Origin of the sequence: Diplocloster modestus (assembly GCF_019042245.1) — a bacterium.
GTDB lineage: Bacteria > Bacillota > Clostridia > Lachnospirales > Lachnospiraceae > Diplocloster > Diplocloster modestus.
In genome coordinates this window covers 115,344-173,014 of sequence record NZ_JAHQCX010000006.1, presented here as the reverse complement: position 1 = coordinate 173,014, position 57,671 = coordinate 115,344, and the positions used below count along the sequence as shown (strand labels likewise).

Annotated in this window: 53 protein-coding genes (2 of these 53 cut by a window edge); 36 read left to right on the top strand and 17 right to left on the bottom strand. The window is 49.2% G+C overall.

From position 1 onward, the window contains the following. The 4 genes from KTH90_RS11115 to KTH90_RS11100 all read left to right on the top strand — a co-directional run. A protein-coding gene (locus tag KTH90_RS11115) for a nucleoside hydrolase (RefSeq protein WP_158352546.1) crosses the window boundary here: on the top strand, positions 1–215 show its 3' end. It extends 745 nt beyond the left edge of the window; 215 of the gene's 960 nt are visible here — the last part of the coding sequence; the start codon falls outside the window, past its left edge; the stop codon is at positions 213–215. 96 nt (positions 216–311) lie between these two features. Then, positions 312–1,376 carry an L-ascorbate 6-phosphate lactonase gene (gene ulaG, locus KTH90_RS11110; RefSeq protein WP_158346993.1) on the top strand — a complete coding sequence of 355 codons (1,065 nt, stop codon included), beginning with the start codon at positions 312–314 and terminating at the stop codon, positions 1,374–1,376. 23 nt (positions 1,377–1,399) lie between these two features. Continuing rightward, positions 1,400–2,434 (top strand): hypothetical protein, encoded by a 1,035-nt coding sequence (locus KTH90_RS11105; protein ID WP_238726799.1) that lies wholly within the window; start codon positions 1,400–1,402, stop codon positions 2,432–2,434. Positions 2,435–2,585: 151 nt separating this feature from the next. Further along, positions 2,586–5,747 carry a glycosyl hydrolase gene (locus tag KTH90_RS11100; protein ID WP_238726798.1) on the top strand — a complete coding sequence of 1,054 codons (3,162 nt, stop codon included), beginning with the start codon at positions 2,586–2,588 and terminating at the stop codon, positions 5,745–5,747. A gap of 417 nt (positions 5,748–6,164) precedes the next feature. On the opposite strand, the gene KTH90_RS11095 is transcribed toward KTH90_RS11100, so the two are convergent. Then, positions 6,165–8,678 carry a beta-mannosidase gene (locus KTH90_RS11095; RefSeq protein ID WP_158352477.1) on the bottom strand — a complete coding sequence of 838 codons (2,514 nt, stop codon included), beginning with the start codon at positions 8,676–8,678 and terminating at the stop codon, positions 6,165–6,167. Positions 8,679–8,693: 15 nt separating this feature from the next. Then, entirely contained in the window at positions 8,694–10,061 is a 1,368-nt protein-coding gene (locus KTH90_RS11090; protein WP_238726797.1) for an MFS transporter, read from the bottom strand. A gap of 153 nt (positions 10,062–10,214) precedes the next feature. On the opposite strand from KTH90_RS11090, the gene KTH90_RS11085 reads away from it, so the two are divergent. Continuing rightward, positions 10,215–10,922 carry a helix-turn-helix domain-containing protein gene (locus KTH90_RS11085; protein ID WP_158352475.1) on the top strand — a complete coding sequence of 236 codons (708 nt, stop codon included), beginning with the start codon at positions 10,215–10,217 and terminating at the stop codon, positions 10,920–10,922. Between the two features lie 35 nt (positions 10,923–10,957). On the opposite strand, the gene KTH90_RS11080 is transcribed toward KTH90_RS11085, so the two are convergent. Both KTH90_RS11080 and KTH90_RS11075 read right to left on the bottom strand, forming a co-directional pair. Further along, complete coding sequence (locus KTH90_RS11080; RefSeq protein ID WP_238726796.1) at positions 10,958–12,499, bottom strand: response regulator; 1,542 nt, start codon at positions 12,497–12,499, stop codon at positions 10,958–10,960. A gap of 27 nt (positions 12,500–12,526) precedes the next feature. Further along, a complete protein-coding gene (locus KTH90_RS11075) occupies positions 12,527–14,320 on the bottom strand; it encodes a sensor histidine kinase (protein WP_158352473.1) in 1,794 nt (597 codons plus the stop codon). A gap of 297 nt (positions 14,321–14,617) precedes the next feature. Here KTH90_RS11075 and KTH90_RS11070 point away from each other — a divergent pair, with 297 nt between their 5' ends. The 8 genes from KTH90_RS11070 to KTH90_RS11035 all read left to right on the top strand — a co-directional run bounded on the left by KTH90_RS11070 (position 14,618) and on the right by KTH90_RS11035 (position 23,057). After that, a complete protein-coding gene (locus tag KTH90_RS11070; RefSeq protein ID WP_158352472.1) occupies positions 14,618–15,766 on the top strand; it encodes an ABC transporter substrate-binding protein in 1,149 nt (382 codons plus the stop codon). Positions 15,767–15,937: 171 nt separating this feature from the next. Then, positions 15,938–16,714 (top strand): ABC transporter permease, encoded by a 777-nt coding sequence (locus tag KTH90_RS11065; protein WP_158352471.1) that lies wholly within the window; start codon positions 15,938–15,940, stop codon positions 16,712–16,714. Then, a complete protein-coding gene (locus tag KTH90_RS11060; protein ID WP_158352470.1) occupies positions 16,711–17,499 on the top strand; it encodes an ABC transporter permease in 789 nt (262 codons plus the stop codon). Before KTH90_RS11065 ends, KTH90_RS11060 begins: the two co-directional genes overlap by 4 nt. Continuing rightward, a complete protein-coding gene (locus KTH90_RS11055; RefSeq protein WP_238726795.1) occupies positions 17,478–18,257 on the top strand; it encodes an ABC transporter ATP-binding protein in 780 nt (259 codons plus the stop codon). The genes KTH90_RS11060 and KTH90_RS11055 overlap by 22 nt, the downstream gene beginning before the upstream one ends. A 99-nt stretch (positions 18,258–18,356) precedes the next feature. Next, positions 18,357–19,151, top strand: coding sequence for an ABC transporter ATP-binding protein (locus tag KTH90_RS11050; protein ID WP_158352468.1), 795 nt, complete (start codon positions 18,357–18,359; stop codon positions 19,149–19,151). Positions 19,152–19,164: 13 nt separating this feature from the next. After that, entirely contained in the window at positions 19,165–20,736 is a 1,572-nt protein-coding gene (locus KTH90_RS11045; protein ID WP_158352467.1) for a sulfatase family protein, read from the top strand. Positions 20,737–20,835: 99 nt separating this feature from the next. Beyond that, positions 20,836–22,281 carry a sulfatase family protein gene (locus KTH90_RS11040; protein WP_158352466.1) on the top strand — a complete coding sequence of 482 codons (1,446 nt, stop codon included), beginning with the start codon at positions 20,836–20,838 and terminating at the stop codon, positions 22,279–22,281. Continuing rightward, on the top strand, positions 22,278–23,057 hold the full coding sequence (locus tag KTH90_RS11035; protein WP_158352465.1) for a sulfite exporter TauE/SafE family protein: 780 nt from the start codon (positions 22,278–22,280) through the stop codon (positions 23,055–23,057). The genes KTH90_RS11040 and KTH90_RS11035 overlap by 4 nt, the downstream gene beginning before the upstream one ends. A 210-nt stretch (positions 23,058–23,267) precedes the next feature. On the opposite strand, the gene KTH90_RS11030 is transcribed toward KTH90_RS11035, so the two are convergent. Together KTH90_RS11030 and KTH90_RS11025 are read right to left on the bottom strand one after the other, a co-directional pair. Continuing rightward, a complete protein-coding gene (locus tag KTH90_RS11030; protein WP_238726794.1) occupies positions 23,268–25,532 on the bottom strand; it encodes a hypothetical protein in 2,265 nt (754 codons plus the stop codon). A 1-nt stretch (position 25,533) separates the two neighbouring features. Next, positions 25,534–27,624 (bottom strand): efflux RND transporter permease subunit, encoded by a 2,091-nt coding sequence (locus KTH90_RS11025; RefSeq protein WP_158352463.1) that lies wholly within the window; start codon positions 27,622–27,624, stop codon positions 25,534–25,536. Between the two features lie 268 nt (positions 27,625–27,892). On the opposite strand from KTH90_RS11025, the gene KTH90_RS11020 reads away from it, so the two are divergent. The 18 genes from KTH90_RS11020 to KTH90_RS10935 all read left to right on the top strand — a co-directional run bounded on the left by KTH90_RS11020 (position 27,893) and on the right by KTH90_RS10935 (position 45,038). Then, on the top strand, positions 27,893–28,495 hold the full coding sequence (locus tag KTH90_RS11020; RefSeq protein ID WP_158352462.1) for a TetR/AcrR family transcriptional regulator: 603 nt from the start codon (positions 27,893–27,895) through the stop codon (positions 28,493–28,495). 464 nt (positions 28,496–28,959) lie between these two features. Further along, positions 28,960–29,355, top strand: a complete 396-nt coding sequence (locus tag KTH90_RS11015) for a zinc ribbon domain-containing protein (protein WP_158352461.1) — start codon at positions 28,960–28,962, stop codon at positions 29,353–29,355. Positions 29,356–29,357: 2 nt separating this feature from the next. Continuing rightward, on the top strand, positions 29,358–30,197 hold the full coding sequence (locus tag KTH90_RS11010; protein WP_158352460.1) for a DUF5685 family protein: 840 nt from the start codon (positions 29,358–29,360) through the stop codon (positions 30,195–30,197). Then, positions 30,194–30,838: a J domain-containing protein gene (locus KTH90_RS11005; RefSeq protein ID WP_158352459.1), complete on the top strand. Its 645-nt coding sequence runs from the start codon at positions 30,194–30,196 to the stop codon at positions 30,836–30,838. Before KTH90_RS11010 ends, KTH90_RS11005 begins: the two co-directional genes overlap by 4 nt. A 309-nt stretch (positions 30,839–31,147) precedes the next feature. Continuing rightward, entirely contained in the window at positions 31,148–32,293 is a 1,146-nt protein-coding gene (locus tag KTH90_RS11000; protein ID WP_238726793.1) for an AfsR/SARP family transcriptional regulator, read from the top strand. Between the two features lie 469 nt (positions 32,294–32,762). After that, on the top strand, positions 32,763–33,212 hold the full coding sequence (locus tag KTH90_RS10995; RefSeq protein WP_238726792.1) for a hypothetical protein: 450 nt from the start codon (positions 32,763–32,765) through the stop codon (positions 33,210–33,212). 15 nt (positions 33,213–33,227) lie between these two features. Continuing rightward, complete coding sequence (locus tag KTH90_RS10990) at positions 33,228–36,425, top strand: vWA domain-containing protein (protein WP_158352457.1); 3,198 nt, start codon at positions 33,228–33,230, stop codon at positions 36,423–36,425. 26 nt (positions 36,426–36,451) lie between these two features. After that, positions 36,452–37,129 (top strand): BsaA family SipW-dependent biofilm matrix protein, encoded by a 678-nt coding sequence (locus KTH90_RS10985; protein ID WP_158352456.1) that lies wholly within the window; start codon positions 36,452–36,454, stop codon positions 37,127–37,129. A 12-nt stretch (positions 37,130–37,141) separates the two neighbouring features. Next, the gene (locus KTH90_RS10980; RefSeq protein ID WP_158352455.1) at positions 37,142–37,768 is read left to right on the top strand and encodes a BsaA family SipW-dependent biofilm matrix protein; all 627 of its coding nucleotides are present in this window, start codon (positions 37,142–37,144) and stop codon (positions 37,766–37,768) included. Positions 37,769–37,905: 137 nt separating this feature from the next. Then, positions 37,906–38,745 carry a BsaA family SipW-dependent biofilm matrix protein gene (locus KTH90_RS10975; RefSeq protein WP_158352454.1) on the top strand — a complete coding sequence of 280 codons (840 nt, stop codon included), beginning with the start codon at positions 37,906–37,908 and terminating at the stop codon, positions 38,743–38,745. An 81-nt stretch (positions 38,746–38,826) separates the two neighbouring features. Beyond that, complete coding sequence (locus KTH90_RS10970; protein WP_158352453.1) at positions 38,827–39,714, top strand: BsaA family SipW-dependent biofilm matrix protein; 888 nt, start codon at positions 38,827–38,829, stop codon at positions 39,712–39,714. Between the two features lie 30 nt (positions 39,715–39,744). Beyond that, complete coding sequence (locus KTH90_RS10965) at positions 39,745–40,266, top strand: signal peptidase I (protein ID WP_158352452.1); 522 nt, start codon at positions 39,745–39,747, stop codon at positions 40,264–40,266. Continuing rightward, the gene (locus tag KTH90_RS10960) at positions 40,250–41,095 is read left to right on the top strand and encodes a BsaA family SipW-dependent biofilm matrix protein (RefSeq protein ID WP_158352451.1); all 846 of its coding nucleotides are present in this window, start codon (positions 40,250–40,252) and stop codon (positions 41,093–41,095) included. The genes KTH90_RS10965 and KTH90_RS10960 overlap by 17 nt, the downstream gene beginning before the upstream one ends. Positions 41,096–41,138: 43 nt before the next feature. After that, the gene (locus tag KTH90_RS10955; protein WP_158352450.1) at positions 41,139–41,810 is read left to right on the top strand and encodes a SipW-dependent-type signal peptide-containing protein; all 672 of its coding nucleotides are present in this window, start codon (positions 41,139–41,141) and stop codon (positions 41,808–41,810) included. After that, positions 41,791–42,324 (top strand): signal peptidase I, encoded by a 534-nt coding sequence (locus KTH90_RS10950; protein WP_238726791.1) that lies wholly within the window; start codon positions 41,791–41,793, stop codon positions 42,322–42,324. Before KTH90_RS10955 ends, KTH90_RS10950 begins: the two co-directional genes overlap by 20 nt. Next, positions 42,321–43,013 (top strand): TasA family protein, encoded by a 693-nt coding sequence (locus KTH90_RS10945; RefSeq protein WP_158352448.1) that lies wholly within the window; start codon positions 42,321–42,323, stop codon positions 43,011–43,013. Before KTH90_RS10950 ends, KTH90_RS10945 begins: the two co-directional genes overlap by 4 nt. 29 nt (positions 43,014–43,042) lie before the next feature. Then, entirely contained in the window at positions 43,043–43,846 is an 804-nt protein-coding gene (locus KTH90_RS10940; protein ID WP_158352447.1) for a hypothetical protein, read from the top strand. A 142-nt stretch (positions 43,847–43,988) separates the two neighbouring features. After that, on the top strand, positions 43,989–45,038 hold the full coding sequence (locus tag KTH90_RS10935) for a hypothetical protein (protein WP_158352446.1): 1,050 nt from the start codon (positions 43,989–43,991) through the stop codon (positions 45,036–45,038). A 72-nt stretch (positions 45,039–45,110) separates the two neighbouring features. Here KTH90_RS10935 and aroE read toward each other — a convergent pair whose 3' ends face one another. After that, a complete protein-coding gene (gene aroE / locus KTH90_RS10930; RefSeq protein ID WP_158352445.1) occupies positions 45,111–45,971 on the bottom strand; it encodes a shikimate dehydrogenase in 861 nt (286 codons plus the stop codon). A gap of 30 nt (positions 45,972–46,001) precedes the next feature. Further along, positions 46,002–46,370, bottom strand: coding sequence for a VOC family protein (locus KTH90_RS10925; protein WP_158352444.1), 369 nt, complete (start codon positions 46,368–46,370; stop codon positions 46,002–46,004). Between the two features lie 195 nt (positions 46,371–46,565). Here KTH90_RS10925 and KTH90_RS10920 point away from each other — a divergent pair, with 195 nt between their 5' ends. Together KTH90_RS10920 and KTH90_RS10915 are read left to right on the top strand one after the other, a co-directional pair. Next, positions 46,566–47,063, top strand: coding sequence for an SAM-dependent methyltransferase (locus KTH90_RS10920; RefSeq protein ID WP_158352443.1), 498 nt, complete (start codon positions 46,566–46,568; stop codon positions 47,061–47,063). A 55-nt stretch (positions 47,064–47,118) separates the two neighbouring features. Continuing rightward, positions 47,119–47,334 (top strand): hypothetical protein, encoded by a 216-nt coding sequence (locus tag KTH90_RS10915; RefSeq protein ID WP_158352442.1) that lies wholly within the window; start codon positions 47,119–47,121, stop codon positions 47,332–47,334. Between the two features lie 67 nt (positions 47,335–47,401). On the opposite strand, the gene KTH90_RS10910 is transcribed toward KTH90_RS10915, so the two are convergent. The 6 genes from KTH90_RS10910 to KTH90_RS10885 all read right to left on the bottom strand — a co-directional run bounded on the left by KTH90_RS10910 (position 47,402) and on the right by KTH90_RS10885 (position 52,718). Then, complete coding sequence (locus KTH90_RS10910) at positions 47,402–48,226, bottom strand: MerR family transcriptional regulator (protein ID WP_158352441.1); 825 nt, start codon at positions 48,224–48,226, stop codon at positions 47,402–47,404. A gap of 65 nt (positions 48,227–48,291) precedes the next feature. Further along, positions 48,292–49,470, bottom strand: a complete 1,179-nt coding sequence (locus KTH90_RS10905; RefSeq protein ID WP_158352440.1) for an ROK family protein — start codon at positions 49,468–49,470, stop codon at positions 48,292–48,294. A gap of 10 nt (positions 49,471–49,480) precedes the next feature. Next, entirely contained in the window at positions 49,481–50,611 is a 1,131-nt protein-coding gene (locus KTH90_RS10900) for a carbohydrate kinase family protein (RefSeq protein ID WP_158352439.1), read from the bottom strand. A gap of 13 nt (positions 50,612–50,624) precedes the next feature. Continuing rightward, complete coding sequence (locus KTH90_RS10895) at positions 50,625–51,554, bottom strand: class II fructose-bisphosphate aldolase (RefSeq protein WP_158352438.1); 930 nt, start codon at positions 51,552–51,554, stop codon at positions 50,625–50,627. 27 nt (positions 51,555–51,581) lie between these two features. After that, positions 51,582–52,124 (bottom strand): D-lyxose/D-mannose family sugar isomerase, encoded by a 543-nt coding sequence (locus KTH90_RS10890; protein WP_158352437.1) that lies wholly within the window; start codon positions 52,122–52,124, stop codon positions 51,582–51,584. Between the two features lie 246 nt (positions 52,125–52,370). Continuing rightward, positions 52,371–52,718, bottom strand: a complete 348-nt coding sequence (locus tag KTH90_RS10885; protein ID WP_158352436.1) for a transporter — start codon at positions 52,716–52,718, stop codon at positions 52,371–52,373. A 701-nt stretch (positions 52,719–53,419) separates the two neighbouring features. Here KTH90_RS10885 and KTH90_RS10880 point away from each other — a divergent pair. Then, positions 53,420–54,313: a cation diffusion facilitator family transporter gene (locus tag KTH90_RS10880; protein ID WP_408626288.1), complete on the top strand. Its 894-nt coding sequence runs from the start codon at positions 53,420–53,422 to the stop codon at positions 54,311–54,313. A gap of 8 nt (positions 54,314–54,321) precedes the next feature. On the opposite strand, the gene KTH90_RS10875 is transcribed toward KTH90_RS10880, so the two are convergent. After that, on the bottom strand, positions 54,322–55,260 hold the full coding sequence (locus KTH90_RS10875; protein WP_238726790.1) for a hypothetical protein: 939 nt from the start codon (positions 55,258–55,260) through the stop codon (positions 54,322–54,324). Between the two features lie 109 nt (positions 55,261–55,369). On the opposite strand from KTH90_RS10875, the gene KTH90_RS10870 reads away from it, so the two are divergent. After that, positions 55,370–56,086 carry an AzlC family ABC transporter permease gene (locus KTH90_RS10870; protein ID WP_158352428.1) on the top strand — a complete coding sequence of 239 codons (717 nt, stop codon included), beginning with the start codon at positions 55,370–55,372 and terminating at the stop codon, positions 56,084–56,086. After that, a complete protein-coding gene (locus KTH90_RS10865) occupies positions 56,083–56,409 on the top strand; it encodes a branched-chain amino acid transporter permease (protein ID WP_158352427.1) in 327 nt (108 codons plus the stop codon). Before KTH90_RS10870 ends, KTH90_RS10865 begins: the two co-directional genes overlap by 4 nt. Positions 56,410–56,574: 165 nt before the next feature. Here KTH90_RS10865 and KTH90_RS10860 read toward each other — a convergent pair whose 3' ends face one another. Further along, complete coding sequence (locus tag KTH90_RS10860) at positions 56,575–56,739, bottom strand: hypothetical protein (RefSeq protein WP_238721966.1); 165 nt, start codon at positions 56,737–56,739, stop codon at positions 56,575–56,577. Between the two features lie 106 nt (positions 56,740–56,845). Further along, positions 56,846–57,671: the 3' portion of a 2-hydroxyacid dehydrogenase gene (locus KTH90_RS10855; protein WP_238726789.1), read on the bottom strand. 116 nt of this gene lie beyond the right edge of the window; only the last 826 of its 942 coding nucleotides appear in the window; its start codon lies beyond the right edge, outside the window — the gene reads right to left on this strand; its stop codon occupies positions 56,846–56,848.

Here is a 57,671-nt window from a genome sequence, read left to right as displayed (position 1 = left end):
GCCTGGGTGACTCGCCGGGGATCGGGGTGCTGCTGGCCGACCAGTTGTTTGGATATGAATGGAGAAAAGCGCCTGGTATCCGGCCTGATATGACCTACACAGAGGAGCCGGACAACCGTGAGATCAAAGTATACCACCGCGTGAACAGCCGCTACATACTGGAGGATTTCTTTGCTAAATTAGCTCTGTATGCACAGCGGCAGGGCACAAAGTGATGTAAGACGGTGTAATCGGACATATCGGACATAGAAATATTTGTATTTACATAATGGAAGAGCGCATAAAGAATGAAAGAAATGAGGAGGCAGACTATGGCAAAAATAGACGAAATCACCAGGGAAAGCTGGATTATGAGCAGCTGCCCGGAATGGGGAACCTGGTTAAATGAAGAAATTGAGGAAGAGGAAGTTCAGCCCGGAAACGTGGCGATGTGGTGGCTTGGCTGCACCGGACTGTGGGTAAAAACCCCGGGCGGCTGCAACATCAGCATCGACCTGTGGTGCGGCAACGGCAAGAGGTCCAAGCAGAATAAATATATGGCCAAGGGACACCAGATGGCAAACATGTGCGGCGGAAGGCTGTTGCAGCCGAATCTGCGGGCCACGCCCTTTGTGATCGATCCCTTTGCGGTAAAGCATGTGGATGCGGTGCTGGCGACTCATTATCATCAGGACCATATGGATCCCAACTACGCGGCTGCGGTGCTGCGCAATGTGGAGGAGAAAGTCCCCTTCATCGGGCCGAAGAAATCCATCGAGCTGTGGCGTTCCTGGGGAGTTCCGGAGGACCGCTTCATCGAAGTGAAACCCGGAGACAGCGTTAAGATCAAAGATATTGAAATCTTGGCTCTGGAATCCTTTGACAGAACCTGTCTGGTTACCACCAACGGGGAAGAGGACATTCGGCATACCTGCCCCGATGACATGGACGAAAAAGCGGTGAATTACCTGATCAAAACCCCGGGCGGCAACATTTACCACAGCGGCGACAGCCACTATTCCATCTATTTCGCAAAACACGGCAAGGACCACAAGATCGATGTGGCTTTTGGCTCCTACGGTGAGAATCCTGTGGGGATCGCGGACAAGATGACTTCCTGCGATATCCTGCGGATGGGCGAAGCCCTGAACTGCCAGGTGGTGATTCCGATCCATTATGACGTATGGACGAATTTCATGGCAGACACCCGGGAGATCGAAGTGCTCTACGAGATGAAAAAATACCGTCTGAACTATCAGTTCCATCCGTTTATCTGGGAGGTAGGGGGAAAATATGTATACCCCGCCGACAAGGAAAAACGCCAGTATCATCATGACAGAGGTTTTTCCGACTGCTTTATCGAAGAACCCAACACGCCGTTCCGGTCGATTCTGTAATCCGGCGGAAGAGGGAGGTAAAGATGAAATTTCAGAAAAAAGTCCTGACAGATATGGAACGGTGTTACAGCGTCACCGTAATGCCGGAGGATAAAATAGATTATGCCTTTTTTGCCACTGAGGGCAAAGCCGGCGGCTGTGTGGCCTTCGACTGCGGCACTTTTGAACAAAAGAAGACCGTGTGGGAGGAACCGGGCGGAACCATGAGCATGGTGCCGTTAGGGGAAGAAAAAGGCTTCCTGGCGGTACAGAAGTTCTACCGCCTGTACGACTGGGAGGAAGCAGAGCTGGTCTGGTGCCGGAAGGAAGCGGACGGATACCGGGTACAGGAATTATTTACCCTTCCCTATCTTCACCGGTTTGATGTGCTCACCGGCGCGGACGGTAACTATCTGATCTGTGCGACACTGGCGGATCACAAAGCCACGCGGGAGGACTGGTCGCTGCCCGGCCATCTCTATGTGGCCAAGCTGCCGGAAGATCTGAACGACGGGATTACACTCACCCCCCTTCCGGTGGAGATCCACCAGAACCACGGTTTTTGCAAAAAAACAGCGGACGGCAAGGATACCGCATACATCGCCGGACGGGAAGGCGTATTCCGCGTGACGCCCCCTAAGAGCGCCGTTTCCGACTGGACCATTGAGAAGATCTTAGACCGTGCCGCCAGCGATATCGACCTGATCGACATTGACGGGGACGGTGTGGAAGAACTGGCGGTGATCGAGGAATTCCACGGCTGCTATTATCGGATCTACAAAGAGGAAAACGGCAGTTACCGGCAGGTGTTCGAGCACCCGGAAGTCACGGAATTCTACCATGTAGTGAAAAGCGGCAGCCTGAATGGCCGGCCGGTATTCATCGGCGGCTGCAGGAGGGGAAAGCAACAGCTCTTCCTGATCTCCTGGGATGCGGATGCGCAGGAATTCCGGATTCACACGGTGGATGAGAACGCGGGCCCCAGCAACGCCATGATCTATAACGGCGCGGATGCGGATTATATCCTGTCCGCCAACCGGGAAGCCGCCCAGGCAGTTATCTATAAAGTTATACCATAAGATCGATTTGGGACATGTCCATTTCGGTTTGGGACATGTCCGTTTCGATCTGGACATGTCCCAGATCAGTTTGGGACATGTCCATTTCAGTCTGGACATGTCCCAAATTAATTTGGACATGTCCCCAATTGCACCTAAAGGAGACAAACATATGTTGTATAAGCAGTCTTATAACACCCCATTTTCACAGGAGCTGTTCCAAAATCCCACCAGCGAATACCGGGCCGCTCCTTTCTGGTCCTGGAACTGTAAACTGGATACCGAGGAACTGCGCAGGCAGATAAGGGATCTCCAGGAGATGAAATTCGGCGGCTTTTTCATGCACGTGAGAACCGGAATGGATACCCCGTATCTGAGTGAGGAATATATGCAGATCGTGCAGGAATGTGTGGAGGAAGCCAAAAAGAGGCGGATGCTGGCCTGGCTCTATGATGAGGACCGCTGGTCTTCCGGCGCGGCCGGAGGAATCGTGACGCAGGATGAGCAGTACCGGCAGAAATATCTGCTGTTTACGCCCTGGTCCTATGAAGAGCTGGGAGGTATGGAAACACCGGGCGGATTCCTGTCGCAGCCCCTTAGAAATGGCAAGGGGACCCTTCTGGCCCGATATGAGATTGAATTGGACCGGCAGGGATGCCTGGCCGGATACCGGCTGCTGCAGGACGGCGAACAACAAAGGGGAGATATATGGTATGCCTATCTGGAAACCGCCCAGCCCAATCCCTGGTACAACAACCAGACCTACAGCAATACCCTGGACAAGCGGGCTGTGGAGCGGTTCCTGGAAGTGACCCATGAGCGCTATAAAAGCAGAATCGGGGAGGACTTCGGGGAATCTGTACCCGCAGTTTTTACCGATGAACCCCAATTCTCCAGAAAGCATACGCTGAACTTCGCCGGAAGTAAAATGGATGTGACGCTGCCCTGGACCGACGATCTGGAAGATACGTATCGCGAAGCCTATGGCGGCAGCCTGATCGAAAAGCTGCCGGAACTGATCTGGGAACTGCCGGATCAGGGGGTGTCTGTAACCAGATACCGTTATCACGATCATGTGGCGGAGCGCTTTACCTCGGCCTTTGCCGATACTTACGGGGAATGGTGCCGCAGCAATCATCTGCTGTTAACGGGACATCTGATGGAGGAACCGACTCTTGAATCCCAGTGCGCGGCTCTTGGGGAAGCGATGCGTTCCTACCGTGGCATCGACATCCCGGGCGTGGATATGCTTCGTTGGGATCTGGAATATGCCACCGTGAAACAGGCCCAGTCCATGGCGCATCAGTGCGGCCGGGAAGGCGTTATGAGCGAGTTATATGGGGTGACCGGCTGGACTGCGGATTTCCGGGATTATAAGCTGCATGGAGATTGGCAGGCGGCCCTGGGGGTTACCCTGCGGGTACCGCATCTTTCCTGGGTTTCTATGGAAGGCGAGGCCAAGAGGGATTTCCCGGCCACCTTCGGATATCAGTCTCCCTGGCACCGGGAGTTTGGATATGTGGAAGATCATTTCGCGCGGGTGAACACGGCGTTGACCAGGGGAAAAGCAGTCGTGCGGGTCGGCGTGATACATCCGATTGAGAGCTACTGGCTGCACTGGGGGCCTTCCGATCAGACGGCGGATATCCGGCAGCAGATGGATGAAAACTTCGAAAATGTGACGGAATGGCTGCTGTTCGGCGGAATTGATTTTGATTATATCTGCGAGTCCCAGCTGCCGTTCCAGTGTCCGGAGGGCAAAGCGCCGCTGCAGGTAGGAGAAATGAGCTACGATGCCGTCGTGGTTCCCGAGTGCGAGACTCTGCGCGCGAGCACATTGGAAAGATTGGAAAAATTCCGGGATCAGGGCGGCCGTCTGATATTCATGGGAAAATGCCCCCGCTATATGGACGCGGTAGTCTCAGACCGGCCTGCAGCCCTCTATGATCAGGCTGATAAGGCGGGACAGGTGATTATGTTCGAACGGCAGGACCTTCTGGCTGCCTTAGATGACTTCCGGGAAGTGGAGTTAAGAGAAGCGGACGGAACCCGGACTACGAATCTTTTGTATCAGCTTCGGATGGACGGACAGGAAAAATGGCTGTTTATTGCCCGGGGAACCGAGCCTTATAACAAAGATATCCCCCGAAAGAGGGAAATCAGGCTGCGGATCAAAGGGCTCTATGCACCGGTTCTATTCAATACCCAGAATGGACAAGAAGAATCCATTGCCTTCCGCCACGTAAATAATTGCACGGTCATTACCTATTATTTTTATGATTACGACAGCTTGCTGCTGAGGCTTCTTCCGGTAGAGTCCTCAGACAATAGTGCGGCAGAAAATCCTGTAGATGGCAATCGGGCTGTTGGGATGAAAGCGGATGAATACGACGGCAGCGGAAGAGAAGAGCGGCGGCTGCCGGTAGAAGCCCTGACCTCTTTTACCTTGTCGGAGCCAAATGTGCTGGTTCTTGATAAAGCCTGGTTCCATTTGGACGAGGAAGATTTTAGCGGGGAAACCGAGCTTTTCCGGGCAGATAATCTTTGCAGAAAAAAATTAGGCTGGCCCAGGAGAGGGGCGGCGCTGGCGCAGCCATGGACCATAGAAAAAGAGGTGATATCCCATAAACTCCATCTGCGCTTCCAGGTGGAAAGCGAGATCGCATATGAGAGTCCCTATCTGGCCATCGAGCATCCGGAACAGGCGCAGATCGTCTGGAACGGGGAGGAAGTGGGGGCCTGCGACGCGGGCTGGTATGTGGATCGGGCCATACGCAGGATTCCTCTTCCCAGGCTGAGGGAAGGTGCTAATATACTGGAGCTTACGATCCCGTTCGGCAAGCGTACCAACACGGAATGGTGCTACCTTTTGGGTGACTTCGGTGTACAGGTATGCGGAAGCAGGAAACGGATCACGGCTTTTCCGCAGCAGATAGGATTTGACGATATTACGAGACAGGGACTTGCTTTCTATGGAGGGGCGGTCACTTACCGGATAAGACTATGCAGCGGGGGCGGGGACTTGCGGGTGCGGATTCTGCATTACCGGGCCAATGTGCTGCACGTGCGAATGGATGGGCAGGATTTTGGAGCGCTGGCCTATCCGCCTTATGAGGCGGAACTGGGCAGACCGGCAGCCGGGGAACATATGCTTGAGATAACCGCGTATATCTCCAGACAGAATGCGTTCGGCGCCTTACACCAGGCGGACAGCGAGGATAAATGGTGCGGCCCGGACGCCTGGCGGACGGCTGGGGACGCCTGGACGGACAGCTACCGCCTGGCAGCGGCCGGACTTTTGTCGGAGCCTGTAGTTATTGAGAGCTTGGTATGAGCCTCTGACAGTATGTGCGTAAAAGTCGGGCAGGTAATTGAAACAGGAGTAAAAGTTACGAAGGCTTGAGCTGTATCCGGGAGACTAGTAGTCCGTTCTTCAAGTCCTTGTGCATATAGCATCCGCTATTCACGCCAGGTGCACGATTGCGAAGCTAGCCGTAGGACCCGCTACGCCGTCGCTTCGCAATCGCACACCTGACGCGAAGATCAGGTACTCTATGCACAAGGACTTGAAGAACAGACTACTAGTATGAATGATTCACAGAAGAGGGGAGCTATAAGGGCAGCCTGTAATTTACTATTTTTTCCGCTGCGCAAACAACCATGGAAATAAATCCTTCTCTCTGTATGCCAACTACTCTTAATACACGTTCTACGGGCGGATTTGCAGCGAATGCTTGTCCGCCATTCTATCTTACTTTCCGGCCATAGCCGCCCTCAGCATAACATCATTGAGCGTGCGGACCATAAGCTGCCTTCTCAGATCCTCCGAATCCGAAATGCCTTCGCATTCAACTTTTTTCACCTCTATAGTTCGGCTTTCTCCCGCCGGCAAGTCAAAATAATTATCGGAAAAAATACAGTCGCCTTCTGACGTATCAAATCCGACCGCCTTTGCAAAATGTTTGGCGGTCACTTCAATGACATAACTGCTCCCCGTTTCTTTAACCTCCCAGGAAAGCTCCGGCTCCGAGAAGTAAAATTCCCTTGGAAGTACAAACAAAACCGTGCCCCTTTCTACATTTCCGTTATGTTTCCACTCGAAAAACAGATAAGCAGATTTTTTTTCTATCCTGTTTAACATCCTGGAATAGTCAAGATATACCAACGAAGCACTTTCACCCGCTGACAGATGGGCCGATTTCTCGCCCTGGTCCAGTATCTTTCCATCTTTTCCATATAATTTCCATCGGAGTTGACCGTTACATTCCATCGCAGTTTCATTGGAAACCCACAGCGAGACATTGGTATCCTCTTCCCTGGCGCTTACCAGCACAGGCGCATAGAACCGCCGTATAAAATATTGAAGCGCCTTCCATCTGCCGTAATAATCAATTCCCGACCAGCTCACGACCGGCCAGCAGTCATTGAGCTGCCACAGCATGATCCCTCTGCAATATTCGTTATCACGCCTGAAATGTTCCACGGAATACCGCATAATCTCTCCGGCCTGAAGCTGTGACAAAAAGACATAATCTTCAAAGTCCTTTGGAATCAAATAGTCGCGCTCCATATACAGTTCGATTGTTTCGTTTCCGCCGGCGCATTTCTGATGGGCATACATCACCGGGGTATAAGGCAGCCTGTCCTGTGGCTCTGTGAAAGAAGCGATGGTCTTCATGGAAGGATAGCTTTGGAACCCCATTTCTGTTACAAAACGACTGCGCATGGTCCGTATTTTCTGATAGGGGGCATTTCCGTTATATTGCAGATAATAATGCAGATCCCCATCCTTTGCATAGTCGAAAAAGGCAGTGACTTCTCCCGGTGCCTTGGCGGACGGAGAGGAATGGACATAGTCCGTATCCGGTGCATAACGACTGCACAGCTCTGGAATCATCTCTAAAAATAATGGTTCATAATTGGCCCAAAGAGCCTTCCTGACTGCTTCCGGTAATGGGTCCTTACCGGAACCGAACAGTTTGCGAAGCGCCGTGGTCTCGGGATCTGTTGCGCCTGTCACTGTGTAGATACAGTCGATTTCATTATTTCCGCAGTATAGCCCGATGCAGGCATGATGGGCTATCCGCGCCAGATTGTCCTTCAGCTCTTGCTTCACATTTTCCATATATTCAGGGGATATCTGATAAAAGGAACAGGCGAACATGAAATCCTGATAGATCAGTATCCCATTTTCGTCACATAAATCATAAAATTCCTCCGGCGGGTAATAAGCCCCTCCCCACACGCGGATGCTGTTCACATTGGAACGCAGGCAGTTCTCTATCAGCTTCTTATAGCGGCTGCCGTCTGTCCTTTGTATGACCGAGTTCTCGATGATCATATTTTCACCCCTGCAGAACACAGGTAAATGATTGATTACAAAGGAGTATTTCGCGCCGTCACCATCTTCCGAACGATTCAGCTCTATCGTCCGCAGTCCGATCCGCTGCTCCCTGCTATCTAAAACCATGCCCTGCATCATTAGTTCGGTGCACAGCCTGTACAGCGGCTGCCCGCCATGACCTGAGGGCCACCAGAGCCTGGGATGTTCCACTTCAAAGTATACCGTGCCTCCGGCAGCGCATTCCCGGGTTTCCAGCTTTGCACCATCCGGTTCGGTCAGAGTGAGCCGGAAAAGAAGGTCCTGCGCTCCCCGGCAGACGGGCTGTGCTTTTACAATAACTTTTCCATTCATATGTTCCTGATGTATAATTACGGTCTCTATGGTTCCTTTTTCATATCCTTCGATCATAATATCACGCCAGATGCCCGAATCCGGCAGCGACAGCCCCCAATCCCAGCCGAACATACATGCAGCCTTCCGAAGCGCTGTATAGGGCTTCCCAATCCCGGACGGATGTTCTTTCAAATAAGGTGCCGGCGCGCGAAAATAAATCGAGATCTCGTTCTCTCCCTGTCTCAAAAACGGCTTCACATCAAAGAGCCATGTGCGATGCATATTATCGGCATTACCAACAACTGCTCCATTCAGACGAATTTCCGCCAACGTATCCAAACCATTGCAATGAAGTACAATCTGTTCCTGCTTTAACAAATCTTCTTCTGCCGTGAAACTTCTTTCAAAAATGTAATCCCGATCCAGTATCTCCTGTATCTTTTTCTCATTATCCCGCCAAAAAGGATCAGGCATCGCTCCATGCTCCAGCAGTGTGGCTGCCACGGTTCCCGGAACAACCGCATCCCAGATGTTTTCGCACCCTGCAGCACGCATTTTCCATTTACCGTTTAAATACAATGTCATCATGTCTATACACTCCTATTAAAATTTGTGCCGGAACGAAGCTTTTGCCTCCTCTTTGGACATTTCACCGTTGTTGCAGCGGATCATCAGTGCCACATCCGGGTCTCTCAGCTTATAACAAAACAACATGATAAAGATAGAAATAATCCCTCCGATCAATGGAGCAAGGCCAAACAGTGCCCAAAGGCCGTTAATGGTTCCGGTACCCTGGACCACGCCTTCTCCTGCCACAAATCCGACAGCCGCCACACCAAACATACCCAGGGCTCCCGTCAGCGCCACGACGATTTTATTGGTAAACGCTTTCGTTGCAAAAGCGATGCCTTGATTTCTCTCCCCGTTGCGGAACTGGCCATATTCTACACAATCGGCAACGAACATGATCGCCGTAACCGCACTGATTCCAGAAAAAAGGCTTTTCCCCATATAAAGAATGATCACGAACACTGTATTTTCATACCCCACAAAATACATTACTGTCGTAAACACCAGAGCAATGATACGGGCCGTGATATTCAGCTTGAATTTCTCCATCTTGCTGATCATTTTAGGAATCAGCAGAGCTATCATCAGGATGGGAAGTGCGGAGGACAAGGTAAGGAGTGTGATATAAGATTCGCTGCCCAGACAGTGAATCGCCACATATGCCAGCAAGGTATTGCCAAAATCCGTCAGGGCGCTGACAATGGAGGCCAGCGTAAAAATCAACAGATATTTATTATGAACCAGACTCATAAAAATTTCCTTAATGGAGACTTCCTTTTCTGCTTTCCCGCCATACCTTTCTTTTGCCTTGCCGGGCAATGGCATCATTGTGACCAGGCAAAGTACGCCCAAAATTAAAATGGTCAAAGGCCACCCTATAGCTGGATAGAGCAGCGGAACCAAAATGGCCACCAGAATCCCGCCCAAATATACGCAAAATGAGTTCAGGGAATACAATTTATTCCTTTCTTCCTGATTTTCCGTCATGGCAGTAACGATTGCATTCATCGGCACATCATACATGGTATATGCCGTGTCCCACAAAATATAAGCCGCCGCGGACCAGATGATCTTTACCTGAATGGATGCGCCTGATGGTATGATAAACAGCAAAACCGTTGTTATGGGAATGGTAAGACCGGCGATACGCAGCCACGGTCTGTATCTTCCTTTTTTTAAATTGACCTTGTCCACAATGACACCAAAAACCGGATCGTTAATGGCGTCCCAGACCTTTGCAAACACAAAGATCAGGCCAACCATGGCCGCCGGAATCCCCAAATCCGTCATAAATAATTGCAGAAAACTCATAATCACATAATAGGACAAAATAGCGCCAAAGGCATACAATCCATAACTGCCCCTCTCACCTTTCGATGTCGTAAATTGTTTTTTACCCATACGTTCCTCTCCTTTACCTCAAAAATATTCTCCCGCCTGACAGGCATATTTGGATAATGTGTACATGATTACCTTTTGTAATTGAATTTTATCATCGGTTTTGTTACTATTATTGTATAAATCTCATTAAAATAGTATAAAGGTAATATAATTATGTCGCAAAAAAAAGAAATGAATCAATTTATCCGGGAATCTATCCTCAGCGGTTACCGCCACCATTCTTTTTCCATAGAACGCGAGTTGTCGGATTTTTATCTGAAGGGACGTGGAGACAGTTCTCTCGAGGACATCCTGCGTATAGACACCTATGCGGATGTTCTTGCCCCCGGCCGGATACGGGCGGTGAAAAACACACTCATCTGTCTGATTACGGTGATCAGCCGTTCATCCATACGAAATGGGGCTGACTCTGAAATCAGTTTTTCCATGAGTGATTTTTTTATCAATGAGGTAGAAAAGCAAAAGACAGAAGCGGAATTGCAGGTGCTTCTGAAAGAAATTCTGAGCCGCTTCCGGGAATTGGTAGATGAAGCGCAGCAGCAAAAATATCCCTATCCGGTGGCGAAAGCGATACGCTATATCAATGCTAATCTCTATGGCAGCTGTACAGTGGAAGGGGCGGCAAAGTTTACCGGCTGCAACCCCAAATATCTCGCGGCCCTTTTCCAACAGGAACTGGGAATGAGTCCTAAGGAGTATGTGCGGCGTGAGAAAATGAGAGAAGCCCTGACACTCCTCACTCATGACCGCCTGTCCGTAAATGAAACCGCTGATATTCTCGGGTATTGCAATGCCTCCCACTTTATCAGGGAGTTTAAACGGTTTTACGGGAAAACACCCAGACAATATGTAATGTGGTAAAAAAGAGTACTATCCTTACTGGGCCGGTGCGTCCCTTATTCCTTATCCCAGGCCCGATATTTATATGGGTTCGTATCATACTTCTCTTTAAAAATCTTGGAAAAATAGCTCAGATTCTGGTACCCGACCTGACGGGCGATATCCGAGACCTTCCGGTCGGTATTCTTCAGAAGCTCCTCCGCGATTTTCAGTCTGTAGTTAGTCAGATATTTATTAAAAGAAATCCCCACTTCATTTTTAAACAATCGGCAAAAATATTCCTGGTTAATGTTCAAAACGTCTGTGATATCAGAAATCTTCTCAATTACCGCATAATCTTTCCGAACCCGGATAATAGCGGTTTTCACATAGTCAGAATATCCGGAATACGTATTCAGAAAACTGATGGTGCTGCCTGACAGGAACGAGTAAATATGTTCTTTAAATTCCCGGAAGTTATCGGCGTTTTTTAATTTGGAGATAGCGGCATGGCATAGCTTTTCCGTATTGGCAAAGCCCTGTCCCAGCGCGATCAGCTTATAATTATTAATGATTTCCCGAAATATTTTCCGGATCTGGTAGATCTGCGGCGGATGTTCGGTTTCCAGGTAGGAAAGGAGCAGTTTGATCTTACTCTGCGCTTCGTGAAAGCGCTGGGAAGATATCTCATAGATAATCTCCTGGAAACTTTTCTGCAGCGTATCCTGCCAGATGTGGTAGGCTTTCGCATTGGCCTGATAAACCGGAGGGACAGGCGGATCTGGGACAAGTGGATTCTTTTTTGTGTCATCCTCCATATAGAAGCGCATATTGTGCAGGAGCAGGCTGACAGACAACTCCTCGGCGAATTCCAGGTCTCCGGTTACCGGACCAGAAGTACCAATGGGACGCTGAAGCAGGTTCGACATCTGGCCGGTGACCTTTTCAAACACATCGTACAGATACAGGCGGCTGGAGGAAGCGGGCAGATAGAAGACAGCTGCATGGTAGCCCTGTTTCCATTCGTGCTCCCGGATAACCAGGGAGAAAGATTCAAAGCACCGTTCCCCCAGCTTCACGGACAGGGGACCAAGCTCCGGGGCAGCCTCATAGGTCAGGATAAAATAAGGGCCCGAAGGGACCGCCAGACCTTCCTGGGCGATCCATTGATTTAATTCACCGGGGGTGAAGCGGATAAAATCCCCGGAAGCCGCTTTGGGGACGGGAACCGCAACTGGCTGTTCGCCGGCTTTTTTCATACACCCGGAGATGATTTCCCGGAGGCTTTCTTTGGTGATCTCCGTCTTCAGGATAAACTGGTCCGCATTATAGTTCAGAGAATCCCTGGCATATTCAAAATCATTGTGGCTGGTCAGCATGACAACCATTGTTCGCGGCACCACTAGCTTGATCTGCCGCAGTAGTTCGATCCCGTCCATCATGGGCATCTTGATATCCGTGAACACCAGCTGCGGTCCGTGCTGCCGGAAACATTCCAGGGCATCCCGGCCGTTCGCCGCGATTCCGACGATTTCCACCGGAAGTCCGGTCTCCCGGATTACATATTCGATCCACTCCCGGATCGGCAGTTCATCATCTACAATCATAACCTTTAACATAGGAATTCCCCCCTGTTGCATTAAGAGTCAGGTAGCTTCGTTCTCAATCCTGGGATGCAGGATCCTTATCCGGGTGCCGCAGCCCTCTTGGCTGTCGATGGTAATCCCGTAAGAAGGACCGAAGTGAAGCAGCAGCCGGTCTGATATATTTCGGATCCCGATCAGGTTCGAATGCTGATTACTGGGTACCAGATCCCCGTCCCACAGCCTGTTTAACTGCTCTGCATTCATTCCGATTCCGTTATCGATAAGCGTAATCTGAAGGTCGTCCCCCTGCGGGCAGATGCTGAGTGTAATCTGTCCCCGGTATCCGATATCAGAGAAGCCGTGGAAGATGGAATTCTCGATCAGAGGCTGCAGCATCATCCGCAGGATCCGCAGGGAACAGAATTGTTCCGGCACATCTGTGATAAAATCAAATATATCCCCATACCGGTATTTCTGAAGCGTGATATAATTTTCCAGAAAATTCAGCTCGTCCGACAAAAGCATAAATTTGTTGGTATAGGACATGGTATTTTTTAATATCACCGTAAATGCGTCAATGACGCCCAGCGCCCGGTCCTTTTGTCCCATATCCACCATGCATTTGACCGAAAAAAGTGTATTATAGATAAAATGCGGATTCATCTGGGCCAGCATGGCCTGCAATTCCACCTGGCGTTTGGACTCCTCTTTCAGCTTGATGTCCTCCACCAGCATGTTAATCCGGCCCAGCATATAATTACACTCATCAGAGATCGTGTTAATTTCAGCCCAGCCCCGGACATTAAAATTCTCCGGCGCCTCATCGCTTCCCACCTTTTCCAGCTGCTGGCACAGGTTGGACAGCGGTTTTACGATTTTACTGGACAGATAGTAAGAGAGCGTAATAATTACCATAAATACCACAAACCCGAAGATAATTACGATATACTGAATGGATGCCAGCGGTCTTAGGACCACTTCCAGCGGGATTTCCTCGATCATTACCCAGCCAAGCGTGGAGTTCTCGCATTTTGAAAACAGGAACTTTTCCTTATTCTTATCTATGATCTGGAAGCTGGTGTCTCCGAAAATTTTACCAAAGCGGTCCATATTATAAAAATTGATGGACAGCATGTCCTTGTTGTTGTGCGAGATGATGGTTCCCTTCTGATCTATGATATAGATGGAATTGTTGTTATTGATCAGGCTCTCGTAGGTAGCCGACAGATTTGACTCTTTGACATTTAACAGGAAGATGCCCAGCTGTTCGCCGGTATCCTGATTCAGAATCGAATATGCCATGGAAAATACATACTGCGGCTTCTCTGAGAAATTCCGATGCGTGGAGATCAGAACCGGCTGCCCTTTGGCAGCGATAATATCCGCGTACCACAGTTTCTTCTGATACATATCAATCGTGCGCCCGGACGGATATCCATCAGTGGAATAGGTGAAACCGTTATTCAGCGCTATTGTATAATAAAAGTCAATGTTGGTGGCGTCGATGGTCTTCTGCAGAATGCCGTCCAGGGTATCCATGGAATGGATAATATTGAGCTGTTCCTCTGCGGACAGTTCTCGGGTATAATCAAGATCAGACCGGTTAAATGGCAGATTATAATAATAGAAGTTACTGACTACATTCACCGTCTGAAGGATGGAGCTGGTCCGTTCCGAGATCTGTTCCAGCACATCCACCCTGGAGGAGGCCAGCTGTTTGGTTATATTTTTGGAATAGATACTATAGGAAAAAACTACCATTAAAAAGGTAGAGAGAAAAACTAAAAACAAGAAACTAAATAATAAAACCTGCTTTAACTGAAAATTTTTCTTTAATATTTTAAATATTTTCATACATCACCTGTCAGAAGCCTGCGTTTGAGTAGTTGTGAAAATTACTGTTAAAAATTATAACATTGACGGAAAAGAGAGTCAAATTTGTAGAAAAATGTCAGAATAGTGTTAATTAATTTGTACAAATAGTAATATATTAGAAAATGCCAATCAGAATTAATGGTAATCGGGAGAAAAGTGGTCAGCCAGGTTTCATTACACAGGAGGCTGCAGAAGCTATAATGAATTTACAACGTACGCAGAAGACGTACAGGAAAAGAAAACATTTAAATTACAAGGTACGAGGAGGAAAGTTTCATGAGAAAGAGGAAATTATTAGCTCTAACCCTGGCAGTCGCGATGTCAGCTGCCGTATTTACCGGATGCAGCCTGAAGCCATCATCAGACTCCGGACAGACCACACCGGCCGCCGCATCGGAAGGTGCCAAAGAGACCGCAGACGCATCCGGCAGCCAGGACGCTGAGGACGCTTCCGCGGATCAGGCTTCCGGTGATCTGAAACCTTTGCGGGTAGCAGTCCAGCCTTACTATAACGGTATGCAGATGGCCTACATCCTGGATCAGAAGTTAGATGAACAAAATGGAATCAAGATCGAGCCGATCCTGTTCTCCAACGGAGCTACCCAGAACGAAGCCCTTTCCGCAGACCTGTGGGATGTATCCATGACTGGCGGCGCGTTCGTATTCGGTGTAGCCAACTATGACGCGAAAGTTGTGGGCAGCCATATCGACGGAACCGGCGGAAATGAACTCTATGTCAGACCGGACAGCCCCATCGCCCAAGTAAAAGGTTACAACCCCACATACCCGGATGTTCTGGGAAGCCCTGAGACCGTAAAGGGAGCCAAGATCATCATGGCCACCGGAACCACCTCCCAGCTGTGCGCGGTAAAATGGCTGGAAGCCGTAGGAGTGCAGGAAGAAGACGTGGAGCTTGTAAACATGGAATACGCAGCCGGCTATCAGGCATTCTTAGCGGGCCAGGCCGATGCGGTCGTGCTGGTATCACCCTATTGCTACGACGCTCCGGAACAGGGCTGGGTGAAAGCAGCGGACCTGATTAATCTGGATACCCCCAACTACGAAGAGATCGTCGCTTCCAAGTCCGCGTACGAGAGCAAAAAGGAGGAAATCCAGACCTTCCTGAAACTGGTCTATATGGCGAATGACGCACTGGAAGCTGATCCCGACAAAAAAGTGGAATATACAATGAAATGGTATGCCGACAATGCCAACGAAGTAACCGAAGAAAGCGCCAAGGCAGAATGCGACTTAAAGCCCCTGATCACCTCCGAGAAAGCCAGAGAGATCGAGATGGGAGTCTACGAGAAAAACTATGCGGAATTCATGGTCATGATCGATAAGCTGGATTCCTCCCAGGTACAGACGGTGGTTGACAACGTAAAACCCGAGTTGATGAAAGCGGCCCTGGAATCCATGAAATAACTGTCAAAAGGGGGACATGTCCAAACCGGTTTGGGACATGTCCCGACTGAAATGGACATGTCCCAAACTGAAATGGACATGTCCCCGACTGGAATGGACATGTCCCAAATCGATTTGGACATGTCCCCATCCGGTATTTTTTTTCGCAAAGTTTAGCTGAGGAGTGAAGGTATGAGAACAAAAACCAAGTATAAATTAATCTCGCTTGCTTCTGTTTTTGTATTCCTGGCGTTCTGGGAGATCATCACGGACGTGCTGCAGCTGCTGCCAGCCTATGTTCTTCCCAGTCCGGTCAAGGTACTGAACTGTTTTATCACGAAGCTTACGGCCTCGAGCCCCGACGGTTCCACACTGCCGGTACACGTTCTGTCCAGCTTAAAGGTGTCCATGGCTTCCTTTTTGACTGCGGCGGTGGTCGGTATACCTCTGGGTATCGCCATGGCCTGGTATAGCTCGGTGGACAAGCTGGTGAAACCGATCTTCGATTTGCTGCGTCCGATCCCGCCCATCGGCTGGATTCCGATCATGATTTTGGTCTTGGGTATCGGCTTCTGGGCCAAAGTCGCCGTTATCTTTGTAGGCGCCCTGATCCCCTGCGTGATCAACTCCTACACGGGAATCAAACAGGTGAATCCGGTGCACATGTGGGTCGGCCAGACCTTTGGAGGCACCAGGACCCAAATGCTGTTCATGGTAGCGATTCCCACGGCGCTTCCGGTTATCTTCACCGGACTTAAGACAGCCCTTGGAATCTCCTGGATGACCCTGGTGGCAGCGGAACTGCTGGCCTCCAACAACGGGCTGGGCTATATGATCCAGGTGGCCCGTACCATCGGAAGAGCGGATATCATCGTCATGGGAATGCTGGTGATCGGCGTGGTGGGACTGATCCTCTCCACGATCCTGGACTTCCTGGAAAACAGATATGTAAAGGGGAGGCGGCCATGAGTAAACAACAAGTGAGAGATAAAGTATCTACGATTCTGTTCGCCATGCTGTCCGTATGTCTGCTTCTGCTGGTCTGGCAGCTGGCTGTATCCGGGACCACCTTAGGGAAAATGTTCCCCAAGCCCATCCCTGTATTTCAAAAATTTGTGGAGTCCTTAACCGTACCCATCGGCCAGTATACACTGGTGCAGCACGCGGTATTCAGCCTTTACCGGGTATTCGTAGGTTTTGTATCCGGCGCCGTCGTAGGCGTGGTCCTGGGAATCGCCATGGGACGTATCCCGGTTATCGACGCCATTGTAAAACCGATCTTCAACCTGATCCGTCCCATCCCTGGTGTAGCCTGGATCCCTATGGCGATCCTCTGGTTTGGAATCGGTGAGACCACGAAATACTTCATAATATTCATGGGAGGCTTTGCCAATGTATTATTAAATACCTATGCAGGCGCCCGGGATGTGGACAAACAGCTGATCGGCGCTGCACAGATGCTGGGCGCGAACCGCAGACAGATCTTTGTACATATCGTGTTACCGGCCTCCGTGCCCTATATCTTCGCCGGCCTCCAGGTATCCTTATCGACCAGCTGGATGGCGGTGCTGGCTGCGGAAATGGTCTGTGCACAGGAAGGGGTCGGTTATCTGATCACCGGAGGCATGAACTCCGGCAATACGACCCAGATCCTGGTGGGAATGCTGGCAATCGGCCTGATCGGCCTGATCCTGGCAACGCTGATGAGATATGCGGAAAAGAGGTTATGCTCATGGAAAATACGAGGAAATTAGAAAATGACTGTGTGGTCCGCTGTGACCACATCGGAAAAATATTTGGGGAGTTTGAGACCTCCCACGAAGTGGTAAAAGATATCAATCTGAATATCAAAGAAAATGAATTTGTCGTCATCTTCGGCCCGGGACAGTGCGGTAAAACAACCCTGTTAAACCTGATGGCGGGCCTGGAACAGACCACAAACGGAAAAGTAAACGTAAACGGTAAACAGGTTACCGCGCCGGGACCGGAGCGGGGCATGGTCTATCAGACCACGGCGCTGTTCCCCTGGCTGACCGTTATGGGAAATGTAGAATTCGGCCTGAAGATGGCCGGCGTGAAGAAATCCAAACGCCGGGAACGGGCGCAGTATTATATCGATCTGGTGGGATTAAAAGGCTTTGAAAAAAGCTACCCGGTCAAGCTCTCCGGCGGTATGTGCCAGCGTGTCGGCATCGCCAGAGCCTACTGCAACGATCCTTCCGTGATCCTGATGGATGAACCCTTCGGGCATCTGGATGCCCAGACCCGGTATCTGATGGAGGAAGAGATCGAACGCATCTGCTCCACAGAAAAACGGACGGTGGTGTTCGTGACCAACAACATAGAGGAAGCCATCTATCTGGCAGACCGGATCATTCTGCTGACGAACTGCCCGGCCACTGTGAAAAAAGAATATATCGTGGATCTGCCCAGGCCCAGAAGCTATGTATCTCCCGAGTTCCTTAAGCTGCGGGAGCTGATCACTTCAGAAATGGATGAAATGGACCTGTAAAGGAAACGGCGCAGTAAAGCGCTACTGGAGAAAAGGCTGGACAAAATGTCCATCCATACCTGAATGAAAGACGCAGTTCATGCGTCACTGGAGGAAAATATGGGACAAGCACAAGCAATTGCACAAACGGGAATCACACAACCGAAAAGTATACAGTCGGAAGCCATACTAAATGTGGACCACCTGACCAAAAAATTCGGAGACCTTCTGGTTTTAAATGATATCTCATTTGATGTAAAAAAAGGTGAATTCCTCTGCATCGTCGGCCCCACCGGCTGCGGCAAGACGACCTTCCTGAACAGCCTGACCAGGCTGTACAAAGCCGACGAAGGGAAGATCCTGTTCGAGGGCGAGGAGATCGACCCTCAAAAACACGACCTGGCATATATTTTCCAGGAATACTCCACGATGGAATGGCTGAACGTAGAGGAAAATATCCGGTTTGGCCTGAAAGTGAAAGGCTACCCCAAAGAGCTGCAGAACGAACGGGTGGAAAAAGTAATAAAAATGGTAGGGCTGGACGCGTACCGTAAATTCTATCCCCGCCAGCTCTCCGCCAGTATGCTGCAGCGTGTAGTCATCGCCCGCGGCTTCGCGGTGGAGCCCAAGCTGCTGCTGATGGACGAGCCATACGGACAGCTGGATCTGCAGCTGAAATACAAGCTGGAAGACGAGCTGCTGAATCTGTGGCAGGAGACCGGAACCACGGTCATCTTCATCACACATAATATCGAGGAAGCCGTTTACTTAAGTGATCGGATTCTGGTATTGACCAACAAGCCCACCAAAGTAAAAAAAGAGATAATAAATAACCTGCCCAGACCCAGAAAGATATCTTCAGAGGATTTTATCAATCTGAGAAATGAAGTGACCGAGCTGATTAAGTGGTGGTAAAAGAGGTGTAAATTTGGATAAGTATACTTTACAAAATTCCTTAACACATGCCCCGGGGACGGGGGCGCAGCATTGCTGCTCCAAAAGGTATAATATTTTGTATCTGATGTGCGACCAGTTCCGCTACGACTGCATACACGCGCTGGGAAATGATACGATACAGACGCCCAACCTGGACCGTCTGGCGGCCAGGGGAGTGGCTTATACACAAGCCTACTCCACCTGTCCGGTCTGCGTGGCAGCGCGCTATACAGTGATGACCGGCTGTGAACCGGAGAAAACCGGCTGTTATTCCAATGAAAATCCGGTTCCCATGGATGGCCAGCCGGAAGCGATCGAGGAGCGGTGCGGCTCCTATCTGGCGCGCGCCCTGTCTGAACAGGGATACCGTACCTTCGGTATCGGCAAGTTTCATACCAAACCGGATTGCTATGAGGATCTGGGCTTTGAAGTACACAAACATACGGAAGAATTATGGGAGACCCCTGAAATTAAGGAAAAGGATGCCTATGCGGGATTCATGCTGCGGGAGCATCCGGAATACGCGCATATTGACCAGCTCCACGGAGAGCGCACGAATATGTACTACGTCCCCCAGATGAGTCCGTTCCCGCAGGAATTAACCGTAGAAGGATTTACCGCGGACCTGGCGGTTCAGGAGATAGAGAAAGAGGATGAGCGGCCGTATTTTGGTTTCGTATCCTTTGTAGGCCCCCATCCGCCCTGTGCCCCGCCGGCTCCCTATCATCTGATGTATAACCCGGACCGGATGCCAAATCCCATACGTGGAGATAAAAATATCGATCTGATGGACGAGCAGATTACGTTCATGAACTATGCGATCTGGGCAGATGAAATAGGCGATGCCTGGGCCAGGAATCTGCGCTCCCGCTACTACGGGGAGATCAGCTACATAGACGCCTGCATCGGCAGAATTTTGGACGCGGTCGAGCGCAGGCCGGATGCGGACCGGACGCTGATCTGTTTCTTCTCGGATCACGGGGATCAGATGGGAGACCACCGGGCCTGGCAGAAGGAGACGTTTTTTGAGGCATCCACGAAGGTCCCGTTTCTGCTGAGCATGCCGGGTGTTCTGCCGCAGGACACTGTGGATGACAGTCTGATTAATCTGGCAGACCTTTATCCGATCGCTCTTAGGGCGGCCGGTTTGACAGTACATGTGAAAGGGAAAGACGGTGTGGACATCCTGGGCGGTGAGAAAAGAAAAGCTGTCGTCGGTGTCTACGGCCGGCCTGGAACAGAACGCTTCAAAGTCATGATCCGGGAAGGACGATATAAATATATATTCCTATCTAACGGGGGTCTGGAACAGCTCTTCGATCTCCAGGAAGACCCGGAAGAATATGAGAATCTGATTTCTATCCGGACCCGGGATGCAGATGAGTTCCGGACAAAATTAAAAGAGATCTGCAGCCGTCCGGGTCTTAAGCAGTCCATGATAAACGGGGAAATGAAAACCTTTCCTTTGACATATCGCCCCCTGATGCGGATTCATCAGTTTGAATTCTCCAAAAATATCAAAGATTTCCAGGTATCAAAAGACAACTACTTTTGTTCCATGTAAGGGAAACCATATTCAAGAACGACTGAGAATGTTCCATGCGGGAGATATAAGCAAATAACAAAGAAAACATTTATTAGAGAACAAAGGGAGGGAATTCACTTGTATAATCTGGTGATCATAACACCCGACCAGATGCGCCGGGATTATCTGAGCTGCTATGGCCACGAAAGCATCCAAACCAAACACATCGATGCGCTTTCCGAACAGGGAGTGACCCTGGATAACTGCTACTGTGCCGCTCCGCTGTGTGCGCCCAGCCGGATCAGCTTCGCCACCAGCACTTATTTTTCTGAACACAATCACCGGAACTACTGGTCCTCCATCAGTTCCGAAGTGCCGAACCTGGTGAGTGAGCTCAAAGACCAGGGCTATCGGACCGGTATGTACGGAAAGAACCATCTGTTTCTCTATTCCGAACTGGAAAAACTCTGGGATGGGCTGGATGAGATCTGCCTGGGAAACTACGACGGGCATGAAAAGTATGAGCACTCCTTTTCTTCGTTTACATTAGATGAGGACCATCCCTATAATATCACGGGCCGGCTGACCGATGAGGCCATCGGTTTTATGCGGGAAAATAAGGACCAGCCGTTTTTTACCTGGATTAATTACCAGGACCCGCATCCGGCGTTCACCTGTCCCCCGCCATACGACACCATGTTTGACCCCGACCAGGTGGAAGTGGGAAAGGAATACCAGGATTACGATAAGGACGCAGAGCCGGTGCGCAATGAAGTCTGGCGGAAACATTCGGAGATGGATCTGTGCTCGGAGAAAGAAATGCGGCAGGCCATCGCCCATTATATGGGGCAGGTCCGCTATGTGGATGACAGCGTGGGCCGGGTGATGGATTATCTGAAAGAGAGCGGTCTGCTTAAGAATACGGTGGTGCTGTTCTTCTCCGACCATGGAGAATTGCTGGGGAACCGTGGTATGACCCATAAGATACCGGTATTCTATGACTGCCTTACCAGAATTCCGGTGATCCTGTACCACCCGGACAGATACCACGGTATCCGGTTTGGCGGGCTGGTGGAGGAAGTAGACCTTACACCTACGCTGTTCGATATGCTGGGCGTGGACGTGCCGCCTACCATGGTGGGCAAATCGATCTGCATGGCTCTGGACGCCGGGAACTATGATGAGTTCAGGGACAGCGTGCTGTGTGAAGCGGGAGGAGGCGCTCCGACTTGTAAGGAGGCGATACCCGGACTAAAGCTTCTGGCTCCCCATGTTCCCACCTCCTTCGGACCCGGAGCTATGCTGCGGGAGGGTAACCTGAAACTGACGATTTACTATGACGACCGGTGCGAGCTGTACGATCTGTCATCGGACCCCAAGGAACGAAACAATCTGTACGGCAACGCAGCGTATACCGCGATACAGCAGGAAATGACGCTGAAGCTGCTGAAGCGGCTGCTTGGTGTCAAAGTGCGGGATATCAAAAGCCTGGAGTGGAATTATCCGAAATATCCGCAGGATGTCCGCTTTGAACCATTGGAAATGAAGGAGGTCATTCGGGATATTCGAATGGAAATACAATGACTCTGCTGTTTCTGGTCGTGAGTTTCGCGGCCTCTATCATCGGCTCGATCTGCGGGATCGGCGGCGGTGTGCTGATGAAGCCGCTGCTGGACTCCTTCCAGGTGATGAGTGTGGCGTCGATCAGCTTTCTTTCCGGATGTACGGTGCTGACCATGTCTGTCATTTCTGTGGTGAAAAATAAAAGGAACGGACGGATCCGGATGGATTACCGGATCTCTACGCCGCTGGCCATCGGCGCCGCGGCCGGAGGCGTGTGCGGAAAATATATGTTTCAATGGATCAGCCGGCAGGCAGCTGAGAATGTCGTGGGCTGTGTGCAGGCGGTTTGCCTGATGCTTGTTACGGCAGCGGCGCTGCTGTACACAGTTAATAGAAAGAAAATCCGGACGTTACATATGACGAATGCCGCTCTGTGTGCTGCGATCGGGCTGCTTCTGGGGATTATGTCGTCTTTTCTGGGGATAGGCGGTGGACCGATTAATCTGGTGGTTCTCTACTATTTCTTCTCTATGGAGACGAAAACCGCTGCAGCCAACTCGTTGTATATCATAATGTTCTCCCAGACGGCCAGCCTGGTGAATACCCTTTGTACGGGTACGGTTCCGGAATTTGCGCTGCTGTCGCTGGGAGTGATGGTTCTGGGCGGGGTTCTGGGCGGAATGCTGGGAGGCCGGATCAATAAGACGATCCGGGACCGGACGGTTGAAAAGCTGTTTATTATAATAATGCTTGTGATTGTCGGCATTAACATTTACAATATTATCCAATTTATATGAGAGGGGACTGGCTTCTTCCGGCGGGCAGCCGGGCAGGAAGTAAAGCAGAAGAGGAAGGTGCCTGTCCCCGGAAGCCAGCTCGTGCGGTACCGCCTCTGTCAAATGAACAGAGGCGGCGGTACATACAGAGCCCGGCATCCGGGGACAGGCACCTTCCTCGCTTAGATTCTTACCGTTTTATTACGCTGCCGGAAGAAGCCAGTCCCCTCTCTATTTTATTTCTGCTGTTTCTAGAATGAATTTTACACTGCCATTCATATCATCCCGGATTCCGGAGAAAGACTTGTAAGCCTTACTCTCCTGACTGATATCATCCACCCGGTCCAACAGTCCCTGGATATCGTCATCAAAAGTGGATTTTAACTTCTGGATCCCGGTCTCGTCGAATTCTTTCATTCCGCTGTTCAGATCCTTCGCACCATTGGCCAGAGTTCCGATACCGTCCACCAGCGCGTTGGTTCCCTTACTCAGCGTATTCCCTCCGTCCTTTAACTGATCGGATGCGGAGGACAGGCTGCCTGCGCCGTCCCGCAGTTCTTTGCTTTTACCGGAGAGGGTATTGGCGCCGTTCTTTAATTCACCGCTCTTACTGGTCAGTGCGGATGCGCCGTTTTTCAGGTCGCCGCTTTTGTCGGTCAGCTCTTTGGCACCGTTTTTCAGATCCGGAGAGCTCTGAAGCAGGGTGTCGGCCCCCTGTGTCAATTTATCATTATTCTCGGATAACTGATCCATTCCGCCTTTGATCTGTCCAACCACTCCGGGGAGCTGCTGCAGATTAGGAAGCTGTGCCAGCAGCGGTTTTACAGTATCCATCCCGGTCTTCATGGAACCCAGATTATCAGCCAGCCCATTGAGAGAATTACCAGCGGCTGCAACTTCACCTTTCAGCGGGGAAGCGGGGTCCGACTGGAATACAGCGTTCAAGGTCCCGGTTACCGTCTGCGCGATGCCGGAATCGATGGAGGCCGCCAGCGCGTCTCTCTGTTCCTGAGGCATAGAGCCGGAGGGATCGATGGAATCCAGTATCGCAGGTGTCAAGTTAGCGCTTAAGCTCTGGGAAAGAGTGCTGTCCAGTGTCTGCTGTAACTGAGCATTATACTGGTCTATACCCGCGTTGATCGAACCGGACATGCCCCGAAGCTGGTTCAATGTGTCGTCGTCCAGACCGCCGGCCAATGTTACCAGGGTGTTCAGAGTATTTAAGTCTTCCTTCGAGATATCCAATCCGGATAACGCCTGATTCAGCTGATTGATACCATCAGCCACAGATTTGCTGCCCTCGACATACTGTTTTACACCGGTGCCCAAAGTACAAGCACCGTCTACATACTGTGTGACTCCGCCGGCCAGCCGGGTGGTTCCGTCCACATACTGGGAAGCGCCGGCGGCCAGGGTGTCAGCACCGTCCACATACTGATTCACGCCACCGGCCAGGGTATCGGCCCCGTCCGTGTACTGGTTCACACCGTCTTTCAGGGTGCCGGTCCCATCCTGGAGCTGATTCAGTCCATCATTCAGCGTGTTCACTCCATCCTTGAATTCTCCGGTCTTGGATTGCAGCGTATCAACGCCTTCCTTCAGATCGCCGGTCCCATCCACCAGCTCTTTTGACGCATCCGACAGATCATTTAGCGCATCCTTCAGGTCATCCATTCCCTCAAAATCATCCAGGTCCATGTCATTTAACAGGCCACAGGTGGCGATCGTCATGGTAGGCCCCATCTGAAATTCGGTGACATCGGCGGTCAGCGTAAACGAGGTGGGGAATTCCAGATCTTCGCTGTCGAGGTCCAGCCGGTCCTGCAATCCAGGGAAAGCAAGGCCAACGGCAATATCGGTCTTGGCATCGGAAATGATTTTTCCGTTATCCAAAGCTACATTCTGAAAATGCTCCACCGGCAGCATCATGGCGGTAATCATGGTAAACGGAAGATCCGCGGCGGTATAGGATACGGTCATGGAAAGACTACCGCTCTTTCCAACGAGATCCGCGGGAGAGATCTGGTTACCGTCCAACTCATAGCGGATGTCCATGGATACCGGCAGCGCTTTGTCAGTGGTTCCCTGATAGTAAATGTCGGCGCCTGCTGTTTTCCAGGTCAGCTGGTTCCCATCCTGCGTAAAGGTCTCGTCACCTTTTACATTTTCAATATCCTTCAGATCGGACACATCGCTAAGTGACGCCTCCCTGCCGGCATTCTTCAGCCAGTCGGAGACGATCACCTTCGTCACATTCCCGGACGCGTCCGCAGTTACATAAACGGTCTCTTCCTTTGCCAACTCTGCGTCACTGGAAGAAGCTTGTGTATTCGTCCCCACCTCTTCAATGGCATCCACCAGTTTTTCCTTGTCATCCGGGTCCGATTCGGCGGCGGTGAGATAATTGGAGCCTGACCACATGGCTGAACCGACCGTTAAGACACCGGTGAGCAGTACAGCGGCACCGGCAGCAGCGTATTTTTTCATACTTTTCATGTCATTTTCCTCCTTCATTCTCCGGCTCTTTTGCCAGGAAGCCAATCGATGTTTTACAGATTACTTTATCAAATATAATGAACATGGACGGCAGTACACAGATTACGATAATCATACTGATAATGGCGCCCCTGGATAACAGCGTACAGATGGAACTGATCATATCGATTTTGGAGTAAAGCCCCACGCCGAAGGTGGCCGCAAAGAAGCTGAACCCGCTGATCATGATGGACTTCATCGATGTCTTATGGGCAATGCTGATGGCGTCCTTTTTACTCTTGCCCCGCCCCCGCTCCCTCTGGTAACGGCTGGTCATCAGGATCGCGTAATCCACGGTGGCTCCCAGCTGAATGGTTCCGATTACCACGCTGGCCACAAAGGGAAGCGTAGTGCCCATGTAATAAGGGATCGCCATATTCATGCAGATGGCAAATTCAATCACGGCCACCAGGATCACCGGCAGGGAGATCGATTTGAATACGATCATGATAATCAGGAAAATGGCAGCGATGGAAGCGATGTTGACATTGCGGAAATCCACAGAAGTAACATCCTCCAGATCCTTGGTCAAAGGCGCTTCCCCCACAACCATGGATTCCGGACTGAATGATTTTACGATCTTCTCGACTTCTGTTATCTGCGTATTCACTTCCTCGGTTGCGGTCTTGTAATCGGAGCAGACGAAGATAATTTCATAGTTATCGCTCATGATCTTGTCTTTTAAGCCGGAAGGAATCATTTCATCCGGAAGCCCCGGCCCCACCAGAGAATTCATTCCCAGTGTATATTTCACACCCTTTACCTGATCGATCTGGTTGACCATATCATCTTTTTCCTTGTTGGTCAGGCCATTTTTCAGCAGGACCATATGGATATTATTCATGTTAAAATCCTCTTCCAGTTTGGCGTTCGCCACATTGCTGGGCAGTGTCTGAGGAAGGGATTTGTCGATATTATAATAAACGCCCACGTGATTATTGCCCCAGAGGGAAGGCAGCAGCAGTACCAGGAAAAACAGGATAAACGCCGCGTAATGCTTGGTAATGAAACCGGAGATCTTATCCAGATTCGGAATCAGCGGTTTGTGATGCGTCTTTTCAATCAGCTTATCAAACAGGAGAATCAGGCACGGAAGCAAAGTCACACAGCAAAGGACTCCGATCACCACACCCTTCATCATGACCACGCCGATATCCCGGCCCAGTGTAAAGCTCATAAAGCAAAGAGCGGCGAATCCGGCAATCGTGGTGACGGAACTGCCCGTGATCGATTTGAACGTGTTGGAAATGGCATGTGCCATGGCCCTGTCTTTTTCTCCTGGAAACCGAAGTTTATTATCCTCATAACTGTTCAGCAGGAAAATGGAATAATCCATCGTAACGCCCAGCTGCAGCACAGCGGTCAGCGCCTGCGTAATATAGGAAATTTCTCCGATCACCACATTGCTGCCCAGGTTATAAAGGATCGCCACACCGATACTGAATAGGAAAATGAGCGGGATCAGGAAAGATTCCATCGTCAGTGTCAGAACAACCAGACACAGCAGCGCAGCGATCACCACATAGACGGGCATCTCCTGAAGCGACAGATTCTTAATATCGGTGACGACACCGCTCATACCGCTGATAAAACACTGCTGTTCGCAGATGGTCCGCATCTGGCTGATCGCGGTCATCGTCTCATCCGATGATGTGGTATTATCAAATAAAGCAATCATCATGGTGGCATCCCCATTATTAAATGCGTTCCGGATATCTTCCGGCAGCATCTCCATGGGAACGGTAATATCCATGACATCATCGTACCAGATCACTTCTTTGACATGCTCCACAGAAGCGATCTGTTCCTTTAATTTCACCACGTCCTTCGGCTGCATATCCTCCACGATCACCATGGAGAAAGCACCCATCCCGAATTCGTCCACCATAACGTTCTGGCCCTCCACCGTCTCCAGACTATCCGGCAGATAACTGAGCAGATCATAGTTGACTCTGGTGTGCGCAATACCGATCACGGATGGTATCAGCAGCAGCATATACAGGGCGACGATGATTTTCTTATGTTTCACGATCTTCTTGGCAAGCTTAATCATACTAATCCTCCTCGTACTATTCTAAGCCCTCATTCTACGGGATTCATCAACCCCGTATCTTCGTTAATGTTTACTATATGCAACGCATCCTCATTTGAGACGTTGTTCATATAATAAAATGACTAAACGTCATTTCGAAACCCAAGGTCTGTTATACACCTAAAATGACCATTAGTCAACAATCTGCTAAAAACTTAATAAAAATTTAATAATATTGACTTTCGGTCATTTTTGGACTTTAATAATAGTCGAAAGGAGTATCGTTTCTATGGGGAAACTGGAAGATAATAAAAAGAGAAAAAAAGAAGCCCTGTTCCACACCGCCTTTGAGCTGTTCACGACAAAAGGAATCAACAAGACCGCCGTCTCCGACATCGTAGACCGGGCCGGCGTAGCCAAAGGGACCTTTTACCTTTATTTCAAAGACAAATACGACATCCGGAACAAGCTAATCACCCACAAAGCCAACGAACTGTTCGGCATGGCCAGCGCATCAGTGGAAAAAGCTGCCCTGAACGACTTCGAAGACAAAGTAATCTACATCGTGGACTTTATTATAGACCAATTAACGAAAAACCCGCCCCTGATGAATTTCATCGCCAAGAACCTGAGCTGGGGCGTATTCAAAACGGCCCTGAGCCAGCCGGCGGACGAAGGCGGCAGCATCTTCTACGACAAATTCATGGAAATGATACAAAACGACAGCCATCACTACGATCATCCGGACATCATGCTCTTCACCATCGTAGAGCTCACCAGCGCTACCTGTTTCCCCACGATCCTGGAAGCCTCCCCGGTTACCATCGGGGAATTCAAACCTTACCTCCACAGGGCGATCCGGGCGATTCTTTATGCTAACCGGGGGGATTAGAGTTTTATTAGGGACGGGAAGCCCTCTGGGGGACAGAAGGGGAGGCTCCTGGTTGGGGGGAGACGGGGCGGGCGCCTGTCCTTTGGCGGGCAAGGGCTGGAAGCTGGCTGCTGCTAAGTGAAATCCAGGCCGTAGATTCAGGAACCGGGCTCATTCACCAGAAACACATGATGTGTTTCCGGTTCAGGGGCCCTTGCCCGTCGGACGTGAAGTCCGCCGTGCATCCTGAATCTACGGCCTGGATTTCACTAAGCAGCAGCACAGCCGCCCCAGCCCATGCCCCATCCCTCTCATCCCGGGGCTCCCCAAAAAGCCCCCGCCCCACAGAAACTTCCCTGGCAGCCGTGGCAAAGAAATAATTCACAAAACTTTTAGAAAAATATAATGGGGGGTTTATTGACTTCCAGGAGAAGAGGGTTTAAAGTTACCAGATAGAATATGCGGCAGAGGAGAATGGTATAGAGATGAAGGAGAAGTTTCAGAGGTTTATGACGGGACGCTACGGAGCGGACGCGCTGGGAAAATTAATGATCGGGCTGGCGATGGTACTTTTGGTGATCAGCCTGTTTTTCAGGAGAGGACCGTGGTATTTGCTGGCCCTGGTTGTTTTGATACTCACGTACTTCCGGATGTTCTCCAGAAACGTGCAGAAGAGATATGCGGAAAATCAGTGGTACTTGAAGAAGATCGGGCCGGTGAAGGGCTGGTTTGCCCGGCAGAAATCATATGCGGCTCAGAGAAAGACGCATCATATCTATACTTGCCCGAACTGTAAACAGAAAATCCGGGTTCCCAAGGGCAAAGGGAAGATCAGTATCCGGTGTTCAAAGTGTGGTACGGAATTTGTTAAGAGGAGCTAGGGATGTTCGGATATATTACCATTAATGCACCGGAATTAAAGATCAGGGATTATCAGGCCTATCATAGTTTTTACTGCGGGATGTGCCGCAGTTTAAAGACGAAGTACGGGAGGTTCGGACAGCTGGCTTTGAATTATGATCTGACGTTTTTGGCTATGCTGCTGACTGGGTTATATGAACAGCCGGAAGAGGTGGACAAGCGCTTCTGCGCGTTACACCCGACCAGGAAGATGGAGGCCTGCAGTAATCTGGCAGTGGAATATGCTGCGGATATGACAATGCTGCTGGCCTATTTTCAGTATCTGGATCACTGGGAGGATGACAGAAATGCGGCGTATCTGGCGGAAGCTGCTGTGCTGAGGAAGAAGGTAAAGAGACTGGCTGGCCAGTATCCCAGGCAGTTTCGGGCCGTGGTTGGTTATATAAAAGAGTTAAGGCAGACGCAGCAAAAGGGTGAGTCGGATCTGGATGTGGTCGCAGGGCTCACCGGCAATATGCTGGGCGAGATCTTTGTCATGCAGGAGGATGAGTGGAGCGGTACCCTTCGGAAGACGGGTTTTTTCCTGGGCAAATTTATCTATCTGATGGATGCCTACGAGGATCTGGAAAAGGATGAGAAGAAGGGGAGTTATAACCCTCTCTCTTTCTGGAAAGAGAAAGAACCTTTTGACGAATGGAGCCGCTCGATCCTGACTTATATGATGGCGGACTGCTGCAGGGAATTTGAGAAGCTTCCGATCCTGCTTCATGTGGACATCTTGCGGAATATCTTGTATTCTGGTGTATGGACGAAATTCGACCAGATCACACAGAAACGGGCGAAGGAGGGGATCGGGGGATGAATCCATATGAGGTGCTGGGTGTCACACCTGCAGCTACGGATGAAGAGATCAAGAAAGCATACCGTAGATTGAGCAGGAGATATCATCCGGACGCGAATATCGGAAAGCCGGGAGAAAAAGAGGCCGAAGAGAAGTTTAAAGAAGTACAGCAGGCCTATAATGCAATTATAAAAGATAGGGAAAATGGCTATTCTTCCTATGGAAGCAATTACGGAGGCGGTTTTGGAAGTTTCTACGGGAACGGTGGTTTTAACAGGCAGCAGGGAAGCTATCAGGATACCGCTTCGGTGGAAATGCAGGCCGCTGCTAATTATATCAATTCCGGACATTATAAGGAAGCGCTGAATGTGCTGGAGGGGATCCGCAGCCGGGATGCCAGATGGTATTATTACAGCGCGATTGCCAACGCAGGTACGGGAAATAATATACGCGCCATGGATATGGCCAGACAGGCCGCCGCGATGGAGCCATCCAATCAGGAGTATCAGTTACTGGTGCAGAGGCTGGAGGCCGGTGGAAGTTGGTATGGGACTATGGGAAAAGCCTATGGCGGACAGCCGGCAGCAGGAATGAATAATCTGTGCTGTCAGCTTTTGCTGTGTAATATGCTCTGCAACTGCTGCTTTTGCAGACCATACTAAACCCGCTGTGACGGCTTGTTCCTGTTTTTACGATAAGTATAAACTGTATTATAAAAAATTTTCAGGATATCCCACCCCAAATAGCATTTTTGTAGGCAAAGGTGGGTTGACGCTTGAACTTTAATTGAATATAATTAAGTAAATTGATATAAGATTTGTGGATTTTGGGCAGGCAAACAGGAACAGCTGCAGTGCCAGGGGTAAAGGAGAAATAAGATGCAGGATAGTGAAGCGGGGCTAAAAGTGCAAATGTTGGGTGGATTTAATGTTACATATAAAGATAAAGCAGTGTCATTTGGACGAAATAATATGGCTAAATCTATTCAACTTTTTCAGATAATGATGATAAATATGGACAAAGGAATCGGGAAAAGTACACTGGTAGAAGCTTTGTATGGGCGGGATGAAGTGGAGAACGGGAACAGCAGCCTGAACAATACGATATTCAGGCTGAGAAGGCAGCTGGAAACTGCGGGTCTGCCGGAAGATCCCTATATTGAGATTAAAAGCGGATTGTGTACATGGAGTAAGAACATACCGGTTTGGGTCGATGTACATGAATTCGGGAAGCTGGTGGAGAAGGCGGAAGGGACGCCGGACCCGTATGAAAAGACTTCTTTCTATATACAAGCCTGCGGCCTGTACCGCGGTGAGTTTCTTCCCATAATGATAGGTGAGGAATGGGCCACAGTAGCCAATGTTTCTTATCAGGAAATGTATTTTAAATGTCTGAGGGAAGTAAGTGAACTTCTGAAACAGCAGCGGGAATATGAAAAAGTGTATCAGCTCTGCACCTCGGCCGCGCAGATATATCCCTTTGAGGAGTGGCAGATCTTAAGAATCGACAGCCTGATCGCCATGAACAGATACAAAGAAGCGATGGATGTTTACGAAGAAGCCACGAAGATGTTTTTCGATGAGCTGGGGCTGACGCCGTCAAAGAAAATGCTGGACCGTTTCCAGACGATGAGCGGCCATATTCAGCTGCCGGTGGGAAGCCTGACGGATATTAAGGAAGAGATCCGGGAAGAACGACACGAGGAGGGCGCTTACTATTGTACTTTCCCCAGCTTTATCGACAACTACCGGCTGGTGAGCCGGATGATGGAGAGAAATGGGATTTCCTCTTTCCTGATGCTGTGTACCCTGACGGACTCATCGGGCAGACCCCTGGAGAAGACGGAGAAAACACGTGATGTCTCCGAACGTTTTCAAATGGCGGTGCGCAGGTCCTTAAGACGGGGAGATTTGTATACAAGGTACAGTCCCTGCCAGTTTTTACTTTTATTGTCCGGAACAAATCAGGAGAATTGCTCGATCATTTCACGAAGGATAGATAAAACCTTCAAAGAAGAGGGCGGGGGAAGGAATAAGATCAGATATCTGGTAACATCCGTGGTGGATATGAAGGAGCATGAAGCGGATAAGCTGAGTTTCAGCAATGTAACCTGGTAAAGTGGAATGAGGCACGGAAAAGGCCAGAAGAATCAAATAATCATCGCAAACCAGTGTAATGAAAGAGATCGGGAAATAGTACCTGTGTTAAAATAATTGTGTAGATAAAAGGATACTTTAAATGTATGTGATGGAATGTTGAAGCCGGTGACGGTTTTGCCTCCTGAGCAAGTATAGGTTGTGACCTGCATAGTCAGCTATGCAGGTTTTTTTTATTTCATAGGAAAGTGCTCCTATGAAATAAAAAACGCTCCGCGGGGATCGCACTGCGGTGGAAAGGAAGATGCCGCTTGCGCGGCCCGCCGCAGGCGGAGAGTTTCGCAAGCGAAACTCTTCTTCATGCAATTCGATAGAATTTCACAATTCTTTCGCAGTTGATCATATTCTGACAAAAAAAGTAATTGCGAAAGAGCTTGCGAAATACCATTTTTGCTATAGTGTGTTTAGAAGTTGCTGGGAGGCAGTGAAAATGTGTAAATCTAATATGAGCTATTCGGCCCCCAATATTCTGAATCTTTGTATCGATGATACCCGGAATGGTGAGGGAAGCGGAAGAATTTATCATTGTTACGCCAAAGAGCCGATCCTGTTTGAGAACGAGTATCAGATGATCAGACAGATGGAGCGCTTCTTTGAGAGTATCAGTTATCCGCAGGCATCAACGAAAGACCGTTTATTTATAGAACGAAAAGATACAGCATTAAAGGAGGCGGTAAAAGTAATGGATCCAAGTGAGATCACAAGCAAAGGCGGGGAGAAAGGTACTTTTATCGTACATGTGCAGTACCGCCAAAATGCGACCTGGCAGGGGGAAGTGGTCTGGGCTGAGAAGAAGATTACTAAGAGTTTCAGAAGTGCTTTAGAATTGTTAAAGCTGATGGATAGTGCATTGGAACAAGCGGAGACAGAGGAAGCATAAGAAGAGGAGGAAATTATGAAGGATAAAAGATTTATAACTGTGGTAGCGATTATCCTTTGCCTGACATTAATATTGGGAAATGGTTTCCCTTCCCTGGCGAGTGACGAAAAGGGAGAAGGCACACAAACAGAAGGGCAGACGGCGGAGCCCACAGAAACGCCGGCGGTGAACGACGTGACAGCGCCGGAATCACTGCCGGTAGTGACGGAAACACCGGAGCCTACGGAAACACCGGAGGGGACGGAAGCTTTGCTGGCCGTATCAGAGCCGGTGACGCCGGTACCGTCCCAAACGCCGGATGCTGACGGGACGCCCGACACTTCGAATGGAACGCCAGCCGTTGACCCGGGCCCGACACCGGACGCAGAGGAGAAGAACTCAGACCCAGAGCCGAGTCCCACTCCGTCAGAGCTTCCCGTAAGTCCTGACGCACAGACTGATATTCCTTCGGAGGTGGATAAGGAAGAGGTTTTACAAGGATTCGAAGCCGCCTACACGGATGAGGACGTAAATATTGAAGTAACCGCGCTGCCGGGTGTATTACCCAAGGACGCAGTCCTGAAGGTAGTACCGGTCATCTGGCAGGAGATACCGGAAGAGGCAGAGGAAGAAGAGAGAAGCAGACTCGAAGAGATAAACTCGAAATATGAGTTGACAAGATCAAAACTGGAAGAGTCGGTTGCGGAACAGGAAGACACCATAATGGTTGGTTTCAAGGCCTATGATATCAGTTTCTGCATCACGAATGAAGAGACAGGTGAAGAGAGTGAGATTGAGCCGGTCGGTGATGTTTCCGTTAAAATGAATTTTTCCAATCCGATCGTACCGGAGGAGGCAGCGGGATCAGAGGATCAGGAAGATCCCGAAAGCCCGGAAAACCAGCCTGCACCCATGATACTTGATGATAGTGAAGCACTGCCGGAGATCCGGCCCGCGGTTAAGCATCTGAAAGAAGATGAAAATGCGGAAGGCGGCGTTTCTTTGATCGATATCACTGAGCAGTCGGCCGTGGAAGTGGAAGATTCCGGAGCTATCACAGATGTGGCCTTTGTGTCCGACAGCTTTTCCGTATTTGCAACGGCGTTGCTGGCATCGGGGGTTCAGCCTGCGGCGGCTGGATATAATAACTTTTCGAATCTGAGATTCTATAACTATAAGGATATTAATAACAGCAACAGAAGCCAGATATCTGAGTATTACAGTGGCAACAGGCCATTCCTGAGAATCCAGCAGGGACAGACGCTTTCAAACCTGGAAGCGATCGGAAGCGCGTTGGTAACCGAAGGAAACAAGGCGTTCGGAAGCGGGCTCAATGGGCCTTATGGAGAATTAAAGGCTGTGACCACCAAAAATGGCACCAGGGTTCAGCAGCTGAGATATGTAAGATCAGGCAGCAGCTATAAATTCCAGTACACCACCAACGGCAGTACGTGGTCAAATCTTTCGAATAATGACAGTGATGACCGGCTGCATTTCTACTTCCAGGTACCCGATCACATCGATACCGGATCGGGAGACGAAAGGCCGCTGCCAGGCTATGAACCGGTGGAACACAATAAACGGATCGATTATCTGGGAGACGGAAATCCGAATCCGGATACAAGACTTGCCGATGAAGACAGCTACCGTTTATATCTGGATATACTGGGTATCCCCAAACAGGAATCGGAACCGGTGGATGTGATTCTGCTCCTGGACCGCTCCGGCAGTATGGTTAATAACAAGATGGAGGATGACAGGTCAAGGCTTCAGCATTTGCAGGATGCCGCCAAAGCTGCGGTTAACACCTTTATGACAGAAGGCAGGAAGAATCCCAACCGTATGTCTATCATCACATTTAGTAACGAGGCTAAGGAATATGTGTCATTTACAGAGACCAGCCTCCAGAACAAAGAGACACTCTGCCAAATCATAGATGGTGAGTATCGGGGAAAAAATATCTGGGAGAACAAGTCGGGAACGAACTACCAGGCGGGATTACAGGAAGCCAAAAGAGTCATCGACGAAGACCAGAGCGGACGTAAAAAGTATGTAATCTTTGTTACCGATGGTCAGCCGACGTTTTATTATGGACCTTCAGGTACCACAATTCATGGATATGGAAGCGATTGGGACGATCAGACCAAATACTGGAGCAAGTATGCTGCGGCACAGATTACCGGAATCTCAGGTTTCTATTCCGTGGGAATCGGGGACAGCGGCTATAAGACCTATCTGACCGAACTGGGAAACCTGGTCGGGGCGACGGAGAGAATGTACTTATCCGGTAACAACACGACCCAGCTGGAAGAGACATTTGCGGCGATCGTCAGCTCCATCACGAAGCAGATATCACATGTGACGATTACCGATACACTCAGCGGCTATGTTGATTTTGTAAAAACTACAGGAAGCAGGCCCCAGGCCACAAGAGACAGCATAGGGCTGGTGGTTACCAGGCAGGGGCCGGAAGATCCTGGGCCGGTAACGCTGGATCCGAACCTATATAGAATAGAGATCAGTGGAAAGACAATTAACCTGATTTTTGACGAAGATTATTTCCTGGAGTCGGGAACCCGTTATACCATGTCCTTTAATGTGAAGCTGACGGAGCTGGCATACGAGACTCCGCTTAAGGACACGGGTGATCCGGATACGGATTATGACCTGATCAATCCGGTCAGCAGCGGAAGACTGGGTCTGTACTCCAACACTACGGCGCAGGTCCGTTACCGGGAAACGATCAAGACGGATCAGGGATATGCCTACCAGAATATGGCCGAGGATTATCAGAAGCCGGTAGTAGCGGCCAATGAAGGAAAGTTCCGGGTACAGAAATATATTGACAATTACCGGGAAGATCTCGCGGATGACGAATTTATGATCCAAATTCTGGGGCCGGCAGATAACCCGGTGAAAATGGGAGCGGTTCTGCAGGCCGTCAATGGAAAAGGGACTGCAAGCCCGGTGATCAAGGTGTCGAAGACAACCAGGTTCCAGATTGCGGAGACAGTTCCGAAGGAATATGAGAAGAGCGATACTTATCTCGTTGTAAAAGACGCGAGGACCAATCAGGAAGTATCCGGCAGGATCAGCGGCGACGGCAGTTATGTAACAGTACAGCCGGGGGATGACCTGATCGTCGAAGTACACAACAGTTTCGAGCACACAGGGTATTTCCACAATACAGACAGCGTGTTTAATTTATTCAAAGCATACAGAGGGAATAGTTAAAGATTTGGAAGGAGGAACTGTGGAAAATGAAGTACATACCAAAACGTAATTTCAGATACCGGGTATTCCTTCCGCTGCTGGCCCTGATGGCTTTGCTGGGGATCGGCGGTACCTATGCGTGGAAGCAGTGGAACCTGTCTGTGGTAAATGAGCTGAAGTCGCATACGACGGAGACTGAAATTACAGAAAAATTTGACCAGGGATCGTACACAGAAGCGACCAAGAAAAAAGAAGTGAGTTTCAAGAATACGGGAAGTTCCTCTGTTTTTCTGAGAATGAGTTATGAAGAGTATTGGACAAAACAGGATGGAACAGATGAGGTCTATCTGTCGAACACGGTGGACAACAAGGATGTGGCAGTCAAAAACTGGAGCGGTGGTTTTACGCCGGAAAGCGGCAGCGGGGATTGGTGGTACGGAGGTGACGGCTGGTATTACTACACGAAAGTACTGGCTTCACAGGGATCGACCTCAAAGGTACTGGAAAGTGTTACTTTTCCGGATTACCTGAATCCCACCTATACCGATTATAAAGGAGCTGATTACACCCTCTATTTCAAATCGGAGGTAGTGCAGGTCAGTGACGGCCCCGGAACGCTCAACAGCGCAGAGGTGAACACCGATGCCACAAGCACACTGTTTGGTATGAAGGCAACGGTAGACGGTCAGGGGAATGTGACCTGGTCAAAGCCGGACACGAATTAGGAGGAGTGGGAAATGAAAGATAAGTTAAACAGGCTCCCCAGGAAAACCAAATTCAGAGTTCTGCTTCTGGTCGGATTAGCCTTGGTGCTCGTAATCGGAAGCACGGTTACCTACTTTGCCAACAGCAATTCGCTGCCGAATCCATTCAACACCAATAAGGCGGAGGTTGTGGTGATGGAACAGTTTGATCCATCCGACAAATGGGTGCCTGGTGAGCAGAAGAAGAAGGAAGTTTGGTTTGAGAATGACGGAGAGCAGGATATGCTGCTTCGGTTTCAGCCGCAGATCAGCTGGAAGGACCTGGAGGGCAATGATCTGCCGGCACAGATCCCGGAGGATGCGGTGACATTGAATTACAGCCAGGTTATGCCTGGAGGGAGCAGCACCCAGTGGGTATTGATCGACGGCTGGTATTACTATAACAAAGTATTTCATGCGGGAGAGTCTACCGAGCAGGTTTTAAAATCCGTAACCTTCAGTAAAAAGTTGACCAACGACGGACATGACGGAACAGATTACTCCAATGTACAGTGCGATGTGGCGATCAAAGGGGAGACCGTACAGGCCGATGCGCAGGCGGCACAGACCATATGGGGACGGCAGGCAGCCATCAGCGGAGAAGATGTCCGGTGGGAATAAACACCAGGGACAAAATGAAAGGACAAAACACCAAAGGACAAAACATCAAGAAGCAAAACAGGTATTGAAAGCAGAATTTATAAACGGGTTTCATGAAAAATTCATTCATTATAAATAGAAAAACAGGAGGAAGAAAAATGAAAAACAAGAAAATGGCCGCCGGAATCGTAGGTCTGGCAATCGTAGCCCTGGTAGGAGGTTCCCTGGCTTATTTCAATCAAACGATGACCGCGACCAATAACTTCAGCACAAAACAATATGGTTCCACCCTTACGGAGGATTTCATTCCGGAAAAAGACTGGGAACCCGGTGTAGAGGTTAATAAAGATGTGGAAGTGATCAATACCGGAGATATGCCGGTGGTGGTACGTGTGAAAATGGAAGAGACATGGACCAGAACCGGTGAAGACGCTGCCTATAAGGCGAACAATGCCGCAGTAACCACGGCAGCTGTATCACAGGTAGATCCTGAGGACGGCCTTACTCCCGCAGAAGACGGTACGGTTGTAGCGAAGAATCTGATTACTGCTGGATGGACCAAGGCTGACGATGGCTGGTACTACTTTAACACGCAGTTAGAAGCAGAAGCAAGCACTCAGAAATTTCTGGATTCCGTGACCCTGGCGGCAGACACTGATATGGGTAAATATACGGTAACCAAATACTACACGGAACTGGAAGATATCCAGGCAGCAGAGGCAGCCGGAGTTACCGGTGATGCAGCGACCGGATGGAAAGAATACACAGATCCGATGCCAATGACAGCCTTACATAATAAGACAGTAACCGCAGCTGATCCCGATGCAACCGGATACAGCGGCTCCAACTACAGCCTGACTATTACCGCCCAGACCTGCCAGGCCACCGACAAGGCAGTCAACGCATTCTTTGGTAAAGACGTAGACGGTGTTACCCCAGTAACCATCCCTGCAGACGTTCTGGCCGGCTGGAATCTTCAAGCAGAGGATATCCAGTAAAATAGACGCAGGATAACGAGAAAACAGGTAGCGGTGTATGCCCGGATGTATACACCCGATTGAAAAGAAAGGGGATTTCACATGAAAAAGAATAAAAAAGTGCTGGTACTCAGCGGACTCCTCGTCCTGGCAATGGTAGCCGGCGTATTGGCTTATTTCAATAAGACCACAACCATCAACAACCCGTTCTCCACCAAGTCCTACGGCGGAGAGACAGTCGAGAAATTCAACCCCGGCGAAGGCGAGGACTGGGAGCCTGGAGCAACTGTTGAAAAGTTAGTAACCGCCACAAACACAGGCGACTATCCGCTGTATGTGAGAGTAAAATTCGATGAGACCTGGACCAGAAAAGACGAAAGCACTGCCTTCATCGACATCAAGGCAAATGACGCGGCTGTCGAGCCTGGAGTTACTGCCAAGAAAATCTTGAATGTATTCCAGACAAAAGACGCCGACGGTGAGAATGACGGTGTTGCAAATGTAACCGTAGATGACACCGTGGTGGCAAAGAATCTTGTAAATATAGGCGGAGCCGATGCCAAATGGGTTGACGGCGGTGACGGATATTTCTACTACTACAAACCTCTGGAGCCCACCAACAGCACGGAAGCACTTCTGGAATCCGTAACGCTTGCAATTGACGCAGATATGGGACTCTATGGTTCCGTTATCACTTATGCGCTTTGCGCGGATCCTGACAAGAATCTGACCGCTCCTCCGGCAGACGCCGTGTGGAAATCAGAGGCAGAACTGCTGGCTGGTTCCGGCGCAGCTACCGTAGCTGATTTCATGAAATTAGAACAGAATAAGGGGATGGCTCTGTTTACCAAAAACACCTCCGCTCTTGAAGCAGGACTGTCCGGATATGCGGATGCCAACTATTTACTGACCATCACCACTGACTTTGTACAGACTTCAGCAGATGCACTGGCGGCTGCAGGCTGGACACTTCCGGCTGGAGTACAGTAAGCCGGCAAACAATTGTAAAGGCTGGAATTTATGAGACTATTAAAACATATTTTCAGCGTCCTTTCCTGGATTGTATTCGCGGTAATCATCGCTTATGTATTGATCGCCGCTCCCATGGTGGCCGGGTATAAACCCGTTGTCGTACTCAGCGGCAGTATGGAGCCGGCCTACCATGTGGGCAGCGTGATTTACTACAAGAGTACCCCGTTTGAACAGATCCAGGTGGGCGACGCGATTACGTTCAAAGCGGGGGAAGACGCGCTGGTGACCCACCGGGTGACGACCAAGAATGAAATCAGCAGGACCTTTGTCACAAAAGGAGACGCAAATCCTTCCGAGGACGCAAATCCGGTGGATGCCGCCAATGTGATAGGGAGAGCATCAGAGCTGTCGATTCCCTTTGCAGGATATTTTATATCCTACGGGAAACAGTTGCCGGTAATCATCGCTATGGCGGCGATTATCATAATCAGTATCATATTAGACAGTCTTTATCCCAAGAAAAAGAGGGAGACAGAAAGGGCTGAACAAGAGAATGAAGAGAAACAGTAAAGTAAAACTGATTTCCCTGATTGCTGTGGTATGTGTATTCTTGATTGGAGGAACGATCGCATATTTCAGCGACCAGGAAACCAAAGAGAATACGCTGACCATGGGCAAATTCGATTCCGATCTGCACGAGGAATTCGATCCGCCCTCTGACTGGAAGCCTGGAGTAGAAGTCGAGAAGAAGGTAAGGGTTGATAATACCGGAACCGTCGATATGGTCGTTGCAGCCAGGTTTGATGAGAGCTGCGTCAGAAGGGAAGACGTGTATCTGCAAAGATACAATAACGAGACCAAAGAGCTCGAGGATATCTTAGTGGCAAATGCCGGTGAGGAACTTCCGGTGATCTTTGATATCCAACAGCAGGATGGACAAATCGTGTCTTACCAGGAAGTGGCTGTCAAAAACTTTGGGGCTGATGTAACAGAGTACATCGAAGGAACCGATCCTTCGGTATATGAAGGCAAATGGGTATATCGTTACGATGTTAAGAATGGAGTCTACTATTTCCTGTATATGGGGATCGTGGAAGCGGGGAAATCATCGCCGCAGCTGCTCGAGAGCGTCACCATGAACAGCAAGCTTGAAAATGTAGTGTCGAATACCGAGCAGGTATACTGGTATGATGAGGAAACCGGTGAAAATAAGCAGTCATTTACGTATCAGACTTCCGAATACGGATATGATGCCGTGAATTATAAGCTGGATATCACTGCAAAAACCCTTCAGGCCAGTGAAAAAGCGATCCAAAGCGATTGGTCAACCGATACCGGGATCATACCGGATGATTTTAAGGAGCTGCTGACATACCTGGGAAACATGTGTAATAAGTAGCGGCCGGTGGGATCCTGGCAGAGAAGATAAAGGAGAAAACCTGATGAAAAAGAAAAAGAATTTAATAAAAATCATCAGTATCATGGCATTGCTTGCTGTGGTGATCGGGATAGGCGCAACATTGGCTTATTTTACCGATTATGATTTCGCTTCCAATATTATCGGTACCGGCCATGTGGACATCACCTTGACTGAGGACATGGAAGACCCGGAGAACCCGGAAGGACCAGTGATTCCCTATGTGGATCCTGAGAATCTGGAGCCGGGCGCCGTTATATCCAAAATGCCGAAAATAACGGTCGCAGAGGATTCTCTGGACAGCTACGTGCGTGCGGTTGTCACGATCACGAATCCGGAAGCTGCCGTTCCTCCTGTAACGATAGAGAATATCGATATCGATGAAAACTGGGTTGTAGTTGCGGATCCGAAGGAAAGCGGCAAGTGGTACTGCTATTATATCGGAGGGGAAGACGAAGGCATCTTAAAGGCCGGAGACTCCGTATATGTATTTAATCAGATTGAATTGCCCGGAGCATGGGAACTGGAAATGAATGACCAGAAAATCCTGGTGGATGTCGTTGCGCAGGCTGTGCAGGCAGAGGGTTTTACTCCTGCCTATCAAAGAGATGCAAGCGGCAAGATAACCTCCTGCGCGTGGTTAAACGCGGATGGAGAAGAAGTGGAAGCGGAAGTCTATGCAGGTACGAACAAATAAGCGGACGGAAAAAAGGATGCTGCCTGGGATTTTAAACGGTATTGGAATTGTACTGATGTTGGGTATCATCCTGATTTCCCTGCCGCTGGTGCTGCCGAAGGTGTTCGGATACCAGATCTACGGTATTCTGACAGACAGTATGGAACCTGAGTATTCCGTAGGGGAGGCGGTCTTCGTAAAACCGGTGGCCCCGCAGGACATCAAGGTGGGAGATGCGATTACCTTTCGGCTGGGCACGGACAGTGAGCTGACCGCGACCCATCGGGTAGTCCGGATTGAAGAAGAGAAGCAACAGTTTATTACAAAAGGGGATGCCAATGAGTCGGAAGACACCACACCGGTCGGATACAGCCGTGTAGTTGGTAAAGTAGTATTCGGCATTCCGCTGCTGGGTAGATTATCGTTCTATCTGCATTCCTACACGGGAGTCGTAATCTGCATCGCAGCGTTCGCGGTGGTGCTGGCTCTGTGGGTGGCTGCAGAGAAGTTAAAGTCAAAGGAGAGTGCAAAGTGAAAAAAAAGTTAATACTCATGGGTGTGGCGGCGGCTCTCGTTACGATAACATTAATCGGTGGGTCACTGGCCTACTTCCAGGCTACTGGCCATCAGGTGCAGCAGCAGATCAATACGAAAACACTGGAAATCCAGCTGAGTGAAGTAGGGCAGGATGGGAGTGGCAGGGAGATCTACACCGAGCTGCCGAACGGAACGGTCTTCGTGGATAAGATCGCACCCGGTTCGATTATTCCGAAAGAAGTCTGTGTTACCAATACAAAGGATACCGAACTTTATGTCCGCCTCACCATCACGAAATACTGGGGTAAGGATTCCAACAGTGGAAACGATGCGAATCTGGAGGCCTTTACAAAAGACATGAACAAGGATGCCGGCAAGATCATCCTGCAGCCGGCCAACACAGCCGGAACATCGGGAAGCGGCGACTGGATTTTACAAAGCGAAGACAAAGAACAGCTGGTTCTATATTATACAAAACCTTTGGCACCCGGGCAGAACACATCCATATTCATGGACCAGATCGAGATTTCCTATGATCTGAAAAATGAATATGCGGATCTGGGCATTGCACTTAAAATGCGGGCAGACGCCGTGCAGACCATGAAAGGGCAGGATGCGATGATGTCGGAATGGGGTGTACTTGCCACCATCGACGACGCCGGAAAAATTTCGAGCATAGAAGAGTAGCCGGATACTCGAGAAAGAAGGAGGATATCATGAAAAAAAGAATAATGGCTTTGAGCATGATACTGACGCTTGTGTTCGGCTTGTCAACCGTCGCCTACGCGGATGATACGACTCCCACCGCAGTATTCGACGGGAGTGAGGAGATCAAATACAACTATCAGGATACGAATAATTTCGGAAATGCCTTCTCCGATATGCTCCCTGGCGAGGATCGGGCTCAGGAGATCGTGCTGAAGAATACTTCCGATAAAACGGTGGATTTCTTCATGCGGACGGAAGTTCTGAAGGCTTTCGAAGATACGGAGCAGCGGTCCAACGCGGCCTATCAGATTACATTGACAGTGACGCAAGGGTCAGATGTCACAACGATCTACGGCGGCGCAGAAGCGGATGGAAGTGTTCGGGTTGGCGGCGACGAACAGGGCCTGAAGAATATGAACGGCAGCCTGAACGACTGGCTGAAGATCGCTGCCCTGACTAAGGGTGAGAATGCCGTGATACGCCTGCAGGTATATCTGGACGGGGAATCCCACAGCAATGACTATCAGGCGGCTGATGGAACATTCCAGTTCGAATTCCGCGCCGGATATGAAGAACCCACAGTGATCAGGCAGCAGAACCAGGACAAAGTGGTCACTAAGACGGTGATCACGGATGGGCCGGTCAACAGGATCGTTCGTCTGGTCCAGACCGGAGATAACGCGCCAGTCTTTTTGTTCCTGTTATTAGCAGTAGCCGCGGTGATCGTGCTGATCGTTGTTGTGGTGAAGAAAAATAAAAAAGAGGATTCAAACACCGGGAATGCGGCAAATGAGGATAAAATGGAAAAATAATGTCGCCGGCCGGGAAAAATTTATAAAAAAATGTCTTATGAAATAGTTGGCGAAAGTGCCTGTCTGTTATAGTTATCCTAACGGGACAGAACCGGGCGTAGGAATAAGGTGTCCGAAGTATGTCAGGAAAGGCGGAGGAGCAATGAAAAAGACCGCAAAAAGTTTATTTCGTATGGCAATCATCACTTGTCTTGGAATCTGCCTGAACCTGTCGGCAGCGCCTATGACAGTAAAAGCGGATGAAAACCAGACAGTGGAAAATACATATACAGTTACCTATCGTCCGGGTAATATTGCAAGATTCAGTGATAGTCTGTATCAGGAGTATGTCGGACAATATACAAGCAATGCGGTGACCCGGAGTCAGGCGACCGGAAGTATCAGGATCACGGTACCGGCAGGAGCTGCTTATCCCAGAGTACCGAATGCCGGTGATGTGGAATTTGACGCAGCCCATGAAGGCAAGTATTATCTGGATACTGCCAGCTGGCCGACGCAGCAGACCGTCACGGAAAACGGTGATTACGTAGCCGATTACATCGCATTGGTCGATTCCGTAGAGTACACGATCCGTTTTGTAGATGCATCCAGCGGCGAGGATGTCGCCCCTCCCGTGATCAGTGTGGGAAATAAAAATACGAAAATAACCTATACGGCCAGAAATATCGAGGGCTATCAATATGACAGCTATGTAAAAGAGATGACCCTGGGAAGCGCCGGAACAGAGAATATCATTCAGTTCCAGTACACCAGCACAACTGGTCCCAACGTCATTATTGAGGAGATCCCTGGCCGTACCGTAACCGATTATGATTATGTGCAGGGACCCGGAACCGATATATATGAAAATGTAACGGTACCGGCAGCCAATGTAAACCCTGGCGGAGGCGGCGCAGATAACGCAGCTTTGGAGGGAGAAGATACAACCACGATTCCAGAAGAAGAGGTACCTTTAGATGACGGAACGCAGGGCGGGGGAGATGAAGGCACAGCCGGAGACGAAACGGACGGCAATCTGACGGAAATCCCGGAGGAAGAAGTTCCACTGGGAAGCGGAGAGGAAACACCTGGAAATGTAAGCCCGCTGGTACTGGGCGGAATCTTTGCTGCAGTGATCGTGCTGGGCGGAGGGGTATTCTTTATTTTCAGAAGAAAGAACCATTTGAATCATAATACATCTGAACATGAATAAGTCAACTTTCCTTTTATCGGTGCAGAGGAACCTATGTAGCAGAGCATAGGTTCCTTTTAATTGGTGCGGATATTATTGGAATTCTTTTAAGAGGGCGGCCTTCATAATATCCCTGGGGGCATCCAGACCGGTCCAGAGCTTGATATTGATTGCTCCCTGATTAACCAGCATAGCACAGCCATTAAGCGTATGGCAGCCACGGTTTTGGGCTTCCGTCAGGAAGGGCGTCTGAGGAGGATTCGGTATCACGTCACAGACTACCATCTGCGGGCGCAGGGAGTCGTATACCAGATCAGGGGAAGAGGTGTCCGGATATAAGCCGATACTGGTGGAATTAATGAGCACATCAGTGTCTGCGGGCAGCTCATAGGAATGATCCCAGAGGACAAAATCCGCTTTTACCGGCGTTTTGGACAGCAGCAATTCAACCAGTTCTTCGCCCCGTCCTCTGCTGCGGTTTACTACAGTGATCCTTCCGGCGCCGGCCAGAGCCAGTTCTACGGCGATCGCCTTGGCGGCGCCGCCTGCGCCCAGCAGAACATAATTCTTGCCTGTGATAGGGATCTGATCTTCTTCCAGCGCTTTGGTAAAGCCCTTGCCGTCGGAGTTTTCACCGTATGTCTCCCCATCTTTCAGATAGACGGTGTTTACAGCGCCGATGATGGAAGCGGCATCCGAAATGTGGTCCAGATATTTCATGACCGCTACTTTGTGGGGAATGGTACAGTTTGCACCTTTCATATGCAGGGCCTTTATGGATTGAACTGCGGTTTCCAGATCCTGGGGATATACCTCGAAAGCGTTGTAGATCCAGTCCAGTCCGAGGGCCTTAAAAGCGGCGTCCATAATAACTACGGTTGGGTTTTCGTCAACGGGTGAACCGAAAACGGTGATAAATTCTTTGCGGTAGCATTTCTCTTTGGTGTCCGGCATAGAAAAACCTCCTTGTCATCTCTTATTGTTTTATTTTTTCATGGGAAGTATCTCGATCCAATAGCCATCGGGATCTGAGATAAAATAGATTCCCATATTTTCATTTTCATAGCAGATGATTCCCATAGCTTTGTGTTTTTGATGCAGACCATCATAATCATCAGTTACAAAAGCCAGATGAAATTCGCATTCTCCCAAATTATAGGGTTCTTTTCGGCCGGACAGCCAGGTCAGCTCCAGAGAGAATCCCGTGGCGCCGTCTCCCAGATAAACCAGACGGAAAGATCCGTCAGAAGCGGTCTTTTCCCGGACCGGCGCCAGATCCAGCGCGTCCTTATAGAATTTCAGGCTTCTGTCCAGATCCAGAACATTGAAATTGAAATGATTAAAATGAATCATATAGCTGCTCCTTTCTCAGTGTATGCGGATCAGAAAAGTGTACCATTTCCGGCACCCCGCAGAGCATGTGTTAGATACTGTTAAGTATACGTTTTTATGCAGAAGATTGCAAGAAAAAGGAACATGCATTTTTGTTGACTCTCACATGATGTGAGGGTATATGATCATCACAACATAAATATAGGAGGAAATAACATGGAAAAGCTTTATGTAAAACCAATTGGTGAAATAAGTGCAGATGAGGAGGGAATGTATATTCAGCTGAAAAAAGAATTTCTGCCTTGCCTGAAAGGCCTGGAAGGATTCGGAGCCATACAGGTGATCTGGTGGTTCAGCGACTTCGACGAAGAGGAATACCGGTCAGTCCTGGAGTGTCCGTCACCCTATAAGAACGGTCCTGAAATTATGGGAATTTTTGCCACCAGATCTCCGATCCGCCCCAACCCGGTGGCCATAACTGCCTCTGATATTACGGGAATCGAGTGGGAAAACGGAAAGATCCATCTGGCCTACATCGACGCCAATCCCGGGACACCGGTATTGGATCTGAAACCCTATACTCCAAGCATAGACAGGATCGAATATCCCCAGGTGCCCGGTTGGTGCAGCCATTGGCCGGACAGTGTGGAGAGTTCGGGAGACTTTAACTGGGAAGCGGAATTTAATCGCGCCGCCATCCCAATATCAGAATAAAAATAAAAGGATAGCACAAACTATCCCTATCCTAACAAAATCCGGAGGCGCGCATATGAAACAACAGAATCAAAGTAAAATAACATCCAAACACGAACAGAATCAGCCTGTATCCAGGCTGGAACAAAATCAGACAACCTTAAAACAGGAACAGGAACGCGCGGAAATGATCCGCCAGAACTCCAAGTACCGGGAAGGAAATAAGCCGGAACCGGACAACAATCCCTTCTTTGAAAATCACAGTAACCCATTGAGCAGCAAGGGAAACTAACGAAAAACCAATCACAGTTCTTTATCTATTTCTCAGATATGGGCGGATATCCCAACCATATCTGAGATCAATCCCGCCGTTGTAACGGTACCTGAATCTCTGTCAGATAGCGTTTTGGGTCCTCTTCATTAAAAGGGCCTAGATGGCAGATCTGACGAACAGGATCTCTCATTTCATAATACCTGTGTTCCTCCAGCCATTTGGCAAACGTATGATAAGCTGTGCCAATATTCTGATAAGGTCCATAAACCATCACACAGGCCATCCGCTCCTCTGCGGCAATCAGCCGGTACACAAAATCGCCCCGCCCGATCCCCGCCTTTTTTACCAGGCAGCAAACTTCCACATCAACCTCAGTGTCTGCTTCCTTCTCATCATAAAACAGGGCCAGATTATTCACGCCAGAATCCAGTGCTACATGTTCTTCCGTCACAAAGCGATTCAGCTCAAGCCAGAGATTCCCCTCACAAAAATGATCCGGAATCCGTCTCCTCAGAGATAAAACGGACAATTCCGGAACACTTTTTAAAATCACATTACAGTGGACATCCAGTTTCCTGGACTGCACATCTTTGACGGCGATATCGATCTTATCGACTCTTTCCTGTATCTTAGCCATCTCATCCAGCAGTTCCAGCCTCTTATGCTCCAGTAAATCGGTAATGGGCCTGTCCTGCCAATGCGCCAGCGCCAGCGCAATCTCACTCACCTGAAAATCCAGATCCCTTAAGAAAATAATCCGCTGAAGCACCGGAATCTGTTCTGCCGTATAACTCCGATAGCCTGTAATCGGATCTGTCTTTGAAGGTTTTAATAGACCCTGCTCGTCGTAATACCGCAGCATCCGAATCGATACCTGAGTTAGCTTTGAGAATTCTCCTATACGAAACATGGGGGGGGCCTCCTGGCTTTTTTAGATTTTTGAGACAAGCCTCTTCAAGCAACCTCTCAAACCATCTAACCAAAAAATAATTCGCCTACCCTGGAACTTCCCCGGAAAATCCCATTCAAGACGCAGCAGGTGCTTCCCAAAAGCTGCGCGTTGTCACCGAAATGGGAACGAAGCACAGGAATATGGTAGTCTTTGGCCAGCTTTATGGCATTGATATGTTCCTCCATCTGCGCCACATTTTCATCGGGTAGATAGACTGCCTCATGCCCTAAAATGATAGCCTGTGGATTCAGCAGGTTTACGGCGTTAATCAGCGCGCTGGATATCTTGTCTGTCATGTCCGACAGAATGGGCGCAATGGCGGGATGGGATGGATCTGTACAGAATTCCCGGAAGGTTAAGTACTTTTGGGTGGCTTCCCTAAGCTGCTGCTGGATAATAGACGCGCTGGCATAGGTCTCCAGGCAGCCCCGGTTGCCGCAGGCGCACAGGTTGCCGTTATAGTCGATACTGGTATGCCCGAGTTCGCTTCCGTAACCGGCTGCGTTGTGATAGAGCTGCCCGCCGGATATGATGCCGGAGCCGATCCCGTTGGTGACACCCAGGAAAATAAAATCTTCATAGCTGCGGCCGATTCCATAGAACCGCTCGGCCAGAGCCGCGCAGTCGTAGTTGTTGTCCAGATAGGCGGGAACGCCGTAGCATTTCTCGAAGATCCGGACGATGGGAATATTATTGATACCGTAAAAATTAGTGGGGTTTAAGATGATACCGTTGACTGTGTCCACAGGGCCTAAGGAAGCGATTCCGATCCCGGCAATCGGGCCGGAGGCCTGTTCTTTGACTTTATCGACCAGACCGAAGAGAATATCCAGCAGCCGGCTGCTGTCACAGTGGGAAATATCAGCGGTTTCCAGGGCCAGCATGTGAAGCTTCAGGTCACACAGGACAGCGGAACAGGAATCACGGTTAATCAGGACACCGATGACTTTCGGGGCATCGGGGGAAATGTCCAGATAGATGGGAGTCCGTCCGGGGGTAACCGCCCGGTCGGGCCCGGTTTCCCGGACCAGATGACGGTCGATAAATTCTGAAATGATGTTGGTGACGGACATTTTCGTCAAACCGGATCGTTTGGAAAGCTCAATCCGGGAAATCTCATTTCCCGTAGCGATTAACTGAAGGATCAGGCCGCGGTTCTGATATTTTAGATTCTGATTATTGATTCCTGTTTTAGACGGCATGCTGTAACTCCTAATTTTTTTCCCAACCGGCGTTGATTCTGGCGCGAAGCTGATCGAAGGTCAACAGGCCGCTTAACGCGTCATAGGCGGCTACACAGGAGGCTCCTGTGCCTGCGGCATACTGCATAGCCTCCTGCCAGGTATTACTGTTCAGGACCGAACACAGGAAGGCGGCGATACTGGTATCACCCGCGCCTGTTCCGGATAAAATGCGGTCGGGACGATAACTTTTTTCAAAATGTTCCAGATTATCCCATTTTATCATAGTTTCCGGCAGTCCGCCACCGATTTGGCTGATTCGCTCCTGACCGCCGGTGCGCAAATACAGACCGGGAGCGCCGCATTTGATCAGGATAACCTTAGCGCCCATATCCAGCAGGCGGTCGGCCAGAGGACGAACATCTTTTTCAATATCCAGCACGGAGGTGACATCACCGCCGGCTGCCCGTTTCACCCATTCCTGATATCTGGAGCGGTCCAGCATATAGGCCAGCTCCTCTACGCTGGGAACGAAGAAATCCACATAAGGAAGCACCGCGGACAGAATTCCTTCCCAGTCAGCTTTTCCAACTTCCGCATTTTCGTCGATGGCGGCGAAGTCCAGGGAGGTGGCCACTCCCAGCGATTTGACCTTTTGGAACAGTTGAACCAGTTCTCTTCCGTGGTCGGAATACATACTCTTCATGAGCGGCGGATACCCGAAATGGAACAGGGCGGCGTCGCCGACCAGGGAAAAATCAATATCGTCCATAACAAACGTATCATTGGCGCCTGAACAATGCAGAAAGATCCGGTCAATTCCAACCGGCGCCAGTACCACCGAATAAGATGTGGCGGAACCGTCCGATACGATCATGCCCTCTGAAGCGCCATATTCCTCTAATTTTGACAGAACCAGGTCGCCAAAGGCATCCTTGCCAACCTTGCCCATAAGGCGTACGTCAGCTCCGAGGATTTTCATGGCTAAACCGGTATTGGCGACCGCTCCGCCGGTATGTACGTCAGCCTCCCCCATCTGAATCAGACGTCCGGGAACGAACATCTCGTCGATGCCGCGGATCTTTTCGTTTGGAAAGGCAGGTGTGATATCCAGGCAGATATGCCCTGCGGCAATCGCCATTCTGGATTTTACGTTACCCATAAGAATCCCCCTTTTATTTTCCAAGCGTGCTGAGCACTTCTTTGGTTACCAGTTGTACGATAGCTTCGATATCAGCGGCACTGTGATGCACTTTTCCGGTGGAACCGAACAATTCCAGTTTTTTGATGACGGCGCTCTTAATGGCGAGAACGGCGGCGGGAATCAGATCGATCAGTCCCTTTTCGATCTTGTCGAATGCCTGAAGCTCGGCTTCCACAGCGGCAATATTGATATCTGTAAAAATATTGACTTTGCTGATGCCTTTTTCAATGGCTTTTTTAAAGTCCGCGTCGGCAAGGCCGGAGCCGCCGTGCAGTACCAGAGGCACGGATACGGTCCGGGCGATGGTCTGTATGCGTTCAAAATCCAGCTTAGGAGGCAGCTTGTAAGCGCCGTGAGCGGTACCCACAGCGATCGCCAGCGCGTCCACGCCGGTTTTTTCGACGAAATCTTTCGCCTGCCTGGGATCGGTATAGAATTTAGAAGGATCCGTAAGCGTGGAGGTACCTTCGTGAGATCCTTCATTGTCTCCCACATGTCCTAATTCACCTTCGATGGTGGCGCCGAAAGAATGGGCGATATCGGCCATTTCCTTGACTTTTTGAACATTGACATCATAGGGGTCTGTGGAGCAGTCATACATAATGGAAGAAAAACCAAGCTCCAGAGCTTTGATACAGGTTTCTTTGCGGAGGCCGTGATCCAGATGGATGACCACCGGCACGCGTGCCTTTTTCGCCATTGGAATCAGATAGTAGGACACTTCGTCAAGCGGACCATAGGGGAACAGAACTTCAGCGGTTCCCATAATAACGGGAGAACCGGTTTCCTCAGCCGCGCTGATGATACCTCTGGCCAATTCCAGATTGACGGCGTTAAACAAGCCCACCGCGTATTTGCCTTTTTTCGCGGGGATAAGTACATCGTTTAGATTTGCTAACATAATAAATTTCCTCCTTTTGTAACGTGCTTACTCAATGGTGGGAATACGGTTGATTCGGGTATCTGTAAAGATATCATACTCATCGTAACAATGCGTGCTGAATTCACTGACAACGGCGCCCTCGCTGCCGGCCTGGAACCAGTGCTTGGTTCCGGGATACAGCGTATACTGATCTCCGGGCTCTAATTTTATTTCGTGGAAAACAGTGTAATAAGCCTCATCTCCGGCAGGCGGCGCGGCACAGCGGTCTTCGGTTGCTGCCCCCTCCACGTACAGGTATACGGTGCCCATACGACAGCGGAATGTCTCCTCTTTCCCGGGATAATCCTCGCCTACAGGCGGGTGCAGGTGCTCAGGGCAGGTCTGGTAAGGTAACAGGACCATTTCCTTCGCGCAGCATCTGTCGGTATTTATGTAAACAATACTTTCAAGTCCGGTACGCATCACATCATCCAGTCCGAAATCAGCTACTTCGACAGCGTCCTCCTCCGCAGAAGTAAGCGCAATATGTGCGCGGGAAAAATAGGCAAGCGTTTTTTCTCTGAGTTCCAGGTAAGTTTCTTTTGTCATCGATTATTCTCCTTCCGAAATTTGATATAGACATCTGATTGGTAAAAGAGTTTTACTAAATAAAGTATAAATGGAAAGCGGACAGAAGTCAATCATAATTTGAAACAATTAACCATTTAAAAGACGAAAATTTGGAATGGTACAGCTTTCCTCAAACAGTTTCATGACACATCATAATTGGGTAATAGGTAAAAGTGTTTTACCATAAAATGGGTACCATAGAGATCTCCCGATAGGATTGCCTGCTCATTTTTTGTTATCGGTACGTCTGAGAAATTCGACGAAGGCAAATATAATAGATATAACGGTTAGAACGGATACGATGAGCTCCGCTATGTTGTTGGCATAGTCTGCCTGGGATGGAATGACGATGCCTAATAGCAGGAAATAGCTGCACCAGATCAGACCTAAGGTGAGCAGCAAAAAAGTAATGTATTTTAATATAACGGCAAATCTGTTTAATAATTTACGGGTATGAATAATCTTTTCTTCAGTGTATATCTGTTTTTTTATCATTGGTTTTATACTGCCTATGAGAAAACCAATGATTACTCCAACTGTGATGGCGGTACAGATATGATAATATAATGTCATTTTTTCCTCCGTTGGCGCATCTGGTACGCTGTTTTCTAATATGATTTTGAGGCTGGGTTTGCGCTTTTCTAATTTTTTATAGTAAATTCACGGATTGGATTTCTTGAATGGAACGTTTAAAGTTGTTTTATTTTACCATATATTCATTGATATATCTACGACGGGATTTTACGTGCCTGTTTTCTAGATGCAGAAGGGGGTTAAAAGCGTTAATTTCGTCAGAATAAAGTTCTTGTAAAAAATCCAAATCCGGAAATGAAAGTTAGGTTTTACCGCTCAGTTTATTGTGGAGAGTGCGAAAGATTTCTGAATTTTCTGATAGTAATCATAGTGTCATTTATAGGAGGAAACATGTGGGGAAATATGGGGGAAAATATAGGAAGAAATATAGGAAGAATATGGGCGGAATTAGAGGGAAATATATTAAAAAGTGATTGCATTTTTAGGATGAAACTAATATAATAGTAAGAATTATATTTTCCAGCCTAAAGAAACGGGAGGCATGATGTATGAAAAAAGAGAACACTACGGAAAAAGAGTACATAATCGGAAAAGATAACAAAATTGTAAAAGAGAACAAAATTGTAAAAGAGAACAAAGTAAAAAAAGCGGACAAAATAGAAAAATCGGACAAAATAGAAAAATTGGACAAAAATCAAAAAGCGGACAATATAGAAGATAAGAGCAGAGTAAGGAAGAAGCTGGTAAAAAAAGCAGGCAGTATAAAAACGGATAAACAAACAGCGATCCAGGTATCTGTGGTCAGCATTATTGTAAATCTGTTGTTGTCTGCCGCTAAACTGGCTGCCGGTATTATAGGCAGATCCCAAGCGATGCTGTCTGATGCGGTTCATTCTGCGTCTGATGTGTTCAGTACTTTTATTGTAATTATCGGTGTCAATATATCCAGCAAGGCTTCGGATGAAGATCACCAGTACGGACATGAGCGGATGGAATGTGTTGCTTCTATATTATTGGCTACGATTCTGTGTGCTACCGGCATTGGTATTGGGATGGTGGGACTTAACGATATCATCGGGGGAAATTATGAAAATCTGAAGATCCCGTCTGTCCTGCCGCTTAGTATGGCTGTGATTTCGATCGTAGTGAAGGAGTGGATGTACTGGTACACGAGAGCTGCGGCCAGGAAAATTAATTCCGGTTCACTGATGGCGGATGCGTGGCATCACCGGTCTGACGCGTTGTCTTCCGTGGGCAGTTTTGTCGGTATTCTGGGAGCGCGTCTGGGACTTCCGGTTCTGGACCCGATCGCCAGCGTAGTGATCTGCATCTTTATTATCAAGGCGGCTTTTGATATTTTTTCCGACGCGATATCGAAGATGGTAGACAAATCCTGCGATGAAGAAACGATTGAAAAAATGAAGGCAGTGATTCTTAGCATAGATGGCGTGAAAGAAATCGATGAACTGAGGACCAGGTTGTTTGGAAATAAGATCTATGTGGACATTGAGATCGGGGCGGATGGGGACCTTACCCTCAGGGACAGCCACTCCATAGCGGAGGATGTACATCTCAAAATAGAGGAGGAATTCCCCGGCTGTAAGCACTGCATGGTCCATGTGAACCCCAGGTAGTATGGTGCCTAGGGCCAGGGAGAGTCGGGATCGACGCCGTAGATCTGCACGATCTCCAGAAGGGGACTGTTGGCGATGTCTTTTGGGGTGACGATCATTCCTGAGTCGGAGTCCAGATCATATCCAAAGTGAAAATAGGCGAGCCAGACCAGATGGGAACAGTGGGTTCCGGTTACGGAACCGGGGGGCTGGTATTTGGGACTCAGAATTCCGGCGGGAAAAAAGTAGGGAATGTCATTCAGATTGTCCATCGCTGATCTGGCGATGGCTGCCCGTTCTTCTCTGGGAGTATCTTTTAGACGGAGAACCAGAAAAGAGGGGAAGGTCCGCCATTTGTCATAATCCTGGGTTTTGGAGTTGCGTCCGATCACCACGGATTCCAGTGTCGTTTCGGTTTCCGCGTCTACGACGAGGGCCGCGTGGCCGTTGCGCCAGCCTCCGATGTGGGAGTTTTTCGTGATAAGGATATCTCCGTCCTCCAGAGGGGCCAGCTTTGTATCTGGGCGCCAATAACCATCCGGACCGATGGCGTGCTCTTCCTTGGAAATCGGACTGTTCCAGGTGCATTCATATTGAACAGGGTCAAAAAAAGCCTGCTGGATCTCCAGGATTTCTTGTCTGCCTGCGGCACCTTTTGCCAGAAGGGCATCGACAGCCGGCTTTCCCAGACCGGCCTGATAATAGAGGGTCTTGTAGTCATTCCCGGTAAGGGTGGAACCGGACAAAATCCCGGTCAGGTCCGACATGGAATAATCCGGAGGAATATGAGCGCTGCGCTCTGCAATACTGCCGCTTATAAAAAATATACATACAATACACGCAAGCAGTGCCAGGCTAAGATACGCGATCCGCCTGCGGGAGCTATGCACGGAACGTTCCCGGGAAGGGGATGCGGCTTTTCGTATACCATAAGGAATGGGTATGAGTTTTGCGTATTTTCTCTCCATATTAATCACACTTTCGAGCGTTTTTATTGCGCTAAACAGTAAAAGTATTATATAATATTCAAAGACTGCCATATAAGGCCGCAAAATATACATATTGTGAGGTTTTTTTATGAGTAATGAGAAAAAAGCGGTGCTCAGGATTGCCTGTAAAGCGGCTTTTCCCCATACGATTCCGGTATTGACCGGATATATTTTTCTGGGGATGGCTTTTGGAATCCTGCTGAACAGCAAGGGGTACAGCGCCTGGTGGGCGCTGCTGATGAGCGGATTGATTTATGCCGGCTCCATGCAGTTTGTGGCAATTGAACTGCTGGCCAGTATCTTTAATCCGATCCAAACGGTCATCATGTCCCTGGTCGTCAATGCCAGGCACCTGTTCTATGGAATCTCCATGCTGGATAAATTCAAGGATATTGGAAAAAAGAAAGGGTATATGATTTTCGGTCTGACAGATGAAACCTTTTCCCTGTTATGCGGAGCGAAAACACCGGATGGTGTGGATGAGAACTGGTTTCGGTTTTTTATCACTTTACTGGATCAGGCCTATTGGGTTCTGGGGTCCGTATTGGGCGGAGTGATTGGGAGTATGTTCAAATTTAACACACAGGGCATAGATTTCGTGATGACCGCGCTGTTTATCGTGATATATCTGGATCAGTGGAAGAGCACGAAAGATCATTTCCCGGCCATCGCCGGTGTGATTGTAACGGTATTATGCCTGATTATCTTCAAAGCGGACAACTTCCTGATTCCCTCGATGATAGGGATTCTGCTTGTGTTGGCCCTATATAAGAAAGTTTATGATAGGAAGGGGGAAAATATATGACTCCCATGCAGGCTTTTATAACGGTGATGCTGATCGCAGCAGCTACATTTGCCACTCGTGTGATTCCCTTCCTGGTGTTCCCGGACGCGGACGAAGCGCCGAAATTCGTCCGTTATCTGGGAAATGTGCTGCCCTATGCGGCGATTGGAATGCTGGTGGTCTACTGCCTGAAAGGGGTAAATCCGATAGCTTCCCCTTATGGAATCCCTGAATTGATCGCGGTGGCTGCGGTGGTCGGCCTGCATCTGTGGAAGCGGAACACTCTTTTAAGCATCGGTGGCGGGACAGTACTTTATATGCTCTTAGTACAGTTTGTTTTCTGAGTTCACTTCGAAAGATATTTTTTATTGCTATGAGCACTTAGCGGCTGCTTTTTAGTCGCTTACGTGCGATACATAAAAAGGCACAGCTACTGTGGAAAAGCTCAGTAACTATGCCTTTTATACGTCATATGTACGTTCATCAGAACGGAGCGGATTTTTTTATAATCAGCATTGCAGCATATTTTCCGCATCCTTAATATAATTGTCCACATCTTCGCGGGTGATAACATCCGCAGTATTCCACCAGCTAGGCCGGCCTACGCCCAGTTTTCGGCGGGCATCCGCATAATATTCTTCCGTTTCCGGACTTTCAAAATTCAGATTAATCATACACCCAACTCCTTTTCGCGTAACTGGTAAGTAATTTCTACATACCTGTAGTATAGTACAATTACGCTAAAAAGCAAAGCGTTATTTGATAATATTAATACATATGTTACATAACATTCACCGGAGTCCCATCCATCCATTTACGGATGTTATCAAATACGATGGCTGCCCGTTTCACCAGAGCCTCTTTGGTTGCAAAAGCTACATGCGGAGTGACAAGGGCGTTTGGTGCCTGCAGGAGGGGATGGTTTCCGGGTATAGGAGGTTCCGTTTCAAATACATCGATCCCGGCCGCGGCGATTGTGCCATCCGATAGAGCGGCGGCCAAATCCCCACTGTTGACGACGGGGCCGCGGGCTGTGTTGATCAGAACCGCATCGGACTTCATTAATTTCAAATTCTCGCGGTTGATCAGGTCTCTGGTGTCCGCAGTCAAAGGCACATGTAAAGATACAATGTCACAGACGGCTAATAATTGTTCCAGGGAGACATTCGTTACTCCGTCGATCTCTTTCGGTGTCCTTGAATAAGCATATACCTGGCATCCAAATGCCTGAGCGATACGGATGACACGGCTGCCGATGGCGCCGGTACCGACTACGCCGAAATTTTTCCCTTCCAGTTCAAAACCAACCAGTCCGTCTTTTGTCTGACCTGCGCGAACGGCCCGGTCGCAGGCCGGTATATTCCGGTAAATGGAAATGAGAAGCCCAAATACCAGATCAGCCACCGCGCAATTCGAATAACCGGCGCAATTGCAGATCATGATACCTTGTCTGTTACAGGCCTCCACATCAATATGGTCAATTCCGGTAAAGGCAACGGACAGGAGTCTTAATTTTTGGCATCCCTCAATCACTTCCCGATTCAGTGGAAGGTTCGACACTATCAGAACCTCCGCATCCCTTCCCCGCTCGATCAGACCGGCCGTA

Bases quoted from the DNA above. Each gene is read 5' to 3' on its own strand.
- KTH90_RS10865 (WP_158352427.1), top strand. From the start codon at position 56,083: ATGACTCCCATGCAGGCTTTTATAACGGTGATGCTGATCGCAGCAGCT.
- KTH90_RS10895 (WP_158352438.1), bottom strand. From the start codon at position 51,554: ATGTTAGCAAATCTAAACGATGTACTTATCCCCGCGAAAAAAGGCAAA.
- KTH90_RS10905 (WP_158352440.1), bottom strand. From the start codon at position 49,470: ATGCCGTCTAAAACAGGAATCAATAATCAGAATCTAAAATATCAGAAC.
- KTH90_RS11030 (WP_238726794.1), bottom strand. From the start codon at position 25,532: ATGAAAAGTATGAAAAAATACGCTGCTGCCGGTGCCGCTGTACTGCTC.
- KTH90_RS11025 (WP_158352463.1), bottom strand. From the start codon at position 27,624: ATGATTAAGCTTGCCAAGAAGATCGTGAAACATAAGAAAATCATCGTC.
- KTH90_RS11035 (WP_158352465.1), top strand. From the start codon at position 22,278: ATGACTCTGCTGTTTCTGGTCGTGAGTTTCGCGGCCTCTATCATCGGC.
- KTH90_RS11065 (WP_158352471.1), top strand. From the start codon at position 15,938: ATGAGAACAAAAACCAAGTATAAATTAATCTCGCTTGCTTCTGTTTTT.
- ulaG (WP_158346993.1), top strand. From the start codon at position 312: ATGGCAAAAATAGACGAAATCACCAGGGAAAGCTGGATTATGAGCAGC.
- KTH90_RS11000 (WP_238726793.1), top strand. From the start codon at position 31,148: ATGGCTAAATCTATTCAACTTTTTCAGATAATGATGATAAATATGGAC.
- aroE (WP_158352445.1), bottom strand. From the start codon at position 45,971: ATGCCGGACACCAAAGAGAAATGCTACCGCAAAGAATTTATCACCGTT.
- KTH90_RS11015 (WP_158352461.1), top strand. From the start codon at position 28,960: ATGAAGGAGAAGTTTCAGAGGTTTATGACGGGACGCTACGGAGCGGAC.
- KTH90_RS11005 (WP_158352459.1), top strand. From the start codon at position 30,194: ATGAATCCATATGAGGTGCTGGGTGTCACACCTGCAGCTACGGATGAA.
- KTH90_RS11080 (WP_238726796.1), bottom strand. From the start codon at position 12,499: ATGTTAAAGGTTATGATTGTAGATGATGAACTGCCGATCCGGGAGTGG.
- KTH90_RS11095 (WP_158352477.1), bottom strand. From the start codon at position 8,678: ATGATGACATTGTATTTAAACGGTAAATGGAAAATGCGTGCTGCAGGG.
- KTH90_RS11010 (WP_158352460.1), top strand. From the start codon at position 29,358: ATGTTCGGATATATTACCATTAATGCACCGGAATTAAAGATCAGGGAT.
- KTH90_RS10890 (WP_158352437.1), bottom strand. From the start codon at position 52,124: ATGACAAAAGAAACTTACCTGGAACTCAGAGAAAAAACGCTTGCCTAT.
- KTH90_RS10965 (WP_158352452.1), top strand. From the start codon at position 39,745: ATGAGACTATTAAAACATATTTTCAGCGTCCTTTCCTGGATTGTATTC.
- KTH90_RS10910 (WP_158352441.1), bottom strand. From the start codon at position 48,226: ATGTTTCGTATAGGAGAATTCTCAAAGCTAACTCAGGTATCGATTCGG.
- KTH90_RS11060 (WP_158352470.1), top strand. From the start codon at position 16,711: ATGAGTAAACAACAAGTGAGAGATAAAGTATCTACGATTCTGTTCGCC.
- KTH90_RS10970 (WP_158352453.1), top strand. From the start codon at position 38,827: ATGAAAAAGAATAAAAAAGTGCTGGTACTCAGCGGACTCCTCGTCCTG.
- KTH90_RS11050 (WP_158352468.1), top strand. From the start codon at position 18,357: ATGGGACAAGCACAAGCAATTGCACAAACGGGAATCACACAACCGAAA.
- KTH90_RS10985 (WP_158352456.1), top strand. From the start codon at position 36,452: ATGAAGTACATACCAAAACGTAATTTCAGATACCGGGTATTCCTTCCG.
- KTH90_RS10885 (WP_158352436.1), bottom strand. From the start codon at position 52,718: ATGACATTATATTATCATATCTGTACCGCCATCACAGTTGGAGTAATC.
- KTH90_RS10875 (WP_238726790.1), bottom strand. From the start codon at position 55,260: ATGGAGAGAAAATACGCAAAACTCATACCCATTCCTTATGGTATACGA.
- KTH90_RS11055 (WP_238726795.1), top strand. From the start codon at position 17,478: ATGGAAAATACGAGGAAATTAGAAAATGACTGTGTGGTCCGCTGTGAC.
- KTH90_RS11085 (WP_158352475.1), top strand. From the start codon at position 10,215: ATGTCGCAAAAAAAAGAAATGAATCAATTTATCCGGGAATCTATCCTC.
- KTH90_RS10870 (WP_158352428.1), top strand. From the start codon at position 55,370: ATGAGTAATGAGAAAAAAGCGGTGCTCAGGATTGCCTGTAAAGCGGCT.
- KTH90_RS10990 (WP_158352457.1), top strand. From the start codon at position 33,228: ATGAAGGATAAAAGATTTATAACTGTGGTAGCGATTATCCTTTGCCTG.
- KTH90_RS10920 (WP_158352443.1), top strand. From the start codon at position 46,566: ATGGAAAAGCTTTATGTAAAACCAATTGGTGAAATAAGTGCAGATGAG.
- KTH90_RS11020 (WP_158352462.1), top strand. From the start codon at position 27,893: ATGGGGAAACTGGAAGATAATAAAAAGAGAAAAAAAGAAGCCCTGTTC.
- KTH90_RS10980 (WP_158352455.1), top strand. From the start codon at position 37,142: ATGAAAGATAAGTTAAACAGGCTCCCCAGGAAAACCAAATTCAGAGTT.
- KTH90_RS11105 (WP_238726799.1), top strand. From the start codon at position 1,400: ATGAAATTTCAGAAAAAAGTCCTGACAGATATGGAACGGTGTTACAGC.
- KTH90_RS10940 (WP_158352447.1), top strand. From the start codon at position 43,043: ATGAAAAAAAGAATAATGGCTTTGAGCATGATACTGACGCTTGTGTTC.
- KTH90_RS10860 (WP_238721966.1), bottom strand. From the start codon at position 56,739: ATGATTAATCTGAATTTTGAAAGTCCGGAAACGGAAGAATATTATGCG.
- KTH90_RS10900 (WP_158352439.1), bottom strand. From the start codon at position 50,611: ATGGGTAACGTAAAATCCAGAATGGCGATTGCCGCAGGGCATATCTGC.
- KTH90_RS10950 (WP_238726791.1), top strand. From the start codon at position 41,791: ATGCAGGTACGAACAAATAAGCGGACGGAAAAAAGGATGCTGCCTGGG.
- KTH90_RS10995 (WP_238726792.1), top strand. From the start codon at position 32,763: ATGTGTAAATCTAATATGAGCTATTCGGCCCCCAATATTCTGAATCTT.
- KTH90_RS11075 (WP_158352473.1), bottom strand. From the start codon at position 14,320: ATGAAAATATTTAAAATATTAAAGAAAAATTTTCAGTTAAAGCAGGTT.
- KTH90_RS10960 (WP_158352451.1), top strand. From the start codon at position 40,250: ATGAAGAGAAACAGTAAAGTAAAACTGATTTCCCTGATTGCTGTGGTA.
- KTH90_RS10955 (WP_158352450.1), top strand. From the start codon at position 41,139: ATGAAAAAGAAAAAGAATTTAATAAAAATCATCAGTATCATGGCATTG.
- KTH90_RS11100 (WP_238726798.1), top strand. From the start codon at position 2,586: ATGTTGTATAAGCAGTCTTATAACACCCCATTTTCACAGGAGCTGTTC.
- KTH90_RS10915 (WP_158352442.1), top strand. From the start codon at position 47,119: ATGAAACAACAGAATCAAAGTAAAATAACATCCAAACACGAACAGAAT.
- KTH90_RS11090 (WP_238726797.1), bottom strand. From the start codon at position 10,061: ATGGGTAAAAAACAATTTACGACATCGAAAGGTGAGAGGGGCAGTTAT.
- KTH90_RS10975 (WP_158352454.1), top strand. From the start codon at position 37,906: ATGAAAAACAAGAAAATGGCCGCCGGAATCGTAGGTCTGGCAATCGTA.
- KTH90_RS10935 (WP_158352446.1), top strand. From the start codon at position 43,989: ATGAAAAAGACCGCAAAAAGTTTATTTCGTATGGCAATCATCACTTGT.
- KTH90_RS11070 (WP_158352472.1), top strand. From the start codon at position 14,618: ATGAGAAAGAGGAAATTATTAGCTCTAACCCTGGCAGTCGCGATGTCA.
- KTH90_RS10925 (WP_158352444.1), bottom strand. From the start codon at position 46,370: ATGATTCATTTTAATCATTTCAATTTCAATGTTCTGGATCTGGACAGA.